At 49.0% G+C, this 56,578-nt stretch carries 62 protein-coding genes, 1 other RNA gene and 2 other annotated features (2 of these 65 only partly in view); of the genes, 53 read left to right on the top strand and 10 right to left on the bottom strand.

Translation table 11 applies throughout. From position 1 onward, the window contains the following. On the bottom strand, positions 1-1,355 hold the 5' portion of the coding sequence (locus tag K6T23_RS15150) for an N-acetylmuramoyl-L-alanine amidase family protein (protein ID WP_187443010.1). It extends 199 nt beyond the left edge of the window; 1,355 of the gene's 1,554 nt are visible here — the first part of the coding sequence; it begins with the start codon at positions 1,353-1,355; its stop codon lies beyond the left edge, outside the window. Positions 1,356-1,563: 208 nt separating this feature from the next. Between K6T23_RS15150 and K6T23_RS15145 the strand changes: the two genes are divergently transcribed. The 13 genes from K6T23_RS15145 to K6T23_RS15085 all read left to right on the top strand — a co-directional run bounded on the left by K6T23_RS15145 (position 1,564) and on the right by K6T23_RS15085 (position 13,769). Further along, a complete protein-coding gene (locus K6T23_RS15145) occupies positions 1,564-1,710 on the top strand; it encodes an RNA polymerase subunit sigma-70 (RefSeq protein WP_238281593.1) in 147 nt (48 codons plus the stop codon). A 58-nt stretch (positions 1,711-1,768) separates the two neighbouring features. Next, positions 1,769-1,992: a binding site (T-box leader), on the top strand. Between the two features lie 87 nt (positions 1,993-2,079). Next, positions 2,080-3,351, top strand: a complete 1,272-nt coding sequence (hisS, locus tag K6T23_RS15140; protein ID WP_148984613.1) for a histidine--tRNA ligase — start codon at positions 2,080-2,082, stop codon at positions 3,349-3,351. A gap of 24 nt (positions 3,352-3,375) precedes the next feature. Continuing rightward, a complete protein-coding gene (gene aspS / locus K6T23_RS15135; RefSeq protein WP_148984612.1) occupies positions 3,376-5,142 on the top strand; it encodes an aspartate--tRNA ligase in 1,767 nt (588 codons plus the stop codon). Positions 5,143-5,214: 72 nt separating this feature from the next. Further along, a non-coding RNA gene (gene ssrS, locus K6T23_RS15130) (6S RNA) lies at positions 5,215-5,404 on the top strand. Between the two features lie 470 nt (positions 5,405-5,874). Then, a complete protein-coding gene (locus tag K6T23_RS15125) occupies positions 5,875-6,054 on the top strand; it encodes a hypothetical protein (protein ID WP_187443174.1) in 180 nt (59 codons plus the stop codon). Then, complete coding sequence (gene ltrA, locus K6T23_RS15120) at positions 6,014-7,276, top strand: group II intron reverse transcriptase/maturase (protein WP_238281298.1); 1,263 nt, start codon at positions 6,014-6,016, stop codon at positions 7,274-7,276. The genes K6T23_RS15125 and ltrA overlap by 41 nt, the downstream gene beginning before the upstream one ends. A 216-nt stretch (positions 7,277-7,492) precedes the next feature. Then, entirely contained in the window at positions 7,493-9,013 is a 1,521-nt protein-coding gene (locus K6T23_RS15115; RefSeq protein WP_238281590.1) for a Na+/H+ antiporter NhaC family protein, read from the top strand. 110 nt (positions 9,014-9,123) lie between these two features. Further along, a complete protein-coding gene (locus K6T23_RS15110) occupies positions 9,124-9,888 on the top strand; it encodes a tRNA threonylcarbamoyladenosine dehydratase (RefSeq protein ID WP_238284447.1) in 765 nt (254 codons plus the stop codon). A 169-nt stretch (positions 9,889-10,057) separates the two neighbouring features. Next, positions 10,058-10,828, top strand: a complete 771-nt coding sequence (locus K6T23_RS15105; RefSeq protein ID WP_148984609.1) for a hypothetical protein — start codon at positions 10,058-10,060, stop codon at positions 10,826-10,828. Between the two features lie 3 nt (positions 10,829-10,831). Continuing rightward, the gene (locus K6T23_RS15100; protein ID WP_238281589.1) at positions 10,832-11,212 is read left to right on the top strand and encodes a GntR family transcriptional regulator; all 381 of its coding nucleotides are present in this window, start codon (positions 10,832-10,834) and stop codon (positions 11,210-11,212) included. Beyond that, positions 11,193-11,909 carry an ABC transporter ATP-binding protein gene (locus K6T23_RS15095; protein WP_148984608.1) on the top strand — a complete coding sequence of 239 codons (717 nt, stop codon included), beginning with the start codon at positions 11,193-11,195 and terminating at the stop codon, positions 11,907-11,909. The genes K6T23_RS15100 and K6T23_RS15095 overlap by 20 nt, the downstream gene beginning before the upstream one ends. Further along, entirely contained in the window at positions 11,906-12,832 is a 927-nt protein-coding gene (locus tag K6T23_RS15090) for an ABC transporter ATP-binding protein (RefSeq protein ID WP_238281587.1), read from the top strand. The genes K6T23_RS15095 and K6T23_RS15090 overlap by 4 nt, the downstream gene beginning before the upstream one ends. Continuing rightward, positions 12,825-13,769, top strand: a complete 945-nt coding sequence (locus K6T23_RS15085; RefSeq protein ID WP_238281585.1) for an ABC transporter permease — start codon at positions 12,825-12,827, stop codon at positions 13,767-13,769. Before K6T23_RS15090 ends, K6T23_RS15085 begins: the two co-directional genes overlap by 8 nt. A 533-nt stretch (positions 13,770-14,302) precedes the next feature. On the opposite strand, the gene K6T23_RS15080 is transcribed toward K6T23_RS15085, so the two are convergent. The 3 genes from K6T23_RS15080 to K6T23_RS15070 form a co-directional block, all read right to left on the bottom strand. Further along, positions 14,303-15,586, bottom strand: coding sequence for an IS110 family RNA-guided transposase (locus K6T23_RS15080; RefSeq protein ID WP_238281583.1), 1,284 nt, complete (start codon positions 15,584-15,586; stop codon positions 14,303-14,305). A 384-nt stretch (positions 15,587-15,970) separates the two neighbouring features. Further along, positions 15,971-16,690: a protein-glutamine gamma-glutamyltransferase gene (locus K6T23_RS15075; protein ID WP_235563511.1), complete on the bottom strand. Its 720-nt coding sequence runs from the start codon at positions 16,688-16,690 to the stop codon at positions 15,971-15,973. 118 nt (positions 16,691-16,808) lie between these two features. Then, the gene (locus K6T23_RS15070) at positions 16,809-18,080 is read right to left on the bottom strand and encodes a replication-associated recombination protein A (RefSeq protein ID WP_056535171.1); all 1,272 of its coding nucleotides are present in this window, start codon (positions 18,078-18,080) and stop codon (positions 16,809-16,811) included. Between the two features lie 178 nt (positions 18,081-18,258). Between K6T23_RS15070 and cymR the strand changes: the two genes are divergently transcribed. From cymR to K6T23_RS14980, 18 genes are all read left to right on the top strand, one after another. Continuing rightward, on the top strand, positions 18,259-18,678 hold the full coding sequence (gene cymR, locus K6T23_RS15065; RefSeq protein WP_048006195.1) for a cysteine metabolism transcriptional regulator CymR: 420 nt from the start codon (positions 18,259-18,261) through the stop codon (positions 18,676-18,678). Positions 18,679-18,689: 11 nt separating this feature from the next. Continuing rightward, complete coding sequence (locus K6T23_RS15060; protein ID WP_148984604.1) at positions 18,690-19,832, top strand: cysteine desulfurase family protein; 1,143 nt, start codon at positions 18,690-18,692, stop codon at positions 19,830-19,832. Positions 19,833-19,860: 28 nt separating this feature from the next. Further along, on the top strand, positions 19,861-20,976 hold the full coding sequence (gene mnmA, locus K6T23_RS15055; protein WP_056535176.1) for a tRNA 2-thiouridine(34) synthase MnmA: 1,116 nt from the start codon (positions 19,861-19,863) through the stop codon (positions 20,974-20,976). Between the two features lie 302 nt (positions 20,977-21,278). Further along, positions 21,279-21,950 carry a tetratricopeptide repeat protein gene (locus tag K6T23_RS15050; protein WP_079516447.1) on the top strand — a complete coding sequence of 224 codons (672 nt, stop codon included), beginning with the start codon at positions 21,279-21,281 and terminating at the stop codon, positions 21,948-21,950. Positions 21,951-21,967: 17 nt separating this feature from the next. Continuing rightward, positions 21,968-24,337 (top strand): SF1B family DNA helicase RecD2, encoded by a 2,370-nt coding sequence (gene recD2, locus K6T23_RS15045; protein WP_238281581.1) that lies wholly within the window; start codon positions 21,968-21,970, stop codon positions 24,335-24,337. A gap of 108 nt (positions 24,338-24,445) precedes the next feature. Further along, positions 24,446-24,670 carry a hypothetical protein gene (locus K6T23_RS15040; protein ID WP_079516779.1) on the top strand — a complete coding sequence of 75 codons (225 nt, stop codon included), beginning with the start codon at positions 24,446-24,448 and terminating at the stop codon, positions 24,668-24,670. Positions 24,671-24,685: 15 nt separating this feature from the next. Next, positions 24,686-24,817, top strand: a complete 132-nt coding sequence (locus K6T23_RS15035) for a YrzQ family protein (protein WP_079516445.1) — start codon at positions 24,686-24,688, stop codon at positions 24,815-24,817. 92 nt (positions 24,818-24,909) lie between these two features. After that, positions 24,910-25,995: an AI-2E family transporter gene (locus K6T23_RS15030; protein WP_238281579.1), complete on the top strand. Its 1,086-nt coding sequence runs from the start codon at positions 24,910-24,912 to the stop codon at positions 25,993-25,995. 37 nt (positions 25,996-26,032) lie between these two features. After that, positions 26,033-26,243 (top strand) — a binding site (T-box leader). A gap of 59 nt (positions 26,244-26,302) precedes the next feature. After that, complete coding sequence (gene alaS, locus K6T23_RS15025) at positions 26,303-28,927, top strand: alanine--tRNA ligase (protein WP_238281577.1); 2,625 nt, start codon at positions 26,303-26,305, stop codon at positions 28,925-28,927. An 83-nt stretch (positions 28,928-29,010) separates the two neighbouring features. Beyond that, positions 29,011-29,277, top strand: a complete 267-nt coding sequence (locus K6T23_RS15020; protein WP_048006427.1) for an IreB family regulatory phosphoprotein — start codon at positions 29,011-29,013, stop codon at positions 29,275-29,277. A 3-nt stretch (positions 29,278-29,280) separates the two neighbouring features. Continuing rightward, positions 29,281-29,697 (top strand): Holliday junction resolvase RuvX, encoded by a 417-nt coding sequence (ruvX, locus tag K6T23_RS15015; RefSeq protein ID WP_179125841.1) that lies wholly within the window; start codon positions 29,281-29,283, stop codon positions 29,695-29,697. A gap of 15 nt (positions 29,698-29,712) precedes the next feature. After that, a complete protein-coding gene (locus K6T23_RS15010; RefSeq protein ID WP_048006187.1) occupies positions 29,713-30,000 on the top strand; it encodes a DUF1292 domain-containing protein in 288 nt (95 codons plus the stop codon). Between the two features lie 146 nt (positions 30,001-30,146). Beyond that, positions 30,147-31,286, top strand: coding sequence for an endolytic transglycosylase MltG (gene mltG / locus K6T23_RS15005; protein ID WP_148984600.1), 1,140 nt, complete (start codon positions 30,147-30,149; stop codon positions 31,284-31,286). Between the two features lie 174 nt (positions 31,287-31,460). Next, positions 31,461-32,114, top strand: a complete 654-nt coding sequence (locus K6T23_RS15000) for an O-methyltransferase (protein WP_238281575.1) — start codon at positions 31,461-31,463, stop codon at positions 32,112-32,114. Between the two features lie 230 nt (positions 32,115-32,344). Beyond that, positions 32,345-32,980 carry a uridine kinase gene (gene udk, locus K6T23_RS14995; RefSeq protein ID WP_053426487.1) on the top strand — a complete coding sequence of 212 codons (636 nt, stop codon included), beginning with the start codon at positions 32,345-32,347 and terminating at the stop codon, positions 32,978-32,980. Positions 32,981-33,150: 170 nt separating this feature from the next. After that, a complete protein-coding gene (greA, locus tag K6T23_RS14990; protein ID WP_048006184.1) occupies positions 33,151-33,627 on the top strand; it encodes a transcription elongation factor GreA in 477 nt (158 codons plus the stop codon). Between the two features lie 94 nt (positions 33,628-33,721). Then, positions 33,722-35,470: a peptidoglycan D,D-transpeptidase FtsI family protein gene (locus tag K6T23_RS14985; RefSeq protein ID WP_238281573.1), complete on the top strand. Its 1,749-nt coding sequence runs from the start codon at positions 33,722-33,724 to the stop codon at positions 35,468-35,470. Positions 35,471-35,551: 81 nt separating this feature from the next. Next, the gene (locus K6T23_RS14980; RefSeq protein ID WP_056535193.1) at positions 35,552-36,244 is read left to right on the top strand and encodes a YrrS family protein; all 693 of its coding nucleotides are present in this window, start codon (positions 35,552-35,554) and stop codon (positions 36,242-36,244) included. Positions 36,245-36,296: 52 nt separating this feature from the next. Here the strand turns inward: K6T23_RS14980 and K6T23_RS14975 are convergent, their stop codons facing one another. Continuing rightward, positions 36,297-36,503, bottom strand: a complete 207-nt coding sequence (locus K6T23_RS14975) for a DUF2536 family protein (protein WP_056535195.1) — start codon at positions 36,501-36,503, stop codon at positions 36,297-36,299. A gap of 169 nt (positions 36,504-36,672) precedes the next feature. On the opposite strand from K6T23_RS14975, the gene K6T23_RS14970 reads away from it, so the two are divergent. From K6T23_RS14970 to K6T23_RS14945, 6 genes are all read left to right on the top strand, one after another. After that, entirely contained in the window at positions 36,673-37,311 is a 639-nt protein-coding gene (locus K6T23_RS14970; protein ID WP_056535196.1) for a class I SAM-dependent methyltransferase, read from the top strand. Positions 37,312-37,327: 16 nt separating this feature from the next. Continuing rightward, positions 37,328-38,020 (top strand): 5'-methylthioadenosine/S-adenosylhomocysteine nucleosidase, encoded by a 693-nt coding sequence (gene mtnN, locus K6T23_RS14965; RefSeq protein ID WP_056535198.1) that lies wholly within the window; start codon positions 37,328-37,330, stop codon positions 38,018-38,020. A gap of 45 nt (positions 38,021-38,065) precedes the next feature. After that, on the top strand, positions 38,066-38,995 hold the full coding sequence (locus K6T23_RS14960) for a PLP-dependent cysteine synthase family protein (RefSeq protein ID WP_238281572.1): 930 nt from the start codon (positions 38,066-38,068) through the stop codon (positions 38,993-38,995). After that, the gene (locus K6T23_RS14955) at positions 38,992-40,128 is read left to right on the top strand and encodes a bifunctional cystathionine gamma-lyase/homocysteine desulfhydrase (RefSeq protein ID WP_056535202.1); all 1,137 of its coding nucleotides are present in this window, start codon (positions 38,992-38,994) and stop codon (positions 40,126-40,128) included. Before K6T23_RS14960 ends, K6T23_RS14955 begins: the two co-directional genes overlap by 4 nt. 94 nt (positions 40,129-40,222) lie before the next feature. Further along, positions 40,223-40,450, top strand: a complete 228-nt coding sequence (locus tag K6T23_RS14950; protein ID WP_238281570.1) for a YrhC family protein — start codon at positions 40,223-40,225, stop codon at positions 40,448-40,450. A gap of 544 nt (positions 40,451-40,994) precedes the next feature. Next, positions 40,995-41,138, top strand: coding sequence for a YrzI family small protein (locus K6T23_RS14945; RefSeq protein WP_179125840.1), 144 nt, complete (start codon positions 40,995-40,997; stop codon positions 41,136-41,138). Positions 41,139-41,365: 227 nt separating this feature from the next. Here the strand turns inward: K6T23_RS14945 and yunB are convergent, their stop codons facing one another. Next, positions 41,366-42,124 (bottom strand): sporulation protein YunB, encoded by a 759-nt coding sequence (yunB, locus tag K6T23_RS14940; RefSeq protein ID WP_048006174.1) that lies wholly within the window; start codon positions 42,122-42,124, stop codon positions 41,366-41,368. A gap of 423 nt (positions 42,125-42,547) precedes the next feature. On the opposite strand from yunB, the gene K6T23_RS14935 reads away from it, so the two are divergent. The 4 genes from K6T23_RS14935 to K6T23_RS14920 all read left to right on the top strand — a co-directional run bounded on the left by K6T23_RS14935 (position 42,548) and on the right by K6T23_RS14920 (position 46,728). Beyond that, positions 42,548-42,985: a DUF2269 domain-containing protein gene (locus K6T23_RS14935; RefSeq protein ID WP_238281568.1), complete on the top strand. Its 438-nt coding sequence runs from the start codon at positions 42,548-42,550 to the stop codon at positions 42,983-42,985. A 173-nt stretch (positions 42,986-43,158) separates the two neighbouring features. Beyond that, complete coding sequence (locus K6T23_RS14930) at positions 43,159-43,887, top strand: hypothetical protein (protein ID WP_238281566.1); 729 nt, start codon at positions 43,159-43,161, stop codon at positions 43,885-43,887. A gap of 16 nt (positions 43,888-43,903) precedes the next feature. Then, positions 43,904-45,577 carry a vWA domain-containing protein gene (locus K6T23_RS14925; RefSeq protein WP_238281564.1) on the top strand — a complete coding sequence of 558 codons (1,674 nt, stop codon included), beginning with the start codon at positions 43,904-43,906 and terminating at the stop codon, positions 45,575-45,577. A gap of 11 nt (positions 45,578-45,588) precedes the next feature. Next, positions 45,589-46,728: a toxic anion resistance protein gene (locus K6T23_RS14920; protein WP_238281562.1), complete on the top strand. Its 1,140-nt coding sequence runs from the start codon at positions 45,589-45,591 to the stop codon at positions 46,726-46,728. A 71-nt stretch (positions 46,729-46,799) separates the two neighbouring features. Here the strand turns inward: K6T23_RS14920 and sigK are convergent, their stop codons facing one another. Then, positions 46,800-47,513 (bottom strand): RNA polymerase sporulation sigma factor SigK, encoded by a 714-nt coding sequence (gene sigK / locus K6T23_RS14915; RefSeq protein WP_048016280.1) that lies wholly within the window; start codon positions 47,511-47,513, stop codon positions 46,800-46,802. A gap of 120 nt (positions 47,514-47,633) precedes the next feature. Then, positions 47,634-47,918 carry a hypothetical protein gene (locus K6T23_RS14910; protein WP_238281560.1) on the bottom strand — a complete coding sequence of 95 codons (285 nt, stop codon included), beginning with the start codon at positions 47,916-47,918 and terminating at the stop codon, positions 47,634-47,636. 373 nt (positions 47,919-48,291) lie between these two features. On the opposite strand from K6T23_RS14910, the gene K6T23_RS14905 reads away from it, so the two are divergent. Beyond that, positions 48,292-48,432, top strand: coding sequence for a hypothetical protein (locus K6T23_RS14905; protein ID WP_164468449.1), 141 nt, complete (start codon positions 48,292-48,294; stop codon positions 48,430-48,432). 119 nt (positions 48,433-48,551) lie between these two features. On the opposite strand, the gene pssA is transcribed toward K6T23_RS14905, so the two are convergent. Beyond that, positions 48,552-49,091 carry a CDP-diacylglycerol--serine O-phosphatidyltransferase gene (gene pssA / locus K6T23_RS14900; RefSeq protein WP_056535218.1) on the bottom strand — a complete coding sequence of 180 codons (540 nt, stop codon included), beginning with the start codon at positions 49,089-49,091 and terminating at the stop codon, positions 48,552-48,554. 178 nt (positions 49,092-49,269) lie between these two features. On the opposite strand from pssA, the gene K6T23_RS14895 reads away from it, so the two are divergent. Next, on the top strand, positions 49,270-50,052 hold the full coding sequence (locus K6T23_RS14895) for a phosphatidylserine decarboxylase (RefSeq protein ID WP_056538390.1): 783 nt from the start codon (positions 49,270-49,272) through the stop codon (positions 50,050-50,052). Positions 50,053-50,087: 35 nt separating this feature from the next. Here K6T23_RS14895 and sda read toward each other — a convergent pair whose 3' ends face one another. Beyond that, positions 50,088-50,228 (bottom strand): sporulation histidine kinase inhibitor Sda, encoded by a 141-nt coding sequence (sda, locus tag K6T23_RS14890; protein ID WP_048006165.1) that lies wholly within the window; start codon positions 50,226-50,228, stop codon positions 50,088-50,090. A 332-nt stretch (positions 50,229-50,560) separates the two neighbouring features. On the opposite strand from sda, the gene K6T23_RS14885 reads away from it, so the two are divergent. The 10 genes from K6T23_RS14885 to K6T23_RS14840 form a co-directional block, all read left to right on the top strand. After that, positions 50,561-51,115: a YqeG family HAD IIIA-type phosphatase gene (locus K6T23_RS14885; protein ID WP_048006164.1), complete on the top strand. Its 555-nt coding sequence runs from the start codon at positions 50,561-50,563 to the stop codon at positions 51,113-51,115. Continuing rightward, positions 51,112-52,212, top strand: coding sequence for a ribosome biogenesis GTPase YqeH (gene yqeH / locus K6T23_RS14880; protein WP_056535220.1), 1,101 nt, complete (start codon positions 51,112-51,114; stop codon positions 52,210-52,212). The genes K6T23_RS14885 and yqeH overlap by 4 nt, the downstream gene beginning before the upstream one ends. 10 nt (positions 52,213-52,222) lie before the next feature. After that, positions 52,223-53,071, top strand: a complete 849-nt coding sequence (aroE, locus tag K6T23_RS14875) for a shikimate dehydrogenase (RefSeq protein ID WP_238281559.1) — start codon at positions 52,223-52,225, stop codon at positions 53,069-53,071. Beyond that, positions 53,058-53,351 (top strand): ribosome assembly RNA-binding protein YhbY, encoded by a 294-nt coding sequence (gene yhbY / locus K6T23_RS14870; protein ID WP_056535224.1) that lies wholly within the window; start codon positions 53,058-53,060, stop codon positions 53,349-53,351. The genes aroE and yhbY overlap by 14 nt, the downstream gene beginning before the upstream one ends. A 13-nt stretch (positions 53,352-53,364) precedes the next feature. Beyond that, entirely contained in the window at positions 53,365-53,928 is a 564-nt protein-coding gene (locus K6T23_RS14865; RefSeq protein WP_056535225.1) for a nicotinate-nucleotide adenylyltransferase, read from the top strand. Then, positions 53,921-54,487, top strand: coding sequence for a bis(5'-nucleosyl)-tetraphosphatase (symmetrical) YqeK (gene yqeK, locus K6T23_RS14860; protein WP_238281557.1), 567 nt, complete (start codon positions 53,921-53,923; stop codon positions 54,485-54,487). The genes K6T23_RS14865 and yqeK overlap by 8 nt, the downstream gene beginning before the upstream one ends. A 1-nt stretch (position 54,488) precedes the next feature. Continuing rightward, a complete protein-coding gene (gene rsfS / locus K6T23_RS14855; RefSeq protein WP_048006159.1) occupies positions 54,489-54,833 on the top strand; it encodes a ribosome silencing factor in 345 nt (114 codons plus the stop codon). A gap of 3 nt (positions 54,834-54,836) precedes the next feature. After that, positions 54,837-55,592, top strand: a complete 756-nt coding sequence (locus tag K6T23_RS14850; protein ID WP_238281556.1) for a class I SAM-dependent DNA methyltransferase — start codon at positions 54,837-54,839, stop codon at positions 55,590-55,592. 144 nt (positions 55,593-55,736) lie between these two features. Further along, the gene (locus K6T23_RS14845) at positions 55,737-56,351 is read left to right on the top strand and encodes a helix-hairpin-helix domain-containing protein (RefSeq protein ID WP_238281554.1); all 615 of its coding nucleotides are present in this window, start codon (positions 55,737-55,739) and stop codon (positions 56,349-56,351) included. 87 nt (positions 56,352-56,438) lie between these two features. Further along, a protein-coding gene (locus K6T23_RS14840) for a ComE operon protein 2 (protein WP_056535230.1) crosses the window boundary here: on the top strand, positions 56,439-56,578 show its start. 424 nt of this gene lie beyond the right edge of the window; only the first 140 of its 564 coding nucleotides appear in the window; the start codon lies at positions 56,439-56,441; its stop codon lies beyond the right edge, outside the window.

The raw sequence follows: 56,578 nt of genomic DNA, 5'->3' as shown, positions 1-56,578 counted from the left end.
GAAAGGGCAGAATGGACCGATTCCGCCAAATCCTTTTGCTGTGCCCCGTTATAATAGGTGGTATGTCCTGTGATGGACGAATCGTAGATGCTGTCGAAGTGAAGACTGACAAACGCATCGGCCATATAATAATGAGATAATGATACCCTGGATGGAAGGGAGATGAATTCATCGTTCCTTCTCGTCAGAATCACTTCCGCACCTGCACTCCTTAATTTGTCTGCCACGAGCTGGGCAGTCTTCAGGGTCAGGTTTTTTTCATGTGTGCCGTTGACACCTGTCGTCCCTCCGTCACGTCCGCCGTGCCCCGGATCGAGCACGATGGTCTTACCTTCAAGTCCGCCGGACGTTTCAGGAGCCGGGGACGTACCGCCTTTTTTGCTCGATACAATCCAGTTGGCTACAAACGCACTGGCACCGTCGGAGAGTCGGATTTCGTACCAGTCACCCGATGTTCCCACCACATCGAAGGTCGAACCGCTGCCGGCCCTTTCCACGACGCTTGCCTGGCTGTTTGGACTGCTTCTGAGATTGGTGCCATCATACAGGATTGTGATGGAATCAGGAGCGCCTTCTGACATGGACGTGCCTTCAGTTTGTTCCTCTTTGTCATCACCGGCCACTTTCATGAACCAGCCTGCCACCCATCCATCCCCGCCGTTCGAGAGCTGGATCCGATACCATTCATTTGATTCTTCAAGGATGGAATAGGATTCTCCTCGGGTGACTTTCCCGACGATACTGCCATTCAGGGAGGCCTCATCGCGCACTAGCAGCGATTCCACATTGACGGTGGCGGTAGCAGAAGGAGAACCGGGTTCTTCTTCTGCGCCGGATTCTATACCGGAAAGGGACAGATAATCTTGATTGATCCAGGCTGTGCCCCCCTCATAAGAGATTTCATACCAGCCCTGTACACTTCCGGTGATTGATACTTCTTCCCCGCTTGATAGGGTGCCGAGGCGCTCACTATCCGTAGAAGGGGCTTTCCTTATATTGATCGAATCTTCTGTCGTCGTCCCTTTAAGACCGGAGGATGCAGAAGCCTGCGCTGTCCCTGCAGAATCAGCTTGGGTAACGAGCCACTCGGCTACCCAGCCTTCTCCTTGGGGCGTATCGATTTTGTACCAGTCCCCATCATTCCCGGTGACTGTATACTCTTCCCCTTTGGCTGCCTGCATGAGGACTGGATAGCTGAGTCCTGGCCCCGTCCTCACATTGAGGGTAGGAACCCCGATACTCACCTGTTCCCCGGATGCACTTGCCTTCATAGAGGTAAGAAGGGGGACCAGGAGACAGACGATCAGGAAGGATATGTAGATTTTCTTGATGTTGACAACCTCCTCTCTCTTCATGGACATCATTAGTAATATCGGACTGTCACACGTATTCTGAACTCATTTTGAAGAAAACAACTTCAAAAATGACCCATACCCACATAAATACGAGATAAAAAATAAAATTCCTTTATTACGATAGAAATTTAGTCATTTGGAAAGGATAGATGGTAGGAATAGTGAAAGGGAGGGTACTATGCGATCAAGCGATAAATCTTTTCTGAATATGACTAGTGAAAAAGCACTATTTCAGACGGATTTTCACCATTTCATGGAAATGGAAAAAGGCGCGTTGAACATGGAGCTTGCATCTGAGTTCGGTCTGACGCTGAAGGATGTCCGCCTATTGAAAAAGAAAATGGAGAGGTCCTGACGAAACCCCTTGACATGAACCTGCCTCATCCGTATTATTATAGAAATAATATAGCTTTCAAAAACCGACGATCGAGAATAGTAGCTGGTCTCCACCTGCCAAGAGAGGAAATGCCCTGGGCTGCAAGCATTTCTGCAAGGTACATCAGTGAATGAACACTCGGGAGGCTCCGCCCTGAAACCAGAGTAGGGGATGGACGTACCAGGCGTTAACTGGTGAAGTGGGAGTCTATAGGACTCCAATTAGGGTGGCACCACGGGAATAACAGCTCTCGTCCCTTGTATTTATTACAAGGGATCGAGGGCTTTTTTTATTGCCTCGATTTACGGGGCCATACATATCAAGGCTTTATGAAAAGGAGGAATCCCCTTGTCTATTCAAATACCAAGAGGAACACAGGACATTCTGCCCGGAGAAGTAGAGAAGTGGCAATATATCGAAAAGGTGGCGACCGATCTTTGTCGCGCTTATCAATACAATGAAATCCGTACGCCGATCTTCGAATCGAGTGAACTTTTCACGCGCGGTGTCGGTGACACGACCGATATTGTACAAAAGGAAATGTATATGTTTGAAGACCGCGGAGGAAGGAGCCTTGCACTCCGCCCTGAAGGTACGGCATCCGTCGTACGTTCATTCGTAGGAAATAAGCTGTTCGGTAATGCGAATCAGCCGACCAAACTGTTTTATAGTGGACCGATGTTCCGCTACGAGCGTCCACAAGCTGGCCGCTACCGCCAGTTCGTGCAGTTCGGTGTGGAAGCACTTGGAAGTGAAGACCCGGCCATTGACGCAGAGGTCCTCTCGCTCGCTATGGGCATTTACAAAAAGCTTGGACTCCGCAAGTTGAAACTTGTCGTCAACAGCCTGGGTGATGGAGACAGCCGTCAAGCGCATCGTGAAGCGCTGATCAATCACTTCAAGCCAAGGATCGGTGAGTTCTGCTCCGATTGTCAGAATCGACTAGAGAAGAATCCACTTAGGATCCTGGACTGTAAGAAGGACCGCGACCATGAATTGATGGCAACGGCTCCGTCCATCCTCGACTACCTGAATGAAGAATCCAAGGCCTATTTCGAAAAGGTGCAATCGTATCTCACCAGCATGGACGTTGAGTTCGTCGTAGACCCGACTCTTGTTCGTGGCCTGGACTACTATAACCATACAGCGTTTGAAATCATGAGTGAGGCAGAGGGCTTCGGTGCCATCACCACCCTTTGCGGAGGTGGTCGCTACAACGGACTCGTCCAGGAAATCGGCGGACCCGAAACACCGGGTATCGGATTTGCGTTCAGCATCGAAAGGCTCATCGCGGCCCTTGAAGCCGAAAAAGTGGAGCTCCCGATCCAACAAGGCGTCGATTGCTATATCGTCGCCATGGGGGAAGAGGCCAAAGCATATGGCGTTAGGCTGCTTCATCAGCTGAGGGAAGCGGGGATCTCATCCGAGAAAGATTATCTTGACCGAAAAGTGAAGGCCCAGTTCAAGAGCGCTGACCGTCATCAGGCCAAATACGTAGCTGTGATCGGTGAAAATGAACTTCAGGAAAACAAAGTGAACGTGAAGGATATGGCAACAGGTGAGCAAGAGGAAGTCGCCATTGACTCATTCGTTGACCACATCAAGAGCAAGCTTGTCTAACATAATCGCCAGGAGGAGAAAAAAATGCCAAAACGAACAACCTATTGTGGAAACGTAACGGAATCATTCATCGGTGAAACGATTACCATCAAAGGATGGGTGCAAAAACGACGTGACCTTGGGGGTCTGATCTTCATCGACCTCCGCGACCGTGAAGGGATCGTTCAGGTCGTATTCAATCCCGATCTTTCTCAGGAAGCACTCGAACTGGCGGAAAGAATCCGAAACGAGTATGTCATTTCCGTAACGGGATCGGTCGTTGCACGGGGAGAAGGAACGGTCAACCCGAACCTGAAAACCGGAAAAATTGAAATTCATGCAGAAGATGTACAGATCATCAATGAAGCGAAGACCCCACCATTCATGATCGACGATCAAATGGAAGTATCAGAAGACGTGCGCTTGAAATACCGCTATGTGGATCTCCGCCGCCCGGCGATGGCCGAGACGTTCAGGATGCGCCATAATGTCACCACGTCATTCCGCAGCTTCCTGAATGAGAATGGGTTTCTTGATGTGGAAACCCCGATCCTGACGAAGAGCACGCCTGAAGGAGCACGTGACTATCTTGTACCGAGCCGGGTTCATCCAGGAGAATTCTACGCCCTTCCTCAATCGCCGCAGATTTTCAAACAGCTTCTGATGGTGTCCGGATTCGACCGTTATTACCAAATTGCCCGCTGCTTCCGTGATGAGGATCTTCGTGCAGACCGTCAGCCTGAATTCACCCAGATCGATATGGAAATGAGCTTCATGGAACAGGAAGAAATCATCCTGTTGGTCGAAGAAATGATGGCGAAGCTCATGAAGGACGTGAAAGGCCTGGATATCGAATCGGTCTTCCCGCGCATGACATATGATGAAGCCATGAGCCGCTATGGATCGGATAAGCCTGATACCCGTTTTGCCATGGAACTGATCGATGTATCCGAAATCGTGAAGGATTCTGGATTCAAGGTGTTCTCGGGTGCTGTAGCAGGCGGTGGTCAAGTGAAATTGATCAATGTGAAAGGGGCCGCTTCCAATTACTCAAGGAAAGATATCGATGGTCTCACAGAATTCGTATCCCGCTATGGAGCAAAAGGGCTCGCATGGCTGAAGGTAGAGGAAGAAGGTCTTAAAGGCCCGATTTCCAAGTTCGTATCGGAAGAGGATGCATCCAGCCTGTCTGCTGCTTCAGAAGCAGAAACAGGGGACCTTCTCCTATTCGTCGCCGACAAAAAATCCGTCGTGGCCGATGCCCTTGGGGCGCTTCGCCTCAAGCTTGGTAAAGAGCTCGGCCTGATTGATGAGTCCGTGTTCAACTTCCTATGGGTGACGGACTGGCCGCTTCTTGAGTTCGATGAAGGAGACAATCGCTATTATGCAGCACACCATCCTTTCACCATGCCTGTGAGGGAAGATCTCGAGCTTCTTGAGACCAACCCGGGTGAAGTAAGGGCTCAGGCCTATGACCTTGTATTGAACGGATATGAGCTTGGCGGTGGATCACTCAGGATCTATGAGCGTGACATCCAGGAAAAAATGTTCAGTGTCCTCGGATTCTCTAAAGAAGAAGCGAATGAGCAGTTCGGATTCCTTCTGGAAGCATTTGAGTACGGTACTCCTCCACACGGCGGGATCGCCCTTGGCCTTGATCGTTTGGTGATGCTCCTTGCAGGTCGTTCGAACCTTCGCGATACCATTGCATTCCCTAAAACGGCCAGTGCAAGCTGTGTCCTCACCGATGCACCTGGAGGCGTTAGCGAAGCCCAACTGAAAGAACTGTCACTATCACTGGATGTTGAATGATGTCGGAAATTCTCCAGCGGTTGTGAATTGCAAATCATGCCGCTCCTATGCTATGATGATGTCAATAACAGACGAGTCCTGATGTGTCCGACGTTTTAACCTATCAGTTTTGACCGAACACTTCAAACCTTGGGAGCTTGACTTTTCGCTAGGCGTTCATGCCTCGCTTCAAGAGGACTAACAAGTAGTGGAATAAAGCACCCACCTGCCGAGAGCGGGTTCAAAACAAAGGAAACGCAGCGACGGCACGATTGGGACTCGTTTCACAAATGGATACGTAATGCACAAGAGCCGAATCTTTCGAGATTCGGCTCTTTTTAAGTGCGCCCGGCATGGGTGTAGTCTATAGGGTGGAAGTCCCGAGCCGTGAAGGCAGTTGTAACGGTTAGCTTAACGCAAGGGTGTCCGGGGTGACCCGGAATCTGAAGGAAGCGAGCGGCAAACCTCCGGTCCGAGGAACACGAATCTCATAGAAGGCTTTCTGCATTGGATGAGTCTGCTTAACAAGGCAAAGTCCAAACTGCCAAAGGTGTAGGAAGTAAATGAGGCGGATAGATGGAGGGAAAGACTGCATTCTTACCCGGGGAGATCTGGCGGGTACGCCTTGAATACTTGGTAACCGGGGAAGTGATTCCCCGCTGAACCGCCAGAAGTCAGCAGAGGTCATAGTACCGGTGTTATCGAGGACGCCGGGAAGGACTGAACAAATAAGAGAGTGTTACGCCCTGGCTCATGGTAGCTGAGAAACTCACAGACAATCGAAAGAGCTATCCGTTAAGAAGTAGCGATGAATCTCGTGAGGGCTTACGGAAGTGTGAGGCAGTGCCATCGAATAAGGAAACGAAACACACGAAGAAAGGAACGATGATGGATGTTGATGAACACGATCCTGTCAAAACCGAACATGCTTAACGCGCTAAAACGTGTGGAGCGTAATAAGGGAAGTCATGGTGTGGACCTAATGCCCGTACAAAACCTACGAAGGCATATCTTACACGAATGGCAAGTGATTCGGGAGAATCTCCTTCAGGGAACCTACAAACCGGACCCGGTACGTCGGATTGAAATCCCGAAATCAGACGGCGGCGTTCGATTGTTAGGGATCCCGACGGTTATGGATCGTATGATTCAACAATCCATAACCCAAGTACTCTCTCTCATATATGATCCCACTTTTTCTAATCACAGCTACGGATTTCGACCCAATCGAAGTGCCCATGATGCGATTAAGAAAGCAAAGGGATATATACGGGACGGATACACATGGGTCGTTGATTTGGACTTGGAAAAGTTCTTTGATCGTGTAAATCACGACAAGCTCATGGGTCTTCTTGCGAAGACTATAGAGGATAAGGTGCTCCTTAGGTTGATCCGTTCTTATCTGAATGCCGGTATCATGATACAAGGGGTGAAGGTCAAAAGTGAGGAAGGAACACCTCAAGGCGGTCCCCTCAGTCCCCTTCTCTCGAATATTGTGTTGAACGAACTGGATAAGGAATTGGAAAGACGAGGTCTGCGTTTCGTACGATACGCAGATGACTGTCAAATCTATGTGCGCACGCCAAAAGCCGGAAAGAGAGTGATGGAATCGGTCACCAGCTTTCTCGAAAAGAAACTGAAGCTCAAGGTCAACCGGGAGAAATCTGCGGTAGCGCCTTCATGGAAGAGAACCTTTCTCGGGTTCAGTTTTATAGCAAGCAGGGAGCCGAAAGTAAGAATCGCGTTAAAAAGCATCAAGCGATTTAAGCAGAAGATCCGTTCTCTCACCTCCAGATCCTCGGGTTGGTCGATGGAAACACGAATTAGGAGACTGAACCAATACATCATGGGATGGGTAGGATATTTCCAACTCGCAGACACACCAAGCGTCTTAAAGAGGATGGACTCTTGGATTAGAAGAAGACTGCGTATGTGTCTGTGGAAGCAATGGAAACGACCCAAAACAAGAATAAGGAAACTTACAGCACTTGGAGTCCCAAGGTGGAAAGCATATGAGTGGGGTCTTTCCCGCAAGGGATATTGGAGAATTGCCCATAGCCCTGTATTGCACAAAACCCTTGATACTTCCTTTTGGAAGTATCAAGGGCTTCTAAGCCTATCACATCGTTACGAAAAGCTTCGTCAAGTATCTTAATTGAACCGCCGTATACCGATCGGTACGTACGGTGGTGTGAGAGGTCGGGGATTAATCATCCCCTCCTACTCGATTAGTTATAAGAGGTGCCTCGTTAGCGTGGTTAAAAATACATAAAAATGAATAAATATCAAAAAACCATTGCGGAAACTGTCGACAAGCCCTATACTTTTTAAAGGTAATCTTTGCTAACTTTACATCATAGGAGTGGTCAACATGGAACATATGGGCTGGTTATCCCTACTGCCGCCGATCATCGCCGTGCTACTGGCGGTCATCACGAAAAATGTCATTATTTCTTTATTCTCCGGCGTATATGTCGGTGTCCTCATGCTTGTAGGCGGAAGGCCACTTGAGGCTACAATGCAAACCATCGGGGAATTCATGTTCCCGCAGGTGGCAGACAGCTATAATGCCGCCGTGCTTGTCCTTCTCTTTTTCATCGGGGGATTCGTCGCCCTCATGGAGAAGTCAGGAGGAGGAGCGGCCCTGGCCAATAGTGCCACCAACTTAATCAATTCAAAAGCGAAAGCCCAAGTATCAGCCTGGATTGGCGGCATCATCATCTTCTTCTCCGATCTCGGCACCCCTTTGATCGTAGGGCCCGTTTTTGAGAAGATATTCGATAAAGTGAAAGTCTCCCGTGAGAAGCTTGCATGGATCATTGACTCCACCTCTTCGCCGGTGGCGGTCCTGATTCCATTTATCGGATGGGGCGTCTACATCATGGGACTGATCAAGAAGGAGTTTGATCATCTCGATATCACCACTTCTGAATTCAGCACGCTGATTCATGTGATCCCGTTTCAATTTTATGCCCTCCTTGCCGTATCCATGGTGCCACTGGTTGCACTTCTGAAGCTTGACTTCGGACCGATGAAGTCGGCTGAGGATAGGGCAAGCAAGGGTGAGCTCTACTGGAAAACATCAAAGCCTCTGAGAAAAGCAGAGGATGGGGGACTGAAGCCGAGTAAACCGGTCTTGATCTGGCTTCCCCTTTTGATCCTATTCGTCACGCTCTTCGGTCTCCTGGCGTCAAAGGGCTTCCCGTTCAAACCCGTGGAAGGCAGTGCTTTCAGGGTGGCACTGAGTACCGCCTATCTTTTTGCGGCCATCTCCCTGATCATCTTGATGATTTCGTACAAATTGAAGACATTCAATGAAATCTTCGAAATCTATACGGGGGGCATGCAAAAGATGGTGTATGTCGCCGTGACCCTTGTGCTTGCCTGGTCGCTCAGCAAGGTGATCAGCGAAATGGGGACAGCTTCTTACATCGTTGAACTGGTGAAAGGGAATATCCCCGCCTTCATCATCCCGGCGATCCTCTTCCTGGTAGGAGCAGGCATGTCCCTTGCATCCGGTTCCTCCTGGGGGACATTTGCCATCATGCTCCCGATTGCCATCCCAATGGCGGTCTCACTTGATGCCGAGCTTCTCGTGTGCATCGGAGCGGTTCTATCCGGGGGGATCTTCGGAGATCACAGTTCTCCGATTTCGGATACGACGCTATTGTCGTCAACAGGTGCCGGTGCGGATCATATCGATCACGTGAAAACGCAATTCCCGTATGCAGCAGTGAATGCAAGCATCGCACTCGTCGGTTTTGTCATCGCCGGCCTGACCGGGAACCCGTATACCATCATCATCCTCCTTGCAGGCTTGGTCGCATTGATGCTGTTCCTTGGGAAGCGAAAAGCTTCAAAGCTTCAACACTCACAGGAATTAAACTCTTGAAGAAGCAAAACTCCATGGAGAATGAACGCAATATATTGATTTTCAGTGCTCAATCCTTTATTCTAATTCAGAATAAACCTAGTTGAATACTTACAATGGAGTTGATCATATTGCTTCACCAGTTCTCACGTAATGAGTTAGCTATCGGGAAAGAAGGTCTTCAGACCCTTAAAAATAGTACAGTGGCCGTTCTCGGGATCGGCGGTGTCGGTTCGTTCGCAGCCGAAGCACTCGCCCGTTCCGGAGTTGGCCGCCTTGTCCTTGTTGATAAGGATGACGTGGATATCACAAATGTGAATCGTCAGGTGCATGCCCTGCTTTCTACCGTTGGCCAGCCGAAGGTCGACCTGATGCGGGACAGGATCAAGGATATCAATCCAGACTGTGAAGTCATCGCCCTTAAGATGTTCTATACCGAAGAAACGTATGAGGAGTTCTTCCATTACGGGCTGGACTTCGTAGTGGATGCATCCGATACGATTTCGTACAAGATCCATCTGATGAAAGAGTGCTTGACGCGTGACATTCCGCTTATCGCCTCCATGGGTGCTGCGAACAAGAATGACCCGACCCGCTTCCAGATTGCGGATATCTCCAAGACCCATACGGATCCCATCGCCAAGGTCATCCGCACCCGTCTGAAAAAAGAAGGGATCAAAAAAGGGGTTACGGTCGTCTTCTCCGACGAGAGTCCGATCGTCATCCGTGAAGAAGTACGGAAGGAAGTCGGGAAGGATGATGCCAAAATCCGAAAGGCACAGCTTCCGCCTTCATCGAATGCATTCGTTCCGTCTGTTGCCGGCCTCATCGCTGCCAGCCATGTCATCAATCAGCTCTTAAAAGAAATTGAAATCATACGTGTGAAAGATAAATAACAAATTGAAAGGCCCGTACCTCCCTTGAGGCACGGGCCTTTTTGCGTGCAGTTTTAACATTCCTTTGGAATGCATACAAATTTTAGGCAAATACCCTATTGACTACTACTTGTGTCTTAGTGTATTATCTAACTAGTACACTGGAACACAAACAGAAAGGAGTGAAAAAATGAATGCATTCAGAGGCCTTCTTTGGAAGGATTTCCATACATCTAAGGTGTGGTTCATAGGGTGGTTGGCGATTATCATCGTCGTTTATTCCCTGGGTCTCGGCGCAGGGGGATACTTCGATGAGAAAGGGATCCCTGTTGGATTCGCTATCATGCTCGGCGTCTTCCACTTTGCTTTTCTACCGGTCATCGTCTACTCCATGCTCCGGCTGGAAGGGAAGACACAGCTTTGGTTGCATACCCCGCTCAGCGGATTTACACTGCTTTCATCAAAACTACTCGTCGCAATGGTTTACTTGATCATTTCCTTGCTTCTCGTAGATCTTCTTGGATTCATCAGCTTCAGCAGGCTTCCTGATATCGGATACTGGCCGGTCAAGGAGGGCGTGTATTTCAACATCGGTGTTCTCTTGCTCGGCCTCAACATGTCGGGATGGCTGATCTTTTTCTGGACGGTCTATCACTCCATGGGGAAATTCCCGGCAATCAAGAACATTCGCTGGCTCATCCTCGCCGGATTATGGATCTTGTACACATCGGTGACAACATTCGTTACCAGTCTGAAACCTGTGGAAACCTTCGTTAACAACACATGGGTAGTCGACCTTCCAGCCAGTTTCTTTTTCACCATCGGCTCAGGAGGAGAAGACAGTGGATTCAATATCGATATCATTCCCCTGCCGCTTCTCCCATTCATCTGGGAAGGGGTCATGTGGCTCATATTATTCATCATTTCATGTAGACTATTAGATCGCAGGATTGAGGTGTAGATCATGGTAGAAGAATACTCAGCGTCCAAACCCATATACCTGCAAATCGCCGATCGGATCATCCGTGAAATCGTCAGGAGGGAACGACACCCTGGCGATAAGCTTCCCTCAGTCAGAGAGATGGCTTTGCAAGCCGGGGTGAATCCGAACACCATACAGCGGACATACAGTGAGTTGGAAAGGATGACCATTGTGGAAACGAAACGAGGACAGGGAACGTTTGTGACGGAGGAAGATGACGTGCTATCTGTGTTAAATCAAAAAGTGCAGCGAGAAGTAATCGAAATCTTCATTAAAAATATGAAGGAGCTCGGTCTCAGTAAAGAAGAAATGATTGAAAGCATCAAACGGTACGGAGAGGAGAATGATCGTGATCCGGTTTGAGAATGTCACGAAGAAATACGGCAGCGGACTTGCTCTTCGGAACACCTCCTTGCAATTTGAAAAAGGAAAGATCTACGGACTCCTCGGACCGAATGGTAGCGGGAAATCCACAACGCTGAAAATGATCGCCGGCCTTGTACTCCCCAGTGCAGGCAAGGTGATGCTCGATGATGAACCGATCAATCGTAAGGTGGCGGAAGAAGTGGCCTACCTGACGGAGCTTGATATGTTCTATGAGACGTTTACGGTGAAAGGGATGCTCAAATTTTACAACTCACAGTTCAGCGACTTCGATATGGAACGGGCAGAAGAGCTTGTCTCGTTCATGCAGCTGGATGGGTCGAAAAAGATCAAGCACCTTTCCAAAGGGACGCGTGGAAGGCTGAAGCTTGTCCTCACACTATCCAGGCAGGCTAGAGTCATCCTACTCGACGAACCATTCTCAGGTCTAGATCCGATGGTGAGGGACACTATTGTGAAGGGGCTCCTTTCCTATATCGACTGGGGAGAGCAGACGGTCCTCATCGCCACTCATGAAATCGATGAAATCGAGGCCATCCTCGATGAAGCCTACATCATCCATAACGGAGAAGTGAAAGGTCACTGCAACGTTGAACAATTACGGGAAGAACAAGGACTGTCGGTCCTTCAATGGTTGAAGCGCACGACTCAAATAGAAGGGATGGAACTGGAATGAAGACGATTGCTCAATTGCAAAATGTCACGAAAGTCATCAAAGGCAAGAAAATCATCGATTCACTATCATTCGAAGTGAATGAAGGGGAGGTCTTCGGATTCCTCGGGCCGAACGGTGCCGGAAAGACCACGACGATCCGGATGATCGTCGGACTGATGAAGATCACAGAAGGGGATGTCCTTATCTCAGGTAAGAGCATCCAGAAGGACTTCGCTGAAGCCATCAGTGAAGTCGGGGCCATCGTGGAAAATCCCGAGCTCTATAAATTCCTTTCAGGCTACCAAAATCTGAAGCACTTTTCCCGCATGCATAAAGGCATCACGGAAGAGCGAATCAAGGAAGTAGTGGAACTCGTCGGATTGACGAGCCGGATCAAGGATAAGGTCAAAACCTATTCACTCGGGATGCGCCAGCGCCTAGGTATCGCCCAATGTCTTCTCCATAAGCCGAAGCTCCTTATCTTGGATGAGCCGACCAACGGACTCGATCCTGCAGGAATCCGTGAGATCCGTGCGTATATCCGCAAGCTAGCGGCTGAGGAAGGAATGGCCGTCATCGTTTCATCCCATCTTCTTTCTGAAATGGAAATGATGTGTGACCGCATCGCCATCCTGCAATCTGGAAAACTGGTAGACGTCCAGGATATACGCGCCTTCGTCGGTGGAACCGAACAGATTTATCAGATCGATGTCGCTGATGCATCCCTGATCAAAGCCTCGATCAAGACGTTCGATCCTGCAATCCAATTCGAAGTGAAAGACAATCAGGTGCAGCTGGCTATCGAAAAAGAACGGATCCCTGCACTGGTCAAAGCACTGGTGGAAGATGGACTGGATATTTTCGGAGTCATGCCGATTTCGAAAACCCTTGAAGATCGCTTCCTGGAAATCACCAACGATAAAGGAGAGACAGTCAATGTTTAATTTGATCAGAAATGAATGGATGAAGATTTTCAAGCGTGTCGGTACATACGTCATGCTGGGCCTCCTCGTGGCCATCATTGGGATCACGGGAGCAACAAGTAAGTATCTGGACAGCCAGAATGAAGTTTCGGATGATTGGAAGAAAAACGTCCAGACTCAGATTGCTGACGATAAGGAAATGCTCAAAGGGAACATGCCTGGCTATATGAAAGAAGAAACAGAAAAGGGTATTGCCATCAATGAGTACCGTCTTGAAAATGATTTGAAACCTTATGAAAAAGCAAATGTGTGGTCATATGTAGAAGACAATGCCTACCTTGTGATGTTTGTCGGATTGTTCACCATCATCGTCTCTGCCGGGATCGTGGCGAGTGAGTTCACATGGGGCACGATCAAGCTCCTGTTGATCCGTCCGATTTCAAGAAGTAAAATACTGATCTCGAAATATATCACGGTCTTATTGTATGGTTTGAGCCAGCTTGTCGTCCTGTTTGTGGTTTCATTCCTCCTGGGTCTCATCCTTTTCGGTGGAATCGGGGAATCGGCGCATCTTGCCTACGTTGATGGAGCTGTCGTGGAACAAAACATGGTATGGTACCTCATCAAGACGTATCTATTGAAAACGATCGATGTCGCCATGATGGCCACAATGGCCTTCATGATATCGGCTGTGTTCAGAAGCAGCTCTTTGGCAATCGGAATCTCAGTGTTCCTATTGTTTATGGGGTCGAATCTTACCAGCCTGATTGCGATGAAATTCGACTGGGCGAAGTTCAGTTTGTTCGCGAATACGGATCTCACGCAGTACACAGGATTCCAGCCTCCGCTTGTGAAGGGGATGACGATGGGCTTTTCCATCACGATGATCCTGATTTACTTTGTGATTTTCCAAGTGCTTGCTTTCGTCTTCTTTACGAAGCGTGATGTGGCTTCATAAGCAGATTCAAAAAAAGGATGCCGGTTTCGGTATCCTTTTTTTGTCGCGTCTTTTTGCTTTTGGAAAGGTTCGTTCCTTTCCGCTGCGGGCGCTTGCTTTCCTGCGGGGAGGTGGTCAAGCCTCCCTCATGAAAATTCAGTAGTTCTTAGTATTCCTAGGTTTTTCTCAGGTTTTCGTAGGCGTTCAAAAGAGGCGACATGGCACATTTGAATAAATTCATCCATATTTAAATATATATGGAAACGCACTAAGCGTCTGAAGAAACCTGGCGTCTTTTTTCCATTAATAGGTACTAATTTATGATCGCACTATTGGATCTCCACATACGACATGGCGGTGGACCCTCCCATTTCTCTCAGCGTCTATGCGCGTAAATTCCTTCGTTCGACCTGACCATGTGTGGTTGCCGGAAATGCTCCTCGGGTGGGTCTATGCCCTAATGCTTGGAATAGTGACCGGCTTATCCGTGCTTCTTTTGATTACCTAAGAAACCATCAAAAAACTAAGGGATATTGACTGCTGGACATCATACGTTAAGCTGCCTGCACATCTCTCATATGAGGGATATCGCGAAGCATGCGTTCCTCACTAAACGCACACTTTCGTGTGCCTATGACAAATAAGACCTTAATCAGTTTACGTCCTAGTGCGACAAAAGACTGTTTCCCTTTAAGAGGATTCGTTCGTCTGTGTTTATAATACTGATGAAGAGCTTTAAAGGCGTCATTATGAAAAGTTAAAGGGCGGGCGACTTGATACAGAATGGAACGCAACCTTCGTCGCCCACGCTTAGTAATGGTTGTTTTCCCTCGATGTGTGCCGGATTGGTTCATCATCAGATTCAGTCCTGCTAATTTAATAATCTGTCGTGGATCTTTATAATTTGATAAGTCACCAATCTCGGCGAAGAACCCAACAATGGTCATCGCTCCCACGCCATTGATCGCCATCATAAGATCTGCGCCAGGAACCGTAAGAACCAGTTCTTCAAGTTCTTCTTTCAGATTGTCCAGACGTTCGTTTAAGGCCTCATACTGATCAACGAGATAGCGAAGCTCTTCACGAGCCATGCGGAGACCTACGGTCATCCCAACACTGGAGTCAGCTACTTTCTTTAAGTGGCGCATACGCGCCACCCCTACATTTTTGGTCCCTAATGCCTTTACGTCGTATAGAAGTTCCTCTTCTGTCTTCTGTCGAATATCTGTTGGAAGATAGCCTAACTTCAGAAGCGCCATCGCCATCTTTCCATTCCACTTCTTAAACACCGTCAAGAATTCAGGGAAATACCGATCCAGAACGTTATGGATTTGTGCTTTGATGGAAGAGAGATCTTCTTGAATGATATCAAAGAGTTTCACGCCTTCACGTAACTCGGCATAGATGCCTTCCGGCAAGGTAGGCTCATGATACCGCCCTGCTCGCATGACTTGAGCGATGACCTTCGCATCCTTTGTATCATTTTTGGTAGGCGAGTCATCATCCAGTTCTTTTGATTTCTTGACCTTCATCGGGTTTACCACCACAGGGCGCTCGCCCTGGGATTTCAAGAAGTAAGCTAGATTCATCCAATAATGTCCCGTAGGCTCCATCCCCAACATTAAGTTCGGACGGGATGTGTCCGCACTTAATTGTCGAGCCCACTCTAGTAACAATTGGAATCCTTCTAACGAATTCGGAAAAACCAGACGCTTCGATAAGTCGATTCCTCGATCATCAATGGCCCTGGCGACGTGCTTGTGTTTGGCAATATCAATGCCGATGATTAAAGTCTGTTCATTAATTTGATTAAGTCGTTCATTTTGTGTAAAATCCATAGTTGAAGTCTCCCTTCGGTACTTAATTCGAGGTCATGCGCATGACACTCTCTATCGTACCAAGGGAGCTTTTTTTATGCACATCGCTAAAATCTCACTTTATCCTCATATTCTTTTATAACAGGAATGCTCCTCGTGCCTGCGGGGTCTTGCCCGACCTCCTATTCCGCTGGAAGTCAAGCGCCCTCCGCTCCAATCACTCTGTGCTTGTGTATTGGGGAGTGGCCGTAGATTGGGTGCTTTTTGTAATTGTGTACGATCGAACTGGAGGTTTAGTAGGCGATCGTACGGTGGCTGCAATGGGTAGTGGGTTGGTAGTGCAATGAACGGTCTGTGCCTGCTGTTGGGTGTATGCTGAAGTGTTGCGTTACTCTTCGGCCCTTTTTATCGCCTGTAGGGGTAGAACCTTGCTGAGTTCAACCGGGTCACCTGATTGAGTAGGTAGGCGGATTTTTTTGCTCCTTCGATTCTCAGGGTGTCCAATGCTTCGATCATCTTTTTATGCGAAACCATGCCGATTCCGTGACCGAAGTAAAGATCGTCTGCCATATAAACGGAGTTTTCTCCCATCCAGATGGGGTCGGCGTAATCTGGGTTGTAGAAGTAATACACGTCTCCTGGGATGCGATCGACGCCGCGGTATGTTTCCATCCATAGGTTTTCATTGTAATTGGAGCCCCAGATGAACAAATGGGAATAGAGGTCATTGAATATGGATGGTTCAATGGAGTCAAGGATGCTCTTATAGTAGATCAGGACGATCGTGGTCACGCACTCGAAGCTGTAGAGGGCGCTGTTGGTGAAGACGTCCCGGATGGCGTCGGAGGGAAGTCGGCCCCGCCTGAGCTCATACCCATATGGGGTCTTGATCCAAAAAGCCGGATTGAAGCGGGAGTCGGCGAAAGCGGAGAATTCCGAATCACCTTCATCGATCTTTTTGGCGTTTTGAAGTATATGGGTTCTCATATTGATTTCAAACTTCAGCTGGTCTTTTGACGGGAAATTATAATCCATGGGGGAATTGTTCAATGCTTCATAGATGGCGCGCTGTTCGTCGGGGAGGCTTTTCGGGTCCATGGGCATTCCTTCATTCAGATGTATCAAGATAGATCACCTCCTGGTTAGTATCAGGGTATGTAGATTTTGGTCATGGGTGAGAGCGGAAAGGCTAGAGACAGCATGAAAAAAGCCCGGATCGCTTTGCCCCGGGCTTAACCTGTCACTACTTATGCTTATTGATATTTTCATAAACTTGGCCGATGGCCTGCTCGAATTTGCCTGTTTTCTTTGGTTGATAGTATTTGGCATTTTTGATCCGGTCAGGCAGATAGTCCTGTTTGACCCAGCCCGATTCATGATCGTGGGGGTACTTGTATTCGATTCCTCTGCCAAGTTCTGCAGCGCCCTGGTAGTGGGCGTCCTTGAGATGAGGTGGTACTTCACCGCTTTTCCCCTTCCTGATATCGGATAGGGCCGAATCGATGGCCGAGATCGCCGAATTGGATTTCGGTGACAAGCAAAGCTCGATGACGGCATTGGCAAGGGGGATCCGGGCTTCGGGGAATCCGATCTTCTCAGCCGTTTCCACGGCGGCAAGGGTGCGAGGCCCTGCCTGGGGACTGGCAAGACCGATGTCTTCATAGGCGATGACCAACAACCTTCTGGCGATGCTCGGCAGGTCCCCTGCTTCCACCAGTCTTCCGAGATAGTGGAGAGCGGCATTGGCATCGCTTCCCCTGATCGATTTCTGGAATGCGCTGATCACATCATAATGGGCGTCTCCGTCTTTATCATGGGAGAAACTTTTCTTCTGTAAGCACTCCTCGGCTATGGGAAGGGTAATGTGAATGACTCCCTCTGCATCAGGGGAAGTGGAGAGCACGGCAAGCTCCAATGCGTTCAGGGAGCTCCTGACATCACCGAAACTGCTGCTGGCAAAATGCTCGACCGCTTCTTCGCTGACATCGAGCTTGTACGTTCCAAGTCCGCGTTCTTCATCTTGGATGGCCCGGCGGATGGCCTGCTTCATTTCATCTGTGGATAATGGCTTCAGCTCGAATATCTGACACCGGCTCCTGATGGCAGGGTTGATGGCGTGATAAGGGTTGCTCGTGGTGGCACCGATCATGGTGATCATCCCATTTTCAAGATAAGGAAGGAGAAAGTCTTGTTTTCCTTTATCAAGGCGATGGACCTCATCGAGGAGGAGGATGACCTTGCCTGACATTTTGGCTTCCTCCACTACGATCTGGATGTCCTTCTTATTATTGGTGACCGCATTCAATGTTTTGAACCGGTACTGGGTGCTCCCTGCAATGGCACTGGCGATAGACGTTTTCCCGATTCCGGGCGGTCCATACAGAATCATCGATGATAGCTGTTTCGCCTTGACCATCCGATCGATGATCTTTCCTTCTCCGACAAGATGCTGCTGACCGAGGATCTCATCGATGGTCCGCGGCCTCATTTTGAAAGCGAGTGGTTTTATCGACATGGTATATCTCTCCAAACTGGCGTTCTGATACCTTTTACTTTATCACAGGGGTACCCTTTATGGAAATAACCTGCGCATGTGCCACCTTTCACAGTGGGACATGGAATATGCTATAATGGCAGGAGCGAATGAAACCATACAGTTAATGTAATTACCCTATATAGCAGAGGTGCTTGAAATGAAGATATCCACGAAGGGCCGGTACGGCTTGACGATTATGATCGAACTGGCCAAACGCCACGGTGAGGGACCGACATCCCTCAAGACAATCGCGCAACAGCATGATTTATCAGAACACTATCTTGAACAGCTGGTCGCCCCGCTTCGCAACGGCGGGTTGGTCAGGAGCATTCGGGGGGCTTATGGGGGATATGTCCTCGGCCACGAACCTAAGGATATTACCGCTGGTGATATCATCCGGATCCTGGAGGGGCCGATCAGCCCAGTGGAAGGGATCGAGGATGAGGAGCCTGCAAAGCGCGAGCTATGGATCCGCATCCGAGATGCCGTTAAGGACGTGCTTGATAATACAACGATCGAGGATCTCGCCAGTCATACAGATGACGGAGAATCCGATGCATACATGTTTTACATCTAGGAGGTAAGTGAATGAACAGAATCTACTTGGATCATGCGGCAACATCTCCCGTCCACCCTGCGGTGATCGACGAGATGATGACGGTCATGCAGGGAACGTTCGGTAATCCGTCGAGCATCCATTCATTCGGAAGGGAAGCCCGCTCCATCGTGGACCGCTCCCGTTCCATTGCTGCAGCATCGATTCACGCAGACCATAATGAGATCATCTTCACTAGCGGTGGTACGGAGGCCGACAATATGGCCATCATCGGCGCTGCCATGAAGAATCGGAAGCTCGGGAATCATATCATCACCACTGAAATCGAGCATCACGCCGTTCTCCATACATGTGAGCATCTTGAACAACAGGGGTTTGAGGTGACCTATCTGCCCGTAGATGAGACAGGTAGGATCAGCGTGGATGCCGTGAAGGCCGTCCTGCGTGAAGACACCATCTTGGTCACCATCATGTTCGGGAATAACGAAGTGGGGACGATCCAGCCCATCTCCGAGATCGGACATCTCTTGAAGGATCACCAGGCCCTCTTCCATACGGATGCGGTGCAAGCCTATGGACTCCATGAGCTGAATGTCGGCGAACTGGCAGTCGATCTTCTTTCCGTTTCAGGACATAAGATCAACGGACCCAAAGGGGTGGGATTCCTCTATTGCAGGAAGGATGTGGACATCCTCCCCCTCGCATATGGCGGTGAACAAGAGAGGAAGCGCCGCGCAGGAACGGAGAATGTTCCTGGAATAGCCGGACTGGCCAAAGCCATTGAAATAGCCTCTTCATCCATGGAAGAGAAGCGCAAACGATATGCAGGATTCAAAGAGATCCTCAAGGGGAAGCTCGATGAATCCGGTATTTCATATGAGGAAAACGGATCGCTTGAGCACGGGCTTCCTCATGTGCTAAACTTGAGCTTTGCCGGCACGGATGTCGAATCCATGCTGGTGAATTTCGATATGTCAGGAATCGCCGTATCAAGCGGATCTGCTTGTACGGCTGGATCAATAGAACCATCTCATGTGCTGGTGGCGATGTTTGGAGGGGACTCGGAGAAGATCCGTAACTCCATCCGCTTCAGCTTCGGACTCGGGAACACGGAAGAAGACATCGTGCGGGCCTCAGATGAAGCGGTGAAGATCATCCATCGTCTCACGACATGAAGAAGGAAAGATAAGGGAGGTGGCATAGATGAAAAAAGAACCGAAAGACACAAGGGTGGTCGTCGGAATGTCAGGTGGGGTGGACTCATCTGTCGCGGCGCTCCTACTGAAAGAGCAGGGCTATGAAGTAATCGGCGTGTTCATGAAAAACTGGGATGACACCGATGAGAATGGCGTCTGCACTGCAACGGAAGATTATGATGATGTCATCCGCGTCTGCAATCAGATTGGAATTCCGTATTATGCGGTCAACTTCGAGAAACAGTACTGGGATAAGGTTTTTACCTATTTCCTTGAAGAATACAAAGCGGGACGTACACCGAACCCGGATGTAATGTGCAATAAGGAAATCAAGTTCAAGGCATTCCTTGATCATGCACTGAAGCTTGGGGCGGACTATCTTGCCACAGGGCATTACGCACAGGTGGAGTACCGCGACGGAGAATACAAAATGCTCCGTGGGGTAGACAACAATAAGGATCAAACCTACTTCCTCAATCAGCTTGGGCAGGATCAGCTTGAGAAAGTCATGTTCCCCCTTGGAAACATCGACAAGAAGAAGGTTCGAGAAATCGCGAAAGAAGCAGGACTTGCCACGGCAACAAAGAAAGACAGCACGGGCATCTGCTTTATCGGCGAACGGAATTTCAAGGACTTCCTCGGAAACTATCTACCAGCACAGCCTGGTAATATGGAAACCTTGGACGGAAAAGTCATGGGTAAACATGATGGACTCATGTATTACACCATCGGACAGCGCCATGGACTTGGAATCGGTGGAGCCGGCGACCCTTGGTTTGCCATCGGGAAAGACCTTGAACGCAATGTCCTCTATGTGGGACAAAGCTTTGAGCACCCGGCCTTATACTCAGATTCCATCTTGGCGACGGACGTTCACTGGACATCCAATGACCCTAAACGGGAATCCTTCGCGTGCACCGCGAAATTCCGCTACCGTCAGGATGACAACAAAGTGACCGTCATCCCTCAGGAAGACGGTACCGTATCCGTCGTATTCGATGAACCGATCCGCGCCGTCACACCTGGACAGGCCGTCGTCTTCTATAACGGAGATGAATGCCTCGGAGGCGGAACCATCGACACCATCTACCGAAACCAAGAAAAACTCACATACGTAGGGTAAAGAAAAGCGGAGGGGGCTCGCCCTGGGGCGACAAGCATAAGAGGGGAAAACCGGAAAGGCGATCTGTGCCTTTATGGATTTCACAGCTTATGACCTCGAGCCCCAAGCCCCCGGAGCTGGACAAGAAGAAAAGCGGAGGGGGCCAAGAACAAAGGACTTGCCCTCCCACAATAATGGACTGAAAAAGAAGGCCATTCTTCTGTCAGTCCATTTTTTGTTTGGGAAGAGAATGACCAGGCCGATGTGGTATACTACTACCATCATGAGTTACATACTAGACGAATTTTAAGAGGTGTTTTCATATGGATAAAAATGCAAAAGGAATTGAACTTCTTCAACAGGGGAAGGTGGAAGATGCCGTTCAGATCTTCACTGAAGCAATCGAGGAGAACCCGACTGATCCGGTAGGCTACATCAACTTCGGGAATGTCCTTATGTCTGTTGGAGATCCGGAAAAAGCGAAGCGCTTTTTCGAGCGTGCGATGGAAGTCGACCCCGAAGCGGGGGCAGCATACTATTCACTCGGTACGCTTCACTTCAATCAGGGAGAGTATGATCATGCGAAAGACCAGTTCGAACGTGCGATCACAAAGGGGATGGAGAATGCGGACGTCCACTTCATGCTGGGCATGAGCCTTTCGCAGCTCGATCAGCCGAAGCTTGCCCTGCCTTATTTCCAGCGCAGCGTTGAACTGAATGATCAGGACGTAGAAGCCTTCTTCCAATTGGGTCTGTCCCTTGCAAAAGTAGAAGCTTACACGGAAGCGATTGAGGTTTTCAACAAAGTGCTATCACTTGATCCGGAGCATGCGGATGCCTATTACAACCTCGGCGTCGCCAATCTGGTCCATGAGAGCAACACTGATCAAGCGCTTGTCTTCTTCCATAAGGCCATCGAACTTCAACCTGACCATGAGCTTGCCCAGATGGGTGTGGCGACGGTGGAAATGATCAAGAAAGAAGAGAGTGAATAACCGGGGGGTTCGCTGAATTGAGCCAGCAAGACTCTTTACAATTATTTGGAGATGAAGAACTGTACGTCAAAGGGCGCCATCTCGTTACGATCTTCCACAATGAAGACAATATGTACAGTGTCGTGCGCATCAGGGTGGAAGAGACCAATGATGAGGGCTACAGTGATAAAGAAGCCGTTGTAACGGGACATTTTCCGAAGCTTCATGAAGAAGAAACCTACTCCTTTTTCGGTCGTTTTCAGGATCATCCGAAGTTCGGCACTCAGTTTCATGCCGATCATTTCAAGAAGGAAATCCCCCAGTCCAAACAAGGGATCGTCCACTATTTATCCAGTGATCTGTTCAGCGGGATCGGGACGAAGACGGCTGAAAAGATCGTGGAACACGTAGGTGAAAATGCCATCACCAAAATCCTTGAGAATCCATCGGTCCTCGACGAGGTGCCGAAGCTTACGAAGGAAAAGGCAAAGACCATCTTTGATACATTATCCGAGCATCAGGGACTAGAGCGCGTCATGATCATGCTCAACGATTTTGGTTTCGGCCCGCAGATTTCCATGAAGATCTACCAGGCCTATAAAGAACAGGCACTGGAGATCATCCAGAACAATCCCTATAAGCTGGTGGAGGATATCGAAGGTATCGGGTTCACCCGTGCCGACGAACTAGGCTCGAAGATCGGGATCACAGGCAGTCATCCCGACAGGATCAAGGCCGGCTGTTTGTATACGTTGGAACAGATGTGCGTGAAACAGGGTCATGTGTACCTTGAGGCGGAAGAACTCATTGTGAGCGTGAAGGACCTGCTGGAAAAGAGTCAGTCCGTACGCATCGAATTCGAGGAGATCTCTGCCCAGGTCGTGGCGCTTGAAGAGGAAGGGAAAGTGGCCGGTGAGGGGACGAAGATTTACACCCCTTCCCTTTATTTCTCCGAAAAAGGCATTGTCACGAATATCGAGAGGATCCTTGCCCAGACCGATTATGAAGATCAGTTCCCTCAATCGGAATTCCTCCTTTCCTTAGGTGCATTGGAGGACCGATTGGGCGTGCAGTATGCCCCTTCACAGCGTGAAGCCATCGAAACGGCACTCATGAGCCCGATGCTCCTCTTGACGGGAGGACCTGGTACGGGAAAAACCACCGTCATCAACGGGATTGTCGAGCTCTATGCCGATCTTCACGGTTGTTCGCTTGACCCGAAGGAATATAAGGATGAACCGTTCCCGGTGCTTCTTGCTGCCCCGACGGGAAGGGCCGCCAAGCGGATGACGGAATCGACGGGACTGCCTGCCATGACCATCCACCGACTGTTGGGCTGGAATGGAAAAGAGGGTTTTCAGACAGACGAAGAAAGGGCCATCGAAGGAAAGCTGCTGATTGTCGATGAAGTATCGATGGTGGATACATGGCTTGCCCATCAGCTCCTCAAGGCCCTGCCTGAAAATATTCAGGTGATCTTTGTGGGCGATGAAGATCAGCTTCCATCCGTCGGACCGGGACAGGTGCTGAAGGATCTATTGGAATCGGGAAGGGTGCCGACGGTGCGATTGACGGATATTTACCGCCAGGAAGAAGGCTCTTCCATCATTGACCTTGCCCATCAAATGAAGGCAGGACGTTTGCCGGATGACCTTGTGAAGCAGCAGAAGGACCGTTCTTTCTTCCCTTGCCGGACCCATCAGATCACCGAAGTGGTTCAGAAAGTGGTGGAAAACGCGAAGAAGAAAGGCTTCACACCGAAGGATATTCAGGTTCTGGCCCCGATGTACAGAGGTCCAGCAGGAATCGACCGGTTGAACGTCCTTCTGCAGGAAATCTTCAATAAGAATGATGGAACGCGGAAGGAAATCGCCTTCGGGGATGTGAAGTACCGGATCGGGGACAAAGTGCTTCAGCTTGTCAACCAGCCCGAGAACAACGTCTTCAACGGGGACATTGGTGAAGTGGTGTCCATCTTTTACGCAAAGGAAAACACGGAAAAGCAGGATATGGTCATCGTTTCCTACGAGGGAACGGAGGTCACCTATACCCGTCAGGATCTCGGACAGATCACCCATGCGTACTGCTGCTCCATCCATAAATCCCAGGGAAGTGAGTTTCCCATCGTCATCCTTCCGGTGGTGAAAAGTTATTACCGTATGCTGAGGAGAAATCTTCTATATACGGCGATCACCAGAAGCAAGCAGTTCCTCATCCTGTGCGGGGAAGAAGATGCGTTCCGTATGGGGGTCGAACGGGAAGAGGATATCATAAGGAAGACGACCCTGAAGGAAAGGCTTCAAACAATGGAAGACAGTGTGCCGGAAGACGATGCCCCGATCGACTTGATGAAGGTGGACCCCATGATCGGGATGGAGGGCATCACACCGTATGACTTCATGACGTGAGACTGGAAATGGTTTCAGCTTATGATTCGTCTCATTCGGTCCAAACTAGGAAGGAGCGTTCGAACATTCTTCGCCTTTCAAGTATATCTTTTTGCTCGCAGGGCCATGATGGTAAGGATAAAACCTAAGAACGAGGTGAATCCTGCCGTGAAATGTCCGAACTGCCAAAGCAAAGATATAGGGAAAATCGGCATCAATCAGTTTTATTGCTGGGGATGCTATATCGAATTATCCCTGTCCAAGGGAGTCATCCACACCCATCAGGTGGAGGAAGATGGCTCACTGAGTTCGCTTGATGATCTGTTTGACGAGGAAGAACGCCAACTTAGCTAGGGAGAGGTGTTTTTCATGAACAGGACGTTTTCATCGATCGTTGGGTTCGGGGCAGGCATCGCCGCGTCCATCTATTCCCAAAGGTCCAATATGTTGAATCGTAAGCAAATGAAGAGATTCCGCAAACAAGTGAAGAAGCTCTTCTAGAAAATACCTCAAAGGTCCGGCTATTGCCGGACCTTTTCTCATGACTAAAACCTCCCTGCTTCGGCACACTACATAAAAGGGAGGGACCTTTCATGGCTACCAATTATGCGAAATGGCTTTACCGATTAACCATTGCCTTTGTCGCTTCATTGCTCTTATATGTACTTTTTCTGTTGAAGCCGGTATGGCAACCCGTCCTTGACGTATTCTTTTTTGCGGCACTGCCGTTTATCATCGGAGCGTTCATCGCGTATCTGCTCCATCCCGTGGTGGAGAAACTTCATGAACTTGGGATTCACCGGGGGATCGCCATCCTTCTTATTTACCTGCTCTTTTTTGGAAGCATCGGGTGGGGGATTTATAAGGGGACGCCGGCCATCATCCACCAAATCGATGATTTATCTAAAAATGCTCCAGTTCTGACCGATCAATACAACCGCGGGCTCACCTATATCCAGTATAAGACCGCCGCGTGGCCGGATGGCATCCAATCCATGCTCGATAAGCGGATCAATGGGCTGGAAGCATGGGTGACGGGCCTTGCAGCCGTCGTCCTTGCCATCCTGATGAAGTTCATGAATTCCCTTCTGATCATTGCCATCATCCCGTTTGTATCCTTTTATCTGCTGAAGGATGTGGTGAAGGTCAAAAGGTTCTTCATCCGGCTCACTCCCCGCAAGTGGAGAGAAAGCAGCGCAAGTTTCCTAAGGGACGTGGATGCTTCTCTAGGAGGCTATATCCGTGGGCAACTCCTGGTCTGTTTGATCATTTTCGGTGTATCGACGTCGGCACTTTGGCTCATCGGAATGAAATATCCCCTCATCCTTGGCCTGATCATCGGGGTGACCAATGTCATCCCCTATTTCGGACCGATCATCGGGGCCATTCCGGCAGTGCTTGTGGCAAGCACGATTTCCCTTCACATGGTCATTTACGTGGCAATCATCGTCTTGATCCTGCAGTTCCTCGAAGGGAATATCCTGTCTCCCCTGATTGTCGGGAAGACGCTGCATATGCACCCTCTATTCATCATGGGCGCTTTGATCATCGGCGGTGAGGTCCAAGGTGTGATTGGCATGATTGTGGCAGTACCGGCCCTTGCCATCATCAAGGTCGCCATATTGCACGGCCGGACGCATTTCATCCATTCCCGTCAAAAAGAAAAGGAGGGACATTGACAAACCCTTCGATTATTTTTATAATCCAATTTATACACGTAAAACGATGAAGGAACGAGTACGTCATAGTCCATCGAGAAGAGAGGGCACCCCTAGGCTGAAAGGGTACCCGGATGAAGGATGACGGAATGCTGATCCGGAGTGCAGGAAGAACCCTGCCGTATGGCCGCGTTAAGGCGTATTGAGGGATGGATAAGAATCTTTATCCATAACCAGGGTGGTACCGCGAGTTAGCTCTCGTCCCTGATCAGGGATGAGGGCTTTTTTGTATTCTTTTTTATGTACATATTCAAAGGAGGAACTGACGATGAAAACATTGACAGGAGCCGAAATCCGGCAAAAGTTCCTGGATTTCTTCCAGGAAAAGAACCATGGCGTGGAGCCGAGTGCTTCACTGGTCCCCCATGAGGATCCATCACTTCTATGGATCAATAGTGGAGTCGCAACACTCAAAAAATATTTTGATGGACGTGTGATCCCTGAAAATCCAAGGATCGTGAACGCACAGAAATCGATCAGGACGAACGATATTGAAAACGTGGGGGAAACGGCCCGTCACCATACATTCTTTGAAATGCTCGGGAACTTCTCCATCGGCGATTACTTCAAGGTGGAAGCCATCGAATGGGCATGGGAATTCCTGACGAAAGAGGAATGGATCGGATTCGATCCTGAAAAGCTTTCCGTAACGATCCATCCTGAAGATCATGAAGCATTCGATATCTGGCATACCAAAGTCGGAGTACCGGCAGAACGCATCATCCGAATCGAGGGGAACTTCTGGGATATCGGGGAAGGACCAAGCGGACCGAACACGGAGATCTTCTATGACCGCGGCCCGGAATATGGGGAGAACCCAAATGATCCTGAACTGTATCCAGGAGGGGAAAACGACCGTTATCTTGAGGTGTGGAATCTTGTGTTCTCGCAGTTCAACCATAATCCTGACGGGACGTACACCCCGCTTCCGAAGAAAAACATCGATACCGGTATGGGCCTAGAGCGTATGGCGTGCGTGGTCCAAGGCGTGCCGACGAACTTCGATACCGACCTCTTTATGCCGATCATTTCGGCTACAGAAGGCATGTCGGGCAGCAAATACGGCGAGCGTAAAGAAGACGACAAAGCATTCAAAGTCATTGCCGATCATATCCGGACCGTGGCATTTGCCATCGGGGACGGGGCCCTTCCTTCCAATGAAGGCCGCGGTTATGTACTGAGACGTCTGCTCAGAAGGGCTGTGCGCTTCGCGAAGCAGATCGGCATCAATCGTCCGTTCATGTTCGAGCTCGTTCCGGTTGTAGCGGAAGTGATGGTCGACTTCTATCCGGAAGTGAAGGAAAAGACCGAGTTCATCCAGAAAGTCGTGAAGAACGAGGAAGATCGCTTCCATGAAACGCTGAACGAAGGATTGCACATCCTTTCCAGCGTGATGAAAGAACAAAAAGCAGCTGGCAGCACCGTCATCCCAGGTAAAGATGTTTTCAGATTGTATGATACGTACGGTTTCCCTGTTGAGCTTACTGAAGAGTATGCAGAGGAAGAAGGACTGAGCCTCGATCAAGCAGGCTTCGAGTCGGAAATGGAAGCGCAGCGCGAACGTGCACGCTCCGCCCGTCAGGATGTGGGAAGCATGCAGGTCCAAGGCGGTGTTCTCAGTGATGTGACCGTGAAGAGTGAATTTGTGGGCTATTCGACTCTTGAAGCAACGGCTACTGTCCTCGAAGTCATCGTGGGAGATGAGCGTCAGCCAAAGGCTGACAAGGGGCAAGAAGTGCAGTTCATCCTGGATGAAACCCCGTTTTATGCTGAAAGCGGCGGTCAGATCGGGGATAAGGGTTATCTCTTTGCCGATGGGGTAAAGGTGTTTGTAAGAGACGTCAAAAAGGCTCCAAACGGACAAAACCTTCACTCAGGTATCGTAGAAGAAGGATCTCTGCTCAAGGGCACAGAAGTGAAAGCCATCGTTTCAAGGGAATCCCGCAAGAAAGTCGAAAAGAATCACACGGCGACGCATCTTCTTCATCAAGCACTGAAGGATGTACTCGGGGAGCATGTCAATCAAGCAGGGTCACTCGTTGAACCGGACAGACTCCGATTTGACTTCTCCCACTTCGGTTCCATCACGGAAGAAGAAATGGAAAAGATCGAACAGATCGTCAACGAAAAAGTATGGCAGGCCCTTCAAGTCAACATCGAACAAAAGACCCTGCAGGAAGCAAAAGCGATGGGTGCCATGGCACTATTCGGTGAGAAATACGGGGATGAAGTGCGTGTCGTTTCCATCGGCGACTATTCCCTGGAACTATGCGGTGGCTGTCATGTAGGCAATACCTCTGAGATCGGCCTCTTCAAGATCCAATCAGAAGGCGGCATCGGAGCAGGCACAAGAAGGATCGAGGCTGTGACAGGAGAAGGGGCATATCGTGTCCTGAATGACCAGGTCTCCCTCCTTAAAGAAGCGGCTGCGAAGCTGAAGACCAATCCGAAAGAAGTTTCGGTCCGCGTCGAATCCCTTCTGCAGGAAATGAAGGAACTTCAGAAAGCGAATGAATCATTGGCGGCAAAATTGTCCAACATAGAAGCAGGAAACCTGACCGACCAAGTCAAAGTCGTGGATGGAGTCAATGTCCTGACAGCAAAAGTCGGTGGCGGCGACCTGCGCAACATGATGGATGACCTGAAGCAGAAGCTGTCCTCCGGTGTGATCGTCCTTGCTTCTGCCAGTGGCGATAAAGTCAACATCATCGCAGGTGTGACGAATGATCTCGTCAAAGAAGGGTATCACGCAGGCAAGCTTGTGAAGGAAGTTGCTACACGCTGCGGCGGAGGAGGCGGCGGACGTCCGGATATGGCTCAGGCAGGCGGAAAAGATGCGTCGAAGCTGGATGATGCCCTTCAATTTGTAGAAGAATGGGTGAAATCCGTTTAACTCCCTGTCAAAGTGGTGTACAATGGTTGTAGCGATTAACAATTCGGTTGTCAAAAAGACAAGCCTGAAGAGAGGTGCCAATGATGAGTTCTTTTGACAAAACGATGCGATTTGATTTCTCCGAGGAGCCATTTGAACATGATGTGAAGGAAGTCCTCCTTCAAGTCCATAATGCGCTTCAGGAAAAAGGGTACAACCCGATCAATCAAATCGTAGGGTATTTACTATCCGGAGATCCCGCGTACATTCCAAGGCATCAAGATGCCAGGAATATCATCCGACGCCTTGAGCGCGATGAAATCATCGAAGAATTAGTCAAATCGTATTTGAAACAGCATAAAGAGGGATAACACATGCGCACTATGGGATTGGATGTCGGCTCGAAGACCGTGGGTGTCGCCATCAGCGATGCCTTTGGCTGGACGGCCCAGGGAATCGAAACCATCAAGATAGACGAAGAGAAGAATACGTTCCGGCTCGACAGGATCAAGGAGCTCGCAGAAGAATATGAAGTGAGCAAGGTCGTCGTCGGCCTGCCGAAGAATATGAACAATACCATCGGTCCCCGAGGTGAAGCTTCACAAGCCTACGGAGAGCTTGTCCGTACCGAGCTTGGTGTACCCGTCGTCTTTTGGGATGAACGGCTCAGTACGATGGCTGCCGAAAGGGTTCTCCTTGAGGCAGATGTGAGCAGGAAGAAGCGTAAGAAAGTAATCGACAAAATGGCTGCCTCCATGATCCTTCAGGGATTCTTGGACAGTCAAAAATAATGAGGTGTATTTAAAATGGAACATGGCGAAAAACAAATCACAGTAGTAGACGAACAAGGAAACGAACAGCTTTGTGAAGTCCTCTTCACATTCGAATCAGATAAATTCAACAAATCCTACGTCCTGTATTATCCACTTGGAGCAGACGAAGATGACGAAGAAGAAATCGAAATCCACGCTTCTGCATTCCTGCCTGGAAATGAAGGCGAAGAAGGCGAATTGCAGCCGATCGAAACAGAAGATGAGTGGGACATGATCGAGGAAATGCTCAACACATTCCTTGAAGATGAAGAAATGGAATAAGGATTCCTTACATGCAGGGGCCGGTGAAGGGAGAAAACTCTCTCCTTTTTACCGGTCCCTGTTTTTCTTTGTGCAAAATATTGTATAATGGTGGAGATGATGTCGAAATCAATGTCGGATATCCCGCTTTTTGCTCGAAAGGGGGAATGGTTATGACAGATAAAAAAGAGATAAAGGAAACGCTGATGAAAAAATTACTCGAACGACAATCCGAAGCAAGATCCATCAGGAAGATCGTCGGCCTCATTCTTCTATGCGTGGTCATCCTTATAGGGGGAACGGCGGTAGGCGGCTATTTCTATGTCAAATCCGCCCTGAAGCCCGTTGACCCCGATGACTCCAAGCCCGTTAATGTAGAGGTGCCGATCGGCTCCGGGGTCTCCACCATCGCCGATCTTCTTGCAGACAAGGGGATCGTGAAGAATGCGACGGTATTCAAGTATTATGTGAAGTTCAACAATGAATCAGGCTTCCAGGCAGGGAGCTACGGTCTCACCCCTTCCATGACCATGGATGAAATCATCAAAAGCCTGAAGACCGGTAGGGTGATCCGCGATGCGGAGTTCACCATCACCGTTCCAGAAGGCCTGCAACTTGATGAGATTGCCGGGTTGATTGGTGAGAAGTCACCGTATTCGAAGCAGGAAGTGGAAAAGAAGCTGGAAGACAAGAAATGGATCGAGCAATTAAAGAAGGAATATCCGAATCTCATTACGAAAGATGTCTCAAACAAAAAGATCAAACGACCGCTTGAAGGCTATCTGTATCCGGCAACCTATTCGTTCTATGAAAAGAAGCCATCGCTTGAAAGCATCCTGAAGGAAATGATCAACCAGACGAACGAAGTGCTGGCCCAATATGAGCCGGCCATGAAAGAGAAGAAAATGTCCCCTCATGAACTTCTGACCTTTGCCTCCCTCGTGGAGAAAGAAGCGACGGAGAAAGCGGACAGGGGGAAGATCTCAAGCGTCTTCTATAACCGCATCGAAGAGGACATGCCTCTCCAAACGGATCCAACCGTGCTGTATTCACTAGGTAAACATAAGGCAAGGACCACCTACAAAGATCTTGAAGTGGACTCTCCTTACAATACGTACAAGAATAAAGGACTGCCGCCGGGACCGATCTCAAACGCAGGAGTATCGTCCATCGAAGCGGCATTGGAACCGGAAGACACGGATTTCTACTACTTCCTTGCTTCATCGAACGGGACCGTTTACTATTCGGAAACCTTGGATGAACATAATGAGAAGAAAGAAAAATACATCACGAATAAGAAGGACTGAACCATGGAGGAGGAAAGAAATATTCGCTTTCCTCCTCCTCATATGATAAAATGATACAAGTTATTTTCATATACCGATGCCCGGCGTTTTAAGTAGAAAGCTCAAGGTAGCTTTCTTCTTTTCATGTTCATTACGCTCAATGGGCCGGAAAATAAACGATAGAAGGTTGATTCCGTGGACGAAAAAGTAATCGATTATATAGAATCCATTGTTCTGGACCGTTCCGATCTGCTTCAGGAAATGGAAGCATATGCTGAGGAGAACGGGGTGCCGATCATGGAGCTTGTCGGCATCGAGGCGCTCCTCGGAATGCTCAGGATCCAACAGCCGAAGCGGATCCTTGAAGTGGGTACGGCAATCGGATACTCTGCACTCAGGATGGCCGAAGCGCTTCCCGATACCACCATCGTCACACTTGAAAGGGACGAAGAAAGGTATGAGAAGGCACAGGAGTTCCTCGGCCGTTCATCTGCACGTGACAGGGTCATCACCCTGTTCGGTGATGCCCTCGAGCTGCAGGAAGATGTAAAGCAACATGGTCCGTATGATGCGGTCTTCATCGATGCTGCCAAAGGTCAATATCGCAAATTCTTCGACAGTTATTCCGAGATGCTGACCCCTGAAGGTGTCGTATACTCTGACAACGTTCTGTTCAAAGGACTGGTGGCAGAGGAAGTGGTTGAGCAGAAGCGGATCCGTAACATGGTGAAAAAACTGCAGGACTACAACAAATGGCTGATGGGTCATCCTGAATATGATACGTCGATCCTCCCGGTCGGGGACGGGGTCGCAATCAGCAAAAAGAGGGGCACCCGTGTAGAAGCCTGATACTCCGGTGAAGCTGACCGTCTTTCATGCATGCATGAAAAAATGAGCGGGGCTGGAGAAGGGTGCTGAGTGGTCAAACAGGGATCGTTCAGATCCGGTCATTCACACCATCATACAACCAGGGATGAAAAAGGGAATGAGCAGGATGTTGTCCGCCACCCATAATAAATTGTGAAAGATCATGCAGAGCAGGAGCACTGCATGATTCGAAAGGAGAACATCGTAACCTTATGAAGCAGAAACCCGTCGTCATTGGTGTAGCAGGAGGTTCAGGGTCAGGGAAGACTAGCGTAACGAAAGCGATCTACGAACAATTCCAGGGCCATTCCATCCTCATGCTGCAGCAGGATTATTATTATAAAGATCAATCCCACCTACCATTCGAGGAGCGTCTGAAAACGAACTATGACCATCCACTGGCATTCGATAATGACCTCTTGATTGAACATCTCCAAGGCCTGCTGAATCATCAGCACGTGGAGAAACCGGTTTACGATTACAAAATGCACACGCGTTCGGATGAAACGATCCCTGTTGAGCCGAAAGATGTGATCATCTTAGAAGGAATCCTTGTATTAGAAGATGAGAGATTGCGCAACTTAATGGATATTAAACTATACGTGGATACCGATGCCGATCTCCGCATCATCAGAAGGATGCTTCGTGATATCAAGGAGCGAGGGCGTTCCATTGATTCCGTCATTGATCAATACATCACGGTCGTCCGTCCGATGCATAATCAATTCATCGAACCGACGAAGCGATATGCCGATGTGATCATCCCGGAAGGCGGCCATAATCATGTGGCCATCGACCTCATGGTCACAAAAATTCAAACAATTCTTGAACAAAAGTCATTTTTGTAATACGATAGCATAGATAAATAAAGTCCAAAATTTACAAATCCCCACAATTGAACATCATCAGGGAATGGAGAAGGGTTTCATCTTCTCCATTCCCTCGCTTTACATGCTGAAGCAATATGGTACATAAAGAGCCAGGGGATGCTCTAAATAGAGAAGGAGTGAAGAGGGTCATGAGTACAGAAAAAGTATACCCGATGACGATCGAAGGGAAAGAAAAGTTAGAAAAAGAACTAGAGAACCTGAAAACGGTTAAACGTAAAGAAGTCGTCGAGCGCATCAAAGTCGCAAGGAGCTTCGGGGATCTATCCGAGAACTCTGAGTACGATGCAGCCAAAGATGAGCAGGCATTCGTAGAAGGACGCATCTCGACGCTTGAAAATATGATCCGCAACGCAAAGATCATCCAAGAAGATGATCATAATTCCGATACGGTCCAGCTTGGTAAGAAGGTGACCTTCATCGAACTTCCTGATGGCGATAAAGAAACATATTCCATCGTGGGAAGCGCTGAAGCCGATCCATTTGAAGGGAAAATCTCCAATGACTCCCCGATCGCCAAAAGTCTTCTTGGACATAAAGTAGGCGAACAAGTGACGGTTCAGACTCCAGGCGGGGAAATGAGCGTCAAGATCGTAGAAGTAAGCTGATAAAAGAAGGGGCCTCCGGGCCTCTTTTTTTATGGGGAAAATCAAAGGACTAATTCATCTCGGAACCGTCAACAATGATGGTAGAGGTGAAAGCATGAAGAAGAAACGGGTCTTATTCTTAAGTATCATCCTATTATCCATCCTGTTTGGTCTGATCGGAAGGCTGATGCAGGTGCAACTGGTCCAAACCGAGTCATTCTCCAAACACAAAATCAACCTGATTGAGAGCAGCGTGGAACAGCGGACGCAGCAGATCGTCATAGACGAAGGGAGAGGGGCTTTCCTTGACCGTGCAGGCAATCCCCTGACCTTCGATGAAGAAAATGTCGTGGTGCTCTTCCCGTTCCTGAATAAGATCGAGTGGCCGAGCGCCACTGTAGCATCCATCCTAGGGATGAACGAAGCAGACATCAAGCGGGATCTCCTCGGGGCAAAGGAACCCGTGGTCCTGAAAGGCAGCGTGGATCTTACGCAGTCTCAAATGGACCGCGTGAACGCTCTGGAGGTCCAAGGGGTCTTTGCCGTGAAGAAAAAAGTGAAAAAGCCTGTGATCCCTGCCGCGCAACTGATCGGGGTGACGGGTGAGAACACGACCCTGTTCCATGAGCGGTATCCCGATAGGGTCAAGGGGGCCAATCAGCCCGTCGGTGTCTCTGGGCTTCAGGGCATATTTGACGAATGGCTCATAGCCGAGGAGCAGGCGAAGCTTGTGTATCATGTGGATGCAACGGGAGGACCGCTGTTCGGAGCAGACGTGAAATATGTCGCCTCGGCCAATCCATTCTATCCATTAAACGTGAAGACGACGATCGATTCAAGGGCGCAGGAAGCCCTTGAAGAGGTTGCTGATACATACGAGATGAAAAAAGGGGGGCTTCTCCTACTCGATATCGCAAGCAGTGAGATCGTGGCCAGCGTCTCTCGACCGAAGATGAAACAGGGGGATCCGTTCGGAGAAGGAGCGACGGATTATATGAGAAAGGCCCTCATACCCGGTTCCGTCTTCAAGACGGTCATTGCAGCGGCGAGCCTTGAGGAAGGCATGGTGGATGAAACAAGGATGTTCGACTGTGACCGGAATATCAGGGGAGGGGAAGCACAGAAGCCACACGGCTCGATCAATATCAGGGACAGTCTGGCAGCAAGCTGCAATCGTACATTTGCAGACCTCGCCAATGAACTGACAGAAAAAGACCCGGATCTCATTGAAGAGTACGCAGATAAACTCGGCCTAACGGGTGATGTCGCCTGGAAAGGGGACGTATTCCACTACGAGGATTTCTCCCAATTGAAGCTGGAACAATCCAGGATCTTTGCGTCAGATGCAGCAAAAGAGGATCGCAACCAGATCGCCATGACCGGAATCGGACAGAATGAAGTGAGGGTGACCCCCATCGGCATGGCCAATATGATGGCGACGATCGCAAGGGGAGGAAAGGCGTACGAAGTGAGTGCAGTATCGATGGTTGAATATCAGAACGGAGCGGATATGGTGACATTCCCGATGCAGGAAGGCGGCGAAGGAATCAGCCCGTTCACAGCGATGAAAATGCAGCAGTACTTGCGCGGGGTGGTGAATTCTCCCCTAGGGACGGCCCCTTATCTTCAGGAAGCGGCATACGAAGTCGCCGGTAAGACGGGCACAGCCCAGACCGGAAGCTACAGGGGGGAGATAACCAAGGCAAATGAGCTTTATAACAAGTGGTTCGCCGGCTACTTCCCCTTCCACGACCCGAAGTATGCCCTTGTGGCGGTGAATATGGACGTTCTAGTGGACGAAGGTGGCATCTATCCGATCTTCAAGGACAGCGTCGACGCCCTCTACCGTCTGGATCAGGAATGAGTCGAAGGAAATGGATAATGTTTCGCTTTCTTCTTTTTCCCCTGTCTGTTAAACTATTGAGGATAATAGGGAGGGAAAGACATGGCGAAGTACCAATCTCGATTAGATAAACGATCAAAAAAGAACACCAATAAAATCCTGAATATCATGATTGCAGTCGTCGTCCTATTGATCCTCGTAGTGGGCGGCTCGATCCTTATTGGAGGCGGGAACGACAAAAGCTCCGATACGGCTTCTTCCTCTACGGGTAATGGAGGGAACAAGAAAGCCTCTGCTGAAGAAAATAAAAGCGATACTGCCAAAAAAGATAATGAGGATTCAAATGATAAAAAAGCTGCTGACGACAAAGAGGACAAGGACAAAAAAGACGAAGATGAAAAAAAATCCGACGATGATAAAGAAAAAGATCTGAAGTCGGAAGACGACAGCAAGCTGAAAGTTCAGGATGGCGACGAACCGAATGTGGATAAAACCGTTGTGCATCCAGACTGGAAGCCGGTGGGCACTTCACAATCTGGAGAGCACGTATCTTCCTATGATCTGGGAACACCTGACTGGAACGAAAAGGTGAAAGCTCTATCCTACGCTACCGGAATACCAGAAAACAATATGACGGTATGGTATATCGAAGGAAACGGTAGTCCGCAGAAATCCATCGGTACAGTATCCGCAAAGAATGACTCCCAGGCATACAGGGTCTATCTTCAGTGGATCGATGGAGAGGGCTGGCAGCCGACTAAGGTTCAGGAACTGATCGAAAACGATAAAAACTAAAGAGAAATCCGCCAGGGTCATGTGGACCCCGGCGGATTTTTTTGTTCTGCATTCACTGATTCAGCTTGAAATGGACAACGGCCGTATAGAGGCGGCGACTGTTTTCATCTACCGTCACATGATGCTGTACATGGTGGACCCTGAGCATGATCGACTGATTCAATTCAATCTGCTCGGTAATTTTCTTTTCTAGTGTGGAAAGATCTGCGGCCTCGAAGAACTCGACCTTATCCTTGATCAATTCAAATGAAATACTCATGTTTCTCCCCCTCTTATCGGTTCGCCTCCTTATTTTAGGGCTTGTTTGCCCCCTTGGCAATGGATAACAGTTGAATAATGGGGGTGGATATGATAATTTAATAACAGTTTTAAAATTAAATCATAGTATATGGATAGGAATTATAAACTTTCCAACAGGAGTGGGATCGATGGGTAGAGAGTTTTTGGATTTATTCCAGGATTGGGCGGATTCATACGATGATACCGTAACGGGTCATGATGTCGAATACCAGGCGGTGTTTGAACACTATGATGCCATTTTAGATGCAGTGGCTGCCCGTGCAAAAGGAAGGGTCGTCGAATTCGGTCCAGGAACGGGCAATTTGACGAAGAAGCTCTTGGAGAACAAGCTGGAGGTTCTGCCGTTCGAGCCATCCCCTGAGATGAGGGAGATCGGCATGCAGAAACTCGGGGACCAGGTCACCTTCAGGGATGGAGACTTCCTTGATTTCGATCTTGTTGGGACGGTGGACTCGTTCGTCAGTTCCTACGCATTTCACCACCTCACCGATGAGGAAAAAGGAAAAGCCTTTGAGATTTATGGCAAGTACCTGCCCCGTGGTGGTAAAATAGTATGGGCCGACACCATGTTCGAGAGTGACCGGCACTATCAAGCCGCCATATCCGCAGCCATCGAAAAAGGATATCATAATCTAGCAGATGACCTGAAACGCGAATACTACACCACGTTGGATGTGTTCAGAGCCCTCCTTGAACCGAGAGGATTCACAGTCACATTCGATCAGGTGAATGCATTTGTATGGATCATGGAGGCGACTAAACAGTAGAAAGAGGTCGTACACTATGAAAATCGCCATCATTGGAGCAATGGAAGAAGAAGTCACTTTATTAAGGGAAAACATTTCGAATCCTGTGGTCGAAACCATCGCAGGGTGTGAATATACAAGTGGAACAATGAAAGGGAAGGAAGTCGTTCTTCTACGTTCCGGAATCGGAAAGGTAAATGCCGCGATGTCAACAGCGGTCCTACTACAGCACTTCAAGCCAGACAGCATCATCAATACTGGATCAGCAGGCGGATTCGATCCTGCACTGAACGTCGGGGACGTGGTCATTTCCACAGAGGTCCGCCATCATGATGTGGACGTGACAGCATTCGGCTATGAGTACGGTCAGGTGCCACAGCTACCGGCTGCCTTCACGGCGGATGAAAAGTTGAAAGAAATCGCCGTGCAGTCGGTGAAGAAGATGGGGGACGTACAAGTCGTTTCCGGCTTGATCGCAACAGGGGATTCATTCATGAGCGATCCTGCACGGGTAGAAGCAATCCGTGACAAGTTCGATTCTCTGCAGGCAGTAGAGATGGAAGCGGCGGCAATCGCACAGGTTGCCCATCAATTCGGCACCCCGTTCGTCATCATCCGTTCCCTATCTGATATTGCCGGGAAGGAATCCGATTTGTCATTCGATCAATACCTGGAAAAAGCGGCCCTGCATTCAGCCAATATGGTCATGAATATTGTAGAGTCCGTATAAAGAGAGAAGCTGTCCCGGTGACAGCTCTGTAAGGGGGAGCAACCTTTGGAAGTATATAGCAGTGTACAGGACCTCATCGGGAACACACCCATCGTGGAATTGACGAACTTCCCGCTGAAGGAAGGGGTCCGGCTTTTCGCAAAGCTGGAATTCATGAATCCGGGTGGGAGTGTCAAGGACCGTCTTGGAAAAGAGCTACTGGAAGATGCAATCCGGACCGGCATGATCCAAAAAGGCGGGACACTCATAGAGCCCACGGCTGGCAATACGGGTATCGGACTTGCACTGGCGGCCGTGAGTTCAGGCTATAACGTGATGTTTTGTGTACCGGAAAAGTTCTCGGTCGAAAAGCAGACCCTCATGAGGGCCCTCGGTGCTACGGTAGTGAACACCCCGACAGCCGACGGGATGAAGGGGGCCATCGCCAAGGCCGAAGAGCTGCTGAAGGAGATCCCGGGCTCGTATTCACCTGCCCAGTTCTCGAATGCTGCAAACCCCATGACCTATTACAAGACACTCGGTCCGGAAGTCTGGAGGCAGTTGGACGGACGGATCGATACGTTTATAGCGGGCGCCGGTACAGGTGGTACATTCATGGGGACGGCGCGATTCCTGAAAGAGCAGAAGCCATCGCTCAGGACCGTCATCGTCGAGCCTGAAGGTTCCATCCTGAACGGAGGTCCTTCCGGTCCCCACCGCACAGAAGGAATCGGCATGGAGTTCCTGCCGGACTATATGGATCCATCTTATTTCGAAGGGATTCATACGGTGAGTGATCAAGATGCGTTCACCATGGTCAAAGAGCTGGCTGGAAGAGAAGGCCTTCTCGTCGGAAGCTCTTCCGGTGCGGCATTGTATGCGTCACTCCTCGAAGCAGAGCAGGCTGAACCCGGGTCCCATCTCTTGACGATCTTCCCGGATTCCAGTGAACGATACTTAAGTCAGGATATCTATGAAGGAGGAAGTTCAGAATGAAAAAGAAAACGAAACTGATCCACGGTGGCATTCCGACAGATCCACAAACGGGTGCGGTTTCCACACCGATCTATCAGGTAAGCACATATAAGCAGGATGAAGTCGGTAAGCATAAGGGGTTTGAATATTCCCGTTCAGGAAATCCGACCAGGCATGCACTTGAGGAATTAATCAAAGATCTTGAAGGCGGAGAACGCGGATTCGCATTCGGCTCCGGCATGGCCGCCATCACAGCGGTAATGATGTTGTTCAACAGCGGTGACCACGTCGTCCTCACAGATGATGTATACGGAGGCACCTACCGTGTGATGACAAAAGTATTGAACCGCCTCGGCATCGAATCGACATTCGTCGATTCCAGCAATCCGGCGTCCATCGAAGAAGCGATCCGTGAGAACACAAAAGCGGTCTATATCGAGACCCCGACCAATCCGCTCTTGAAAATCACGGATATCAAAGAAGCAGCAGCTCTTGCAAAGAAGCATGACCTGCTCACGATCGTGGATAATACGTTCAGTACGCCATACTGGCAGAATCCTCTTGCCCTCGGTGCAGACATCGTTCTTCACAGTGCCACCAAGTACCTTGGAGGTCACAGTGATGTCGTGGCGGGACTCGTGGTCGTGAATTCCGATCAGCTTGCAGAAGATCTATTCTTCGTTCAGAACTCTACGGGCGGGGTCCTGGGTCCACAGGATTCATGGCTGCTCATCCGTGGAATCAAGACGCTTGGACTCCGTATGGAAGAGCACGAAATCAATACGAAGAAAATCGTCGACTTTCTCCTGCAACATCCAAAAGTATCCAAAGTTTATTACCCTGGACTTGAATCACATCCGAACCACGAGATTGCAAAAGCGCAAGCATCCGGCTTCGGAGGTATGGTGTCGTTCGATGTGGGCAGCGAGGCGAATGCTGACCGTCTCCTCACCAACACGAAATATTTCACTCTCGCAGAAAGCCTTGGTGCAGTGGAAAGCCTGATTTCCGTGCCGGCCCGCATGACGCATGCATCGATTCCGAAGGATCGTCGTGACGAACTAGGCATTACGGATGGCCTCGTCAGGATCTCCGTCGGACTTGAAGACGTGGAAGATCTCATCGAGGATATCGATCAAGCGCTCTCTAAATAAGCTGGCAGGAATGGCATCAATTACATGAGGGGCGACACCTCCGGATATGTTACCATAGATTGTGAGTCAACTAGTCCGAAAGTAGGTGTCGACGATGGATAAGAACATCTTTGAACAGAAGCGATCCGACTATAGACGGTTTGGATTCACCCTTCTCTATTTGAGCGTATTCTTATATCTGGGCGTATTGATCCCCGGCATTTCAGATACCGCGGTGAAATTGTACAGCCTCATGGGCATGACCATGGTCTTACTGATTGCTTCCTTTACTTTTTTCAAAAAAGCAATCAAGTATCAAAAACGAATAATGGAAGACGAATAAGGCTGAGATAAAAGCTTTTATAGCAAACCCGAATTCATTCGCCAAGGATCAGGCAAATGAATTCGGGTTTTTTAATTTGTTAAGATGAAAATTCATTGCTTCAAGCGGTTGATTGGAGTGCAAGACGGAGACTCCTGAGGGAAGAGTGACCCCGTAGGCCTATTGTGGAGGCTCACGCGCTACCCGCGGAAAGCGAAGTCTTGGACGGAGAACATGACCGGTATAAAGGATTAAGCTGATCGTATGAAAAAATATTTTCTAAAAAGTGGTTTACTTTTCCATTATAATTGGATATACTAACCAATGTAAGAAAAATATCACACGGAAACGGAGGTCGAGTAACATGATGATGATCAAAGGAATCAACGCCGTACAACTTCATATTACCATTCGACCGACAGTGGGATATCTTTCGTTCTGACCAATATGTGAATGAATGCCGCGGGGAGAATGCATCTTCCTGCGGCTTTTTTGTGCGCCGCCGGGAAGGGAGTCCCTGCGGTTTTTTCATGCAAAAAAACAATACTGGAAAGGGGGGATCGCCATGACTCTTAACTTACTATTCGTGACGCTTACGTTGAAAAAGAAGCGTACGTCATTCGAAGAAGCTACACATAATGAATCGGTCTCGAAGCATTTCGAAGAGACCAAGACAAGACAGCAGCACTTCACATCACATACGCTGTAATACCTGTACGATCAAACCATAGGGAGGAGAATGAACATGATTTTTATACAAGTGAAAAGGCTGAATGCGCTCTGGGTGGAGAAGGACACAGCCTAACGAACGTGAAGGGTTGGTGACAGGATGTTTTTGACCATCTCGATTTGGACAGTGATGATCGGCAGGTTCTTCAAGAAGAAGCGGATGCCGGAATAATGAAGAAAGCGGGTCCGCTACCGGACCCGCTTTTTCTATTCGCTTTTTTTCGGAAGCTGGATGGCAGGGGAGCTGCCGCTGCCGTTCCCGCTATAAAAGTCCGGGACTTTTCCTGGTATGAACAGATCGCCGATTTTGACTTTGTTGGCCACCTTGATCGTTTTGGTCCGCCTCGGAATGATTACATTCATTTCAACCGAAATGTTGATATACACTTCGAGATAGGTGTTATTGATCCCGACCACATTTGTTTGTGTTTCTACATTCGATTGCACGTCCCCGATGATCATGAACTGGATGGGGATCTGCGGGCCCATATTGGCAAGGAGGGTATTATTCGCTGCAAGGCCGAGGGGCACATAATACACAATGCCTTTTGCATCTTTGCTTTTCTCAAAATCGATTTCCGTCTCAGAGGTAAAGGCTTCGAGCTTTTCCAGGTCGCCTTTCTCCACATAATCAAGGTACTGCTGGACCCTTTCGGTCGATTCTGCGATCAGCTTGTTGTATATACCCGGGTCGAAGCTATAGCTGGGCTCTCCGCCGGTTTCATGTTTGACGATCAACTGATTGATATCCACCTCTTCAGAGATGTTTTTGGAAATGGAATCGTTGATGGCCTGGGCGGCGAACTGCCGGGTCGTTGTTTCAGCGATTTCCATGAGTGCGGGCTCGATGCCCCTATTGATCATGTACAGACTCTGTACCGTCATCAGCACGAACACGATGAACGATATGATGAAGACATGCCGTGCAGGTAGGGGAGATCGTTTCGGTCGTCGCTTCTTGAACATACCGTCACCTCTCTTCTCTCTCACTATATTGTCAGGAGTTATTGATTATGACTGGAGGAGAGGACACATATCTGTCAAAGAATCGCAACAGGGTGTTCATGAATGGAAGGATTCATGAGGCACTTGTGGTGATATACTGACCGTAAGGACGTAGCAATGGAAGGAGTTTTGCGTCATGTTTTCCATGATTATGGGTCTGGTGGTGACCGTGGCGATCGGGTTGATCATCACGGCAGAAGTCGGTGCAGAGTAAGGGGGCGGATGCCCTCTTTTTTTATGGAGGAAAAGTGGCAGAGTCCACAAATGAAAGATGAAACATGGTAAGCGGCCACCTTTGGAAAGGGCCGCCTTTTTTAAGTGGTGAAAAGGACAGAGAGCTCCGCATATAGTAGGTCTATATTCATAAGTGGGAAGGGGGCAGGTATGTATTCAATCGTTGTGATCATCCATGTATCCACAGCTCTCATCGGTTTCGGACAGACGTTCTTATTCCCCTTTCTGCTACAATTCCCTCGTTCAGAAGAAGGAGCAAGGACGGTCCTCGGGCTCCTTGGGGGAATGGGGACACTAGCGAAATGCAGTGATTTCATCCTGTTGGGTAGCGGTATCGGCATGGTGATCCTCGGCTATCCGTTCGAGCCTTGGATCATCGCTTCCCTGATCCTCTTCTTCATCATGCGCTTTTCGTCTGCTGTCCTGTCAAGGAAGGCCGCCCTATCATTGTGGGAAATGCTCAATCAGGAAAGCGGCCCATATTTTATGGAGGAATACCGGAAGCGCATGGCCCTGTTCCTTCCGAAAGTGTGGTTCACACAGGCCATCAATATCGCAATCATCCTGCTCATGATTTTGAAACCATAAGCCTCCACCATACGTAAGACTGATAAGGGAGATCCTTCCTGATAAGTCCTATCTGTTGTCATCTCGTAAAGGGACTTTGCATGAAGTGATTGAAAGGATTTTCCAATAGTAGTATAGTAAGTAGGGACTATTTTTTCATTTTTCCGAAAAGTTAACCGAAGGAGGGGAGAAAGATGAAGAAAATGATTCAGCTCGGCGCCCTCATTCTTGGAGTGACGATGGCAAACATCGTGATATTTTCCCCCGGCTTTATCGGCTTGGCCCTGACTGGGGGTGCCCTTGAAGCAGCGCTCGGTGCATCGATCCTCACGGCCAGCGCCATAGGTGTCCTTTACGGAGTGTATGCGCTTCGTTTCAAGGAAGAAGAACCGCTCCAGATCCTATCTCTTGCCTCAGATGAAGACTACAAGGAAGCCCTCTCCAGATTCTTCGGGAAAAAGTCGCTTCGTGAAGATCTTCACTATGCCATCGAGCAGGTGGACCGCCTGGAACAGAAAAAAGCCTCCCTTCAGCAGGCGATCAATGACCGGTTCCAGCAAGGTGAAATGAGTCACCGTAAATTCAGCCACACGGTCCTTGAGGTGGAACAGCTCTTTTTCCAGAACGTAAGGAATCTCTTGAACAAAGCGGGTGCCTTCGATGAGCGGGAATACAAATCCGTCCGGTCCAAGGATCCGCGCCTCAGTCAAACCCTCCTAGCCGAGAAGACATCCCTGTACAGGGAGTATCTGTTCTTCATCAAACAGGCAATCGAGATCAATGAAGAAATCATTCTCGATCTCGATAAGCTGCTGCTTGAAATCACCCGTCTCAATACTGTCACCATCGAAGATATCGACAACATGGCCTGCATGAAGGAAATCCATTCCCTCATCAATCAGACAAAGCTCTATAAAACATAAAGAAAAGGGGAAACGCATGATGAAAAAAGGAAAATTCCTGCTCGTTTCCGGTCTAATCGTCCTGTTGGTCTTCGGTGGTGTCTTCTTCGGGATCAAACTCACCTCCAACCTCGGGAAAACCGATAAGCAGATCACGGCAGAAAGTGCAGATAAACAGCTGGATGAACTATACGGTAAGATTGACGTGACGAAAGAAAAGCCGATCAAAGGTCAAATCGATCTCGACCCGGCGGATGCAGCTTCCGAGCTTCCGGATATCTCGAAATTCCCTCTTACCGTAGAGGGAACGGGGAATACAACGGTCGAAATCTTTTCCTCTACAGAAAAATCCGGGAAGGGGAAGGAAGGATGGCTGAATAAAGTAGCGGAAGACTTCAATGCCTCGGGCGCATCGGGTCAGGTCACCATCCGCAGTATCGCATCCGGGACGGCGACAGAGTACATCACATCAGGGAAAAGCGTTCCTGACGCCTTCGCTCCTTCCAATGAACTGTGGGGGGAAATGGTCAAAGCCTCCGGAGTGGAGTCCCACCTGATCGAAAAGCGCCTTGTCGGGAATGTGCCAGGCATCGTGATCTCAAAGAAAAAACATGATCAGCTCATCGAGAAGTACGGGTCCGTGAATGCGAAGACCATATTGGAAGCCATGACCGAGGATGAATTCGCCATGGGGTATACCGATCCGTTCGCAAGCTCCACGGGATTGAACTTCCTTATCACCGGCCTCAATACTTTCGACAACAAAAACGTCCTGAGTGACGATGCCGTGAAGGGATTTGAATCATTCCAGGCCAATGTCCCTTTCACAGCCTCTACGACCCTGCAAATGAGGGAAGCAGCCAAGTCAGGGATGCTGGATGGATTCGTACTTGAATATCAGACTTATACGAACGCTTCCGATCTCAAAGATTCCTATGAATTCGTGCCGTTCGGTGTCAGACACGATAACCCGTTATATGCCCTTGGGGAGCTCTCTGCAGAAAAGGTCAAAGTGCTTGAAGAGTTCGCTCAATTCGCCAAGCAGGACCGTTACAAGGAGCTTGCCAAAAAGGATGGCTTCAACGGTTTGGAAGAGTATCAGTCCGAAATGAAGCCTCTAGACGGAAGCACCATAACCTCCGCCCAGAAGATTTGGAAGGAAAAAAAGAATGGCACCCAGTCGATTGCCGCCGTTTTCGTAGCGGACGTATCGGGAAGCATGGACGGGGAATCGCTTAATAAGCTGAAAGAGTCTCTCCTCAAAGGACAAAAGTATCTTGGGAAAGACAATTCAATCGGTCTGGTCAGTTATTCGGATGATGTGGCCATCAATATGCCGATCAAAAAATTCGATGTGAATCAGCAATCCGAATTCGTCGGGGCTGTGGAAAGCCTGCAGGCCAATGGCGGTACGGCCACCTATGACGGAATCGTGGTGGCCATGAAGATGCTCCAGGATGAGCTCGGGAAGAATCCGGATACACGCCCCCTCATCTTCGTGTTGAGCGACGGGGATACGAATCAGGGGAATTCATTGAAAGCCGTCCGCCCCCTGATCGAAGCATACAAAATCCCGGTGTATACAATCGGGTATAACGCGGACCTCAAGGCGCTCGAAACCATTTCATCCATCAATGAGGCCGCCAGCATCAATGCCGATACCGACGACGTCGTCTACAAGATCCGAAATCTGTTCAACGTCCAATTATAGGAGGGGATTGTATGAGCTTTTCCATGAGTGTGACCACACAAGAAGAAGTGAAAAAGGTAATCGAACAAGAGGTCAAACCCGTGCCTGAGGAGGTAAGGAAGCTTCAAGAAGCGGCGGAAGCGAACGTCCAGGCGGTCCTGAACCTCGATCTCAATTCCCTTGAGAAGAAAAAGGAAATCCTTGCTTCCATCGATTCTTTCGGGATGAACACCCTGCGATCGTCTTCGAGCAAAAATGCCCTCCTGCAGGTATCAGTGGGAAATCTATCGAAGACGGGTGATGAAGGCGGACAGGTGGCCAAAGGGCTGAGCGACCTTCAAATCGAAATCAAGGACCTCGACCCGAGCATGATCGATTTTGCCAAGACGGGACTCCTCGGGAAGCTGTTCAATCCCATGCGGGCCTACTTCGCCAAGTATCAGAAAGCCGACACCGTCATATCCGATATCGTCGAATCACTGGAAAAGGGCAGGAACGTCCTGAAAAATGATAATACGACCCTTGAAATTGAACAACACGCCCTCAGGGATCTGACCAAGGTGCTTCAGAAGGAAATCGAACTCGGTTCCCTCATGGATGCCTCCATCGCCGCACAGGTGGAAGTGGCACGTGAGAAGGGGGAAGATCCCGATCGGGTACGGTTCATTGAAGAGGAGATCCTATTCCCCCTCCGACAGCGGGTCATGGACCTGAACACGATGCTCGTCGTCAATCAGCAGGGAATCATCGCCTATGAAATGGTTGTGAGGAACAACCGGGAGCTCATCCGCGGCGTCGACCGGGCGAAAACAGTCACCATCTCCGCCCTCAGGATCGGCGTGACCGTCGCAAGTGCCCTGTACAATCAAAAAATTGTCCTCAAGAAGATCGAGGCACTGAACGCGACGACGAATACGATCATAGCCGGGACTTCGAAAATGCTGAAAGACCAAGGGACCGCCATCCAGAAGCAGGCGATGGAAGCAAATATCTCCGTCGACACCCTCAAGACCGCCTTCAGCGATGTCATCGAAGCCATGGATTCGATCTCCACCTACAAGCGAGAGGCCCTTCCGCAGATGCGGGAAACAATCAACCAGTTCAAGGAGCTCGCCGCAACAGGGGAAGAGCAGATCCAGCGCCTGGAGAAGGGTTCGAAAATCCAGTTCTGAATCAACGACAGTGAAAAGCCCGCCAAGACCGTCATTTAGACGATCCCGGCGGGCTTTTTCTTATAGAATGATCATTTTCCCCGTTTCTCTTTTTCCTCTCGGTAAAACTCATGGAACATCTTCATCAAGGCCCGTTTTTCGATCCGGGACACATAGCTCCTCGAGATGTTCAATTCCTTGGCGATCTCCCGCTGGGTTTTCTCCTCTTTTAAATCAAGGCCGAAACGGCCGACGATGACCTCTTTTTCCCGGTCATCCAGGACGCAGATGTATTTCCGGACCTTCTCCAGTTCCATGCTGAGCTGGATCGTATCGATCACATCATCGGCTTCCGATTTAAGGATATCGATGAGGCTGATCTCATTCCCTTCTTTATCCTGACCAATCGGATCGTGAAGGGAGATATCCTTTTTCGTTTTCTTGAGTGCCCTGAGATGCATAAGAATCTCATTCTCGATACAACGGGCAGCATAGGTGGCAAGCTTCGTTCCCTTACCCTCGGAATAGCTCTCGATCGCCTTGATCAGCCCGATCGTGCCGATGGAGATGAGGTCTTCAGGGTCTTCTCCGGTGTTTTCGAATTTCTTCACGATATGTGCCACGAGCCTTAAATTATGCTCGATCAGCATATTTCTCGCGTGCTCATCACCTTCAGCCATGAGCCGTAAGTATTTCCGTTCCTCTGCTGCCGATAGCGGTTGTGGAAAGGCGTTATTCTTTACGTAGGAAACAAGGAAGAACAATTCTTTCACGAAATAGCCGAGCGCTGTCAGAACTCCAGACATGGTTCCACCTCCAAAAGGACTTTTGCCTATAACCCATACCTATGTTAGCGATCGGGGTCTCTTGCATGTCCTTTGGAAGTAAGGGGAAAGGGATTTAATGAATAGCTGTGGAAAGAGTTTTTACACAAGTTTTGGATTCAATTTGATCATGACCAGCATGATGATGACATGCAAGCAAGAAAGGAAGAACAACGTGATATAAGGAGTCAGTAGGTCCACCGCATCCTGCACAAATGGGGCATCGTAAAAGTGAAGGATGATTAATCCGATCATTCCGGTGAAAAGCCCGTTAAAGACGACGGTTGAATACATAGAGGATCTGTTAAAGGAGGAACGGGAAAGGTAACAGATCACCAGGCCATTCACTGCAATGGACACGCAGATGGCTGTTGATACAGTGTACAAAACGTAATGGTCAGCATGTTGAAAAATGAGCAGGATCCCTGCAATAATCATAGACCCTAAAGCAGAAAAAAATAGGTTTCTTATCAATCTCCACTCCTTATACCGGAATCAAGTTTACCAAGAGTATACGCTGTAAGGATAAAAAAGGAAATCAGTATTGTGAAAGGTTCATCTTATACAAAGAAGCATGGTCTTCAATGGGAATTATTTATAACCATCCACGAATGTAAGCTTCCCAATGTGATTTGTGAAAAGCAATTCTTTGAGAAGGTTAAGGAAAAGGAAAACGACAGGGGAATTGGTGAAACGCCTATATCCGTAGGTCCCAAACCTACATATACTACCTACAGGAAGAACGGGAGGGGGGAAACCCATGTACGGATATCCATGCTATGGACCGGGCTATCCAGGTTACTACGGTGGAGGCGGCTATCTGTTCGCCCTCGGTGTCATCCTGTTGATCTTGCTTTTCCTTTTCGGAGGCTGGTGGTACTATACCAGCTGCTGTTGCTGATCAATAGGTGCTACCGCGGTGCTCCTTCGGCGGGGATGTACCATGGTATGATACGTATAAAAAAGGATCCCCGGTTCACGTATGAACCGGGGATTCTTTTTTTGTTCATATAATGGTTATCATACTTTTTTGATGGTGAACGGGCTGACCATCAAAAGGGACATTAGGATCATGGTCGTCAGGATGATCCCAACCGGTACATGGGGAATGGCTAGATATGATAGGGTCACAAGGCAGCCTGCAGCCGTGATGGGAAGCCCTGTAAAGTAACCGGCATTATCGGTGATATTGAAGCGGGCAAGTCGGTAGGCGCCGCAGCCGATATAGAAAATCATGAAGAATGCCCCGACCACGCCCAATGACTGGAGCGCGGCGTAGTACATGAGTACAGCTGGTGCAACCCCGAATGAAACGATGTCGCTCATGGAGTCGAGCTGCTTACCAAGATCTGACTCTACGTTCAGCTTCCTGGCCACCATCCCGTCGAAACGGTCGGTGAGAGCAGCGATGAAGATGAATAATAAGGCCTGATGAGGCTGATTATGCAGGACAGAGACGATGGCGAATCCACCAAGGGACAGGTTGAGCAATGTCACGAAATTGGCTGCATGGGCTTTCAGTTTTTTTACGGTTTGATCAAGTGCTTCGGAGAGAAACAATGAACCTCACTCCTTATTCAAAGAAAAAGATAATATAAGATATAGTATATGACATTGTTTTATTATATACTTATTAAACTGTGAACGTTAGGGGATTTTCAAAAATCGTACTTTTTTTCAAATGTCTGGGACTTTTGGGCTGTGCCCATCCCTTTGATGATAAAGGAGTTGGAAGTTGTTGAAGCAATCTCTTTACCGGTTGTGCATCGAACTGACAAACAAAAAGTGGTCCTCCTTTTTGCTCCGTCGGTTTGTCCGATCAAAAGTAAGCAGGAAGCTGATTCCTTCGTTTGCCAAAACCTACGGGATCAATACGGAAGAAATGGAGAAGTCCATCGAACTCTATCCGAGTCTTCATGAATTCTTCATCCGCAGACTGAAACCGGGCGCACGGACGATCCAGGCAGGGGAGGCCTCTGTGGTCAGTCCCGTGGACGGTGTCATGGCAGAAACCGGTGTAATCTCGAATCAGCTGGAAGTAACGGTGAAAGGCAAGCTGTACTCCATCCTGGATATGTTGGGTTCTGATGAGAAAGCAGCACCGTTCATGGGGGGATCCTTCGCCGTATTTTACCTGAGCCCTGCGAATTACCATCGCATCCACTGCCCGGCAAGTGGAGAGGTCATCGGCAGGTGGGAGCTCGGGAACCATTCTTATCCCGTCAACGAACTCGGTCTCCGGTACGGAAAGGAAACCTTATCAAAGAATTATCGATCCATTACGGAACTGCGTCATCCAGGAGGAAGGATGGCAGTCGTCAAAGTTGGGGCCATGTTCGTTAACAGTGTTGATTACGTCGTGGATCGGAACGAGTGGATTCAGGGCGAGGAAGTCGCTTACTTCAGCTTTGGGTCCACGGTGATCCTATTGTTTGAAAAAGGGCGCTTCTCCTTCGACGAAGACAATACCCCGCGGGAAGTAAGGGTAGGGGAACATTTGGGGAGCTTCATGTCAAAATAAACGGGACGGATGAGCATCCGTCCCGTTTATCCGTATTAAGATGAAGCCTTGATTTTATTCGTAAGGGAACGTCGGTGAATTTCCATTTCGATGAGGCGAATGAATTCTTTGCTAAGATTTAATTCTCTTGCCTTGTAATAGGAATCGATCAACAATTCATCGGATAATTTCCTCATGATTCCACCTCCCATACTTTTACTACCGTGCTCTTGCTGTAACTAAACTTTACCAAATTTAAATTGACAGAACAACTGTTCCTTTATCCACATGTCTCCGTGGATATCTTGTGGTTAACCTGTATACAACTGGTAAAATATTGGGTGATTCGTAAGTGAATAATGTGTATAACGTTATCCACAGTCGAGAGCAAAGTTGAATTTTGTCGAAAAATATTTGATTTTCCTCACATATTTTCCCTTTCCAATGAATACATGCGGGTTTACTTTGAAAGTCATGGGGAAATTGGTTATCATTAATCTGTTATACAGTAAGCGTGCGGAAGACCCAGATGTCAAATGACTATAAATATGAGGTGTTTGCTTTGTTAAAACAATTTTTGCCTGATGAACAGGTACAGGATATATTTGCGATCCGGCCGGAGGATCTGAAAGAAAAAGGAATCAAGGCAATCATCACGGACCTTGACAATACTTTGGTCGAGTGGGACCGCCCGAATGCCACCCCGAAGCTGATCCAATGGTTCAAGGAGATGCAGGAACATGGGATCCTTGTGACGATCGTTTCCAATAATAATAGGATGCGCGTGGGGTCTTTTGCCGATCCCCTCGGTGTCCCGTTCATTTTCCAGGCGCGCAAGCCGATGGGACGGGCATTCAAACGGGCGATCAGGCAGATGGATGTCAGGAAAGAGGAGACGGTCGTGATCGGCGATCAGCTGCTCACTGACGTGCTTGGGGGGAACCGGAGCGGCTTTCATACCATTCTGGTCGTTCCTGTGGCACAGTCGGACGGATTTATGACGAAATTTAATCGCAAAGTCGAGAGAAGGATCATGAACTTCTTCAAACGAAAAGGCATGATCGGTTGGGAGGATAAAAAGTGAGTCAAGTTGTATGTATAGGCTGCGGAGTCGAGATTCAGACGGAAGACAAGGAAGGATTGGGGTATGCACCCCCATCTTCCTTGAAGAAGGATGAAGTCATCTGTCAGCGCTGTTTCAAGCTGAAGCATTATAATGAGGTGCAGGACGTTCCCCTTACGGATGACGACTTCCTGAAAATCCTCAATGAAATAGGCGATTCAGAAGGGTTGATCGTCAAAGTCGTTGATATCTTTGATTTCAACGGCAGCTGGCTTCCCGGGCTTCACCGCTTTGTCGGTTCGAATCCGATTCTCCTTGTGGGAAATAAAGCCGATCTTCTTCCTAAATCGGTCAAGCATTCAAAGCTTACCCAGTGGATGAAGCATGAAGCGAAACAGCTCGGACTGAAGCCCGTCGATGTTAAATTGGTGAGTGCTTCGCGCGGCCAGGGAATCGAAGAAACGATCCAGGCCATCGAAGAGTACCGTGAAGGCCGTGATGTGTATGTGGTCGGATGTACCAACGTAGGGAAGTCCACGTTCATCAACCGCATCATCAAGCAGGTTTCAGGGGAACAGGACGTCATCACTACATCGCATTTCCCGGGAACAACCCTGGATATGATCCAAATTCCACTTGGGGAAGACGAATACCTGATTGATACACCGGGAATCATCAATCATCACCAGATGGCCCACTATGTGAACAAGGGTGATTTGAAGATCATCACACCGAAGAAGGAAATCAAGCCGAGGACGTTCCAGTTGAATCCGGAGCAAACTCTATTCTTTGGCGGGCTTTCCCGTTTCGATTTCCTGAAGGGAGACCGTCAGGCATTCACCTGCTATTTCTCCAATGAGCTGAATATCCACCGGACGAAGGTGGAAAAAGCAGACGAGCTCTATAAGAATCATGCCGGTGAGCTGCTTCAGCCACCCCGCATCGAGGATATGGATACGTTCCCTGAGCTTGTGAAGCATGAATTCAAGATCAAGGAAGGGAAGACCGATATCGTGTTTTCCGGACTTGGTTGGATCACGGTGAACGAACCGGGAGCTTACATCGCTGCCCATGTACCGAAAGGGGTCAGCGTCTTCCTGAGAAAATCATTGATCTAGGGGGATTAACATGAATCACTTATACGGGGTCATCGGTGACCCCATCGCCCATTCCATGTCCCCGGTCATGCATCAAGCAGCACTGGAGGATTCCGGGCTCGAAGGCACGTATATGAAATTCCACGTCACCCCTGATGCCCTTCCGCAGGCCATCGGAGGCATAAGAGCACTTGGGATCCGCGGAATGAACATCACGGTGCCCCACAAAGTCGCCGTGATGGAGCTCCTTGATCGCATCGATCCCCTCGCGAAAGCCATCGGTGCGGTCAACACAATCGTGAACGATGATGGGGTGCTGACAGGGTACAATACTGATGGACCGGGATATGTACAGGGGTTGCAGCAGGCACTGAGGGGCAATTTGACAGACAAGTCCGTCTTGATGCTCGGGGCAGGGGGGGCCGCCAAGGCCATCTTCTACAGCCTTGCCTCCATTGGCGTCAAGCATATTGATATCGCCAATCGCACCGAAGCAAGGGCAGCCGATATGATGGAAGCCTGTCCGTTTGCCATCTCGTCTTCTTACATCCCCATGGATGACGCGGGGGATGTGGTCAACAGGTATGACATCGTCATCCAGACGACTTCAATCGGGATGAGTCCCGATGTCGATCACTCCCCGCTCACCTTCGATTCGGTGAAGGAGGGATCCCTGTTCAGTGACATCATCTATAACCCCCTTGAAACGGCCATCATGAAACGGGCACGGGAGCTTGGGGCTCAAACGCAGAATGGTCTCGAAATGTTTGTTCACCAGGGGGCACTGGCGTTTGAGAAGTGGACGGGGGTCACCCCTGATACAGAAACTATGAAAAAAATTGTTCTAAAGCAACTAGGAGGTCAACATGTTAACAGGTAAACAGAAAAGATATCTACGGTCACAAGCCCATCATTTGAACCCGATCTTCCAGGTCGGCAAGGGCGGAGTGAATGAGAATATGATCAACCAAATCGGAGAAGCTCTTGAAGCGAGGGAACTGCTGAAAGTAAGCATCCTGCAGAACTGTGAAATGGACAAGCATGACGTTGCGAAGGCCCTTTCAAAAGGAGCGAGGGCAGAGCTTGTACAGCTCATCGGCCATACGGTCGTCCTTTATAAGGAATCTAAAGAAAACAAGGCGATAATCCTTCCAAGATAAGGTCGTGATGAACATGAAGATCGGGATTTTGGGCGGTACATTCAATCCGCCCCATATGGGTCATCTTATCGTGGCCGAACAGGTAAGGGATCAAGCCGGGTTGGACGAAGTCTGGTTCATGCCGAACGCGGTCCCTCCCCATAAAGTGATGGAGAGCAATGTGACGGCTATTCAGCGCGTGACCATGATCAAGGAAGCAATCAAGGGGCATCCCCACTTCAGGGTCGAGTCGATCGAGCTGGAGAGGGAAGGCCCTTCCTACACGTATGAAACGATGAGGCTTCTGAGGGAAAAGTATCCTCACCATGAATTCTCCTTCATCATCGGTGGGGACATGGTCGAATACCTTCCCAACTGGAAGGAAATCGATGAATTGCTCTCAACCATCACGTTCATTGGTGTAAACCGTCCACAATATTCTACTGACAGTCCATATGAGATAACGTCATTGGATATTCCCGCCATCGACATTTCTTCATCCACGATCAGAAACCTTGCGAAAGACAAGCGGTCATTCCGCTATCTTGTTCCAGATGACGTCTATCGATTGATAAAGGGGGAGAAACTGTATGAATAGGGAAGAAGCCCTTTCGATCGTGAAAGAACATTTAACGGAACATCGGTACATTCACACATGCGGTGTGATGGAAACCGCCATTCACCTTGCTGCAAAATACGACGCCGATGTGAAAAAGGCAGAGGTTGCGGCCATCTTTCACGACTATGCCAAGTTCAGGGACAAAGATGAGATGAAAGAAATCATCCTTTCTCATCACCTGGGTGACGATCTTCTGGACTATAATGCGGAGCTATGGCATGCACCCGTCGGCGCTTATCTTGTTGAAAAAGAAGTAGGCATCGATGATGACGAAGTGTTGGAGGCAATACGGAATCATACATCCGGTAAGAGGAAGATGACCGTCCTTGATAAGGTCGTTTATCTTGCTGATTACATTGAACCGAACCGTCAGTTTCCAGGTGTAGAGGAGGTCAGGGCGATGGCAGAAACATCCCTTGACGAAGCGCTGATCGCTTCACTGCGCAATACCATGACATTCTTAATGAAAAAGAACCAGGCGATTCATCCGGACACATTCAGATTTTATAACGGATTGATCTTCGATAGGAGGAGTTAGTATGGAACAGACATTAGTAGAATTGGCTTACAAAGCCGCAGATGATAAACGAGCAGAAGATATCGTGGTCCTTGATATGAAGGGTGTTTCCCTCATTGCGGATTATTTCCTTATCTGCCACGGGAACTCTGATAAACAGGTACAGGCCATTGCCCGGGAACTGAAGGATACAGCTGAAGAAAACGGCCACACAGTACGCCGTTTGGAAGGGTTCGACCAGGCCCGCTGGATCCTTGTCGACCTTGGGGATGTCGTTGCCCACGTGTTCCACAAAGATGAGAGGGGCTACTACAACCTTGAGCGCCTGTGGGGAGATGCTTCATTGGTAGAAGTAGAACAAAGCTGACCCATGAGCTATGAAGGATTTGCCTACATATATGATCACCTCATGGAAGATGTTCCGTATGATGGATGGGTTGATTTCCTCCGGACACATGGTGAACGGTATAGTAATGGCGGCAACAGGGTCCTTGACATCGCCTGTGGGACGGGCGAGATTTCACTGAAACTCATAGAATCCGGTTATGACGTCACCGGTGTGGATTTATCCTCAGACATGCTCATGGTCGCCAGGGAGAAGGCGGAACGCAGGGGCGTCGCCCTTCCGCTCTTCAATCAGGATATGTCCGCCCTTGATGGGCTCGGTTCCTATGATGTCGTGACCATCTTTTGTGACTCCTTGAACTACCTGGAGACCGAGGAAAGTGTGAAGGATACGTTCAAGAGCGTCCATGCTCATCTAGAGCAGGATGGTGTCTTCTTGTTTGATGTCCACTCCCTCTTCAAGATGGATGAGATCTTCATGGAATCAAGCTTCACCTTGACCGACGAAGAGGTTTCGTATATCTGGGAAAGCTTCAAAGGTGAATATCCCCATAGCGTCGAGCACGAACTGACCTTCTTTGTGCGTCAGGAAGCGACCGGTCTCTATGAGAGGGTGGAAGAGCTTCACAAACAAAGGACGTATCCGGTCGAGCGCTATCAAGCCTGGCTCGAGGAAGCAGGATTCATCGTGAAGGAAATCACGGCAGATTACCGTGATGAGTCTCCAACAGAAGACAGTGAACGCATTTTCTTTACATGCGTGAAGAATACGGAAGCCTGATGATCATCGCATCATCGGGTTTTTTTATTTTTCAGGGAAAAAGCAGGATTTTCTCACATGGTGTCGAATGGAACATGTACCACGGCAATTCTTCCTCCTCCTCTAGTAAGGCCACGATCAATATTCCCCATAAGAGGTGATCTCTTGGTACACTTATTTGAGAAATACCGGACTCTCCTTTTCATCCTGGCAGGCGCTGCGGCCCTGTTCCTCTTCCTTCTCTTTAAACCTTCACCACCCCAACAGGGAACTCCCACGGCCATCGAAGCAAAAGAATCTGCAATCGAAGCTCCTCAACCCGTTGATACGGTCACGACCGATGACAAGATCTTCGTTGACATCAAAGGGCAGGTGGAGCGCCCTGGTCTCTATGAGATGTCTCCCCATGAAAGAGTCGATGGCGTCGTGGAGATGGCAGGCGGATTCACGAAAGACGCTGACCGCAATGCCATCAACTTAGCTTTGAAGGTGAGCGACGAAATGATGGTCTATGTACCGAAGAAAGGAGAAGTGGAGACTCCCCTTCCACCGGGCTCTCCTTCTGGCACGAACGGTGGAGAAGGCGAACTTGTGAACATCAATCAAGCCACCTCAGAAGAGATTCAGAAACTCCCTGGTATCGGTCCTTCAAAGGCAGCCGCTTTCATTCAATACCGCGAAGAGAATGGTCCCTATAGGTCTGTGGAAGATATCAAGAACATATCGGGCATTGGAGAGAAGACATTTGAACGACTGAAAGAAATGATTACCGTTCAATGAATTGACGTTGGACGCATCTATGACTACACTAGTACAAGGTCGGTTGAGCCGGCGATAGACGAATCTTAGTAGAAAAGGGGAGTAACAATGGAACGAATTGCGTGGCATCAATATTTCATGGCGCAAAGTCATTTGCTGGCACTTAGGAGCACCTGTACAAGGCTTGCCGTCGGTGCAACGATTGTAAGGGATAAAAGGATCATTGCAGGAGGATATAATGGCTCCAT

The sequence above is a fragment of the Rossellomorea marisflavi genome (genome assembly GCF_022170785.1).
GTDB lineage: Bacteria > Bacillota > Bacilli > Bacillales > Bacillaceae_B > Rossellomorea > Rossellomorea marisflavi_B.
This window is presented reverse-complemented; position numbering and strand designations above follow the sequence as displayed.

Excerpts from the sequence above, each read along its gene's own strand:
- K6T23_RS15145 (WP_238281593.1), top strand. The coding sequence starts at position 1,564 with ATGACTAGTGAAAAAGCACTATTTCAGACGGATTTTCACCATTTCATG.
- aspS (WP_148984612.1), top strand. The coding sequence starts at position 3,376 with ATGCCAAAACGAACAACCTATTGTGGAAACGTAACGGAATCATTCATC.
- K6T23_RS15125 (WP_187443174.1), top strand. The coding sequence starts at position 5,875 with ATGGTAGCTGAGAAACTCACAGACAATCGAAAGAGCTATCCGTTAAGA.
- ltrA (WP_238281298.1), top strand. The coding sequence starts at position 6,014 with ATGTTGATGAACACGATCCTGTCAAAACCGAACATGCTTAACGCGCTA.
- K6T23_RS15115 (WP_238281590.1), top strand. The coding sequence starts at position 7,493 with ATGGAACATATGGGCTGGTTATCCCTACTGCCGCCGATCATCGCCGTG.
- K6T23_RS15105 (WP_148984609.1), top strand. The coding sequence starts at position 10,058 with ATGAATGCATTCAGAGGCCTTCTTTGGAAGGATTTCCATACATCTAAG.
- K6T23_RS15100 (WP_238281589.1), top strand. The coding sequence starts at position 10,832 with ATGGTAGAAGAATACTCAGCGTCCAAACCCATATACCTGCAAATCGCC.
- K6T23_RS15095 (WP_148984608.1), top strand. The coding sequence starts at position 11,193 with ATGATCGTGATCCGGTTTGAGAATGTCACGAAGAAATACGGCAGCGGA.
- K6T23_RS15090 (WP_238281587.1), top strand. The coding sequence starts at position 11,906 with ATGAAGACGATTGCTCAATTGCAAAATGTCACGAAAGTCATCAAAGGC.
- K6T23_RS15085 (WP_238281585.1), top strand. The coding sequence starts at position 12,825 with ATGTTTAATTTGATCAGAAATGAATGGATGAAGATTTTCAAGCGTGTC.
- K6T23_RS15080 (WP_238281583.1), bottom strand. The coding sequence starts at position 15,586 with ATGGATTTTACACAAAATGAACGACTTAATCAAATTAATGAACAGACT.
- K6T23_RS15070 (WP_056535171.1), bottom strand. The coding sequence starts at position 18,080 with ATGTCGATAAAACCACTCGCTTTCAAAATGAGGCCGCGGACCATCGAT.
- cymR (WP_048006195.1), top strand. The coding sequence starts at position 18,259 with ATGAAGATATCCACGAAGGGCCGGTACGGCTTGACGATTATGATCGAA.
- K6T23_RS15060 (WP_148984604.1), top strand. The coding sequence starts at position 18,690 with ATGAACAGAATCTACTTGGATCATGCGGCAACATCTCCCGTCCACCCT.
- mnmA (WP_056535176.1), top strand. The coding sequence starts at position 19,861 with ATGAAAAAAGAACCGAAAGACACAAGGGTGGTCGTCGGAATGTCAGGT.
- K6T23_RS15050 (WP_079516447.1), top strand. The coding sequence starts at position 21,279 with ATGGATAAAAATGCAAAAGGAATTGAACTTCTTCAACAGGGGAAGGTG.
- K6T23_RS15040 (WP_079516779.1), top strand. The coding sequence starts at position 24,446 with ATGGTAAGGATAAAACCTAAGAACGAGGTGAATCCTGCCGTGAAATGT.
- K6T23_RS15035 (WP_079516445.1), top strand. The coding sequence starts at position 24,686 with ATGAACAGGACGTTTTCATCGATCGTTGGGTTCGGGGCAGGCATCGCC.
- K6T23_RS15030 (WP_238281579.1), top strand. The coding sequence starts at position 24,910 with ATGGCTACCAATTATGCGAAATGGCTTTACCGATTAACCATTGCCTTT.
- alaS (WP_238281577.1), top strand. The coding sequence starts at position 26,303 with ATGAAAACATTGACAGGAGCCGAAATCCGGCAAAAGTTCCTGGATTTC.
- K6T23_RS15020 (WP_048006427.1), top strand. The coding sequence starts at position 29,011 with ATGAGTTCTTTTGACAAAACGATGCGATTTGATTTCTCCGAGGAGCCA.
- ruvX (WP_179125841.1), top strand. The coding sequence starts at position 29,281 with ATGCGCACTATGGGATTGGATGTCGGCTCGAAGACCGTGGGTGTCGCC.
- K6T23_RS15010 (WP_048006187.1), top strand. The coding sequence starts at position 29,713 with ATGGAACATGGCGAAAAACAAATCACAGTAGTAGACGAACAAGGAAAC.
- mltG (WP_148984600.1), top strand. The coding sequence starts at position 30,147 with ATGGTTATGACAGATAAAAAAGAGATAAAGGAAACGCTGATGAAAAAA.
- udk (WP_053426487.1), top strand. The coding sequence starts at position 32,345 with ATGAAGCAGAAACCCGTCGTCATTGGTGTAGCAGGAGGTTCAGGGTCA.
- greA (WP_048006184.1), top strand. The coding sequence starts at position 33,151 with ATGAGTACAGAAAAAGTATACCCGATGACGATCGAAGGGAAAGAAAAG.
- K6T23_RS14985 (WP_238281573.1), top strand. The coding sequence starts at position 33,722 with ATGAAGAAGAAACGGGTCTTATTCTTAAGTATCATCCTATTATCCATC.
- K6T23_RS14980 (WP_056535193.1), top strand. The coding sequence starts at position 35,552 with ATGGCGAAGTACCAATCTCGATTAGATAAACGATCAAAAAAGAACACC.
- K6T23_RS14975 (WP_056535195.1), bottom strand. The coding sequence starts at position 36,503 with ATGAGTATTTCATTTGAATTGATCAAGGATAAGGTCGAGTTCTTCGAG.
- K6T23_RS14970 (WP_056535196.1), top strand. The coding sequence starts at position 36,673 with ATGGGTAGAGAGTTTTTGGATTTATTCCAGGATTGGGCGGATTCATAC.
- mtnN (WP_056535198.1), top strand. The coding sequence starts at position 37,328 with ATGAAAATCGCCATCATTGGAGCAATGGAAGAAGAAGTCACTTTATTA.
- K6T23_RS14955 (WP_056535202.1), top strand. The coding sequence starts at position 38,992 with ATGAAAAAGAAAACGAAACTGATCCACGGTGGCATTCCGACAGATCCA.
- K6T23_RS14950 (WP_238281570.1), top strand. The coding sequence starts at position 40,223 with ATGGATAAGAACATCTTTGAACAGAAGCGATCCGACTATAGACGGTTT.
- K6T23_RS14945 (WP_179125840.1), top strand. The coding sequence starts at position 40,995 with ATGACTCTTAACTTACTATTCGTGACGCTTACGTTGAAAAAGAAGCGT.
- yunB (WP_048006174.1), bottom strand. The coding sequence starts at position 42,124 with ATGTTCAAGAAGCGACGACCGAAACGATCTCCCCTACCTGCACGGCAT.
- K6T23_RS14935 (WP_238281568.1), top strand. The coding sequence starts at position 42,548 with ATGTATTCAATCGTTGTGATCATCCATGTATCCACAGCTCTCATCGGT.
- K6T23_RS14930 (WP_238281566.1), top strand. The coding sequence starts at position 43,159 with ATGAAGAAAATGATTCAGCTCGGCGCCCTCATTCTTGGAGTGACGATG.
- K6T23_RS14925 (WP_238281564.1), top strand. The coding sequence starts at position 43,904 with ATGATGAAAAAAGGAAAATTCCTGCTCGTTTCCGGTCTAATCGTCCTG.
- K6T23_RS14920 (WP_238281562.1), top strand. The coding sequence starts at position 45,589 with ATGAGCTTTTCCATGAGTGTGACCACACAAGAAGAAGTGAAAAAGGTA.
- sigK (WP_048016280.1), bottom strand. The coding sequence starts at position 47,513 with ATGTCTGGAGTTCTGACAGCGCTCGGCTATTTCGTGAAAGAATTGTTC.
- K6T23_RS14905 (WP_164468449.1), top strand. The coding sequence starts at position 48,292 with ATGTACGGATATCCATGCTATGGACCGGGCTATCCAGGTTACTACGGT.
- sda (WP_048006165.1), bottom strand. The coding sequence starts at position 50,228 with ATGAGGAAATTATCCGATGAATTGTTGATCGATTCCTATTACAAGGCA.
- K6T23_RS14885 (WP_048006164.1), top strand. The coding sequence starts at position 50,561 with ATGTCAAATGACTATAAATATGAGGTGTTTGCTTTGTTAAAACAATTT.
- aroE (WP_238281559.1), top strand. The coding sequence starts at position 52,223 with ATGAATCACTTATACGGGGTCATCGGTGACCCCATCGCCCATTCCATG.
- yhbY (WP_056535224.1), top strand. The coding sequence starts at position 53,058 with ATGTTAACAGGTAAACAGAAAAGATATCTACGGTCACAAGCCCATCAT.
- K6T23_RS14865 (WP_056535225.1), top strand. The coding sequence starts at position 53,365 with ATGAAGATCGGGATTTTGGGCGGTACATTCAATCCGCCCCATATGGGT.
- yqeK (WP_238281557.1), top strand. The coding sequence starts at position 53,921 with ATGAATAGGGAAGAAGCCCTTTCGATCGTGAAAGAACATTTAACGGAA.
- rsfS (WP_048006159.1), top strand. The coding sequence starts at position 54,489 with ATGGAACAGACATTAGTAGAATTGGCTTACAAAGCCGCAGATGATAAA.
- K6T23_RS14850 (WP_238281556.1), top strand. The coding sequence starts at position 54,837 with ATGAGCTATGAAGGATTTGCCTACATATATGATCACCTCATGGAAGAT.